Source organism: Vibrio sp. 14N.309.X.WAT.E.F5 (assembly GCF_030397615.1).
Classification (GTDB): domain Bacteria; phylum Pseudomonadota; class Gammaproteobacteria; order Enterobacterales; family Vibrionaceae; genus Vibrio; species Vibrio lentus.
Window position 1 is genome coordinate 403699 of the sequence record NZ_JAPNXR010000002.1, and the last position, 42831, is coordinate 446529.

Annotated in this window: 36 protein-coding genes, 1 tRNA gene and 1 rRNA gene (1 of these 38 only partly in view); 22 read left to right on the forward strand and 16 right to left on the reverse strand. The window is 43.1% G+C overall.

Annotated features, from left to right (window positions below):
• From OW495_RS04165 to OW495_RS04180, 4 genes are all read right to left on the reverse strand, one after another.
• Positions 1-553, reverse strand: the 5' portion of a protein-coding gene (locus OW495_RS04165; RefSeq protein WP_017111608.1) for a Na+/H+ antiporter NhaC family protein. Its footprint begins 806 nt before the window's first position; 553 of the gene's 1359 nt are visible here — the first part of the coding sequence; its start codon is at positions 551-553; its stop codon lies off the left edge, out of view.
• 207 nt (positions 554-760) lie between these two features.
• Positions 761-1525 (reverse strand): hydratase, encoded by a 765-nt coding sequence (locus OW495_RS04170; RefSeq protein ID WP_102514379.1) that lies wholly within the window; start codon positions 1523-1525, stop codon positions 761-763.
• 195 nt (positions 1526-1720) lie between these two features.
• A complete protein-coding gene (locus OW495_RS04175) occupies positions 1721-2026 on the reverse strand; it encodes a DUF3861 domain-containing protein (RefSeq protein ID WP_017091521.1) in 306 nt (101 codons plus the stop codon).
• A 34-nt stretch (positions 2027-2060) separates the two neighbouring features.
• The gene (locus OW495_RS04180) at positions 2061-2552 is read right to left on the reverse strand and encodes a DUF2798 domain-containing protein (protein ID WP_289885165.1); all 492 of its coding nucleotides are present in this window, start codon (positions 2550-2552) and stop codon (positions 2061-2063) included.
• A gap of 97 nt (positions 2553-2649) precedes the next feature.
• Between OW495_RS04180 and OW495_RS04185 the strand changes: the two genes are divergently transcribed.
• A complete protein-coding gene (locus tag OW495_RS04185) occupies positions 2650-3096 on the forward strand; it encodes a MarR family winged helix-turn-helix transcriptional regulator (RefSeq protein ID WP_102512819.1) in 447 nt (148 codons plus the stop codon).
• A gap of 122 nt (positions 3097-3218) precedes the next feature.
• Here the strand turns inward: OW495_RS04185 and OW495_RS04190 are convergent, their stop codons facing one another.
• On the reverse strand, positions 3219-4280 hold the full coding sequence (locus OW495_RS04190) for an MBL fold metallo-hydrolase (protein ID WP_102512818.1): 1062 nt from the start codon (positions 4278-4280) through the stop codon (positions 3219-3221).
• Positions 4281-4558: 278 nt separating this feature from the next.
• On the opposite strand from OW495_RS04190, the gene OW495_RS04195 reads away from it, so the two are divergent.
• The gene (locus OW495_RS04195) at positions 4559-6457 is read left to right on the forward strand and encodes a methyl-accepting chemotaxis protein (RefSeq protein WP_289885166.1); all 1899 of its coding nucleotides are present in this window, start codon (positions 4559-4561) and stop codon (positions 6455-6457) included.
• Positions 6458-6518: 61 nt separating this feature from the next.
• On the opposite strand, the gene OW495_RS04200 is transcribed toward OW495_RS04195, so the two are convergent.
• Complete coding sequence (locus OW495_RS04200) at positions 6519-8303, reverse strand: SgrR family transcriptional regulator (protein ID WP_102512816.1); 1785 nt, start codon at positions 8301-8303, stop codon at positions 6519-6521.
• A gap of 603 nt (positions 8304-8906) precedes the next feature.
• On the opposite strand from OW495_RS04200, the gene rimK reads away from it, so the two are divergent.
• On the forward strand, positions 8907-9812 hold the full coding sequence (rimK, locus tag OW495_RS04205; protein ID WP_012601042.1) for a 30S ribosomal protein S6--L-glutamate ligase: 906 nt from the start codon (positions 8907-8909) through the stop codon (positions 9810-9812).
• A 32-nt stretch (positions 9813-9844) separates the two neighbouring features.
• Complete coding sequence (locus tag OW495_RS04210) at positions 9845-10273, forward strand: RimK/LysX family protein (protein WP_004733090.1); 429 nt, start codon at positions 9845-9847, stop codon at positions 10271-10273.
• A gap of 75 nt (positions 10274-10348) precedes the next feature.
• On the opposite strand, the gene OW495_RS04215 is transcribed toward OW495_RS04210, so the two are convergent.
• On the reverse strand, positions 10349-11137 hold the full coding sequence (locus OW495_RS04215; protein ID WP_289885167.1) for an MBL fold metallo-hydrolase: 789 nt from the start codon (positions 11135-11137) through the stop codon (positions 10349-10351).
• A gap of 311 nt (positions 11138-11448) precedes the next feature.
• Between OW495_RS04215 and OW495_RS04220 the strand changes: the two genes are divergently transcribed.
• The 5 genes from OW495_RS04220 to OW495_RS04240 all read left to right on the forward strand — a co-directional run bounded on the left by OW495_RS04220 (position 11449) and on the right by OW495_RS04240 (position 16154).
• On the forward strand, positions 11449-12345 hold the full coding sequence (locus OW495_RS04220; RefSeq protein WP_196770104.1) for a permease: 897 nt from the start codon (positions 11449-11451) through the stop codon (positions 12343-12345).
• 115 nt (positions 12346-12460) lie between these two features.
• A complete protein-coding gene (locus OW495_RS04225; RefSeq protein WP_102512814.1) occupies positions 12461-13510 on the forward strand; it encodes an ArsO family NAD(P)H-dependent flavin-containing monooxygenase in 1050 nt (349 codons plus the stop codon).
• A gap of 204 nt (positions 13511-13714) precedes the next feature.
• Positions 13715-14317, forward strand: a complete 603-nt coding sequence (locus OW495_RS04230) for a 2OG-Fe(II) oxygenase (protein ID WP_102512813.1) — start codon at positions 13715-13717, stop codon at positions 14315-14317.
• Between the two features lie 219 nt (positions 14318-14536).
• Positions 14537-15256 (forward strand): glycerophosphodiester phosphodiesterase family protein, encoded by a 720-nt coding sequence (locus OW495_RS04235; protein WP_102307140.1) that lies wholly within the window; start codon positions 14537-14539, stop codon positions 15254-15256.
• A gap of 160 nt (positions 15257-15416) precedes the next feature.
• Complete coding sequence (locus OW495_RS04240) at positions 15417-16154, forward strand: sulfite exporter TauE/SafE family protein (protein WP_017111598.1); 738 nt, start codon at positions 15417-15419, stop codon at positions 16152-16154.
• 89 nt (positions 16155-16243) lie between these two features.
• On the opposite strand, the gene OW495_RS04245 is transcribed toward OW495_RS04240, so the two are convergent.
• Both OW495_RS04245 and OW495_RS04250 read right to left on the reverse strand, forming a co-directional pair.
• Positions 16244-17089: a L,D-transpeptidase family protein gene (locus OW495_RS04245; protein WP_102512812.1), complete on the reverse strand. Its 846-nt coding sequence runs from the start codon at positions 17087-17089 to the stop codon at positions 16244-16246.
• Positions 17090-17091: 2 nt separating this feature from the next.
• Entirely contained in the window at positions 17092-17574 is a 483-nt protein-coding gene (locus tag OW495_RS04250; protein ID WP_029223624.1) for a GNAT family N-acetyltransferase, read from the reverse strand.
• A 209-nt stretch (positions 17575-17783) separates the two neighbouring features.
• Between OW495_RS04250 and OW495_RS04255 the strand changes: the two genes are divergently transcribed.
• The 4 genes from OW495_RS04255 to OW495_RS04270 all read left to right on the forward strand — a co-directional run bounded on the left by OW495_RS04255 (position 17784) and on the right by OW495_RS04270 (position 21470).
• Positions 17784-18764, forward strand: coding sequence for a Gfo/Idh/MocA family oxidoreductase (locus OW495_RS04255; protein WP_102512811.1), 981 nt, complete (start codon positions 17784-17786; stop codon positions 18762-18764).
• Positions 18765-18928: 164 nt separating this feature from the next.
• Positions 18929-19087, forward strand: coding sequence for a hypothetical protein (locus tag OW495_RS04260; RefSeq protein ID WP_017111595.1), 159 nt, complete (start codon positions 18929-18931; stop codon positions 19085-19087).
• Between the two features lie 344 nt (positions 19088-19431).
• Positions 19432-20064, forward strand: a complete 633-nt coding sequence (grxB, locus tag OW495_RS04265) for a glutaredoxin 2 (protein ID WP_102512810.1) — start codon at positions 19432-19434, stop codon at positions 20062-20064.
• Between the two features lie 176 nt (positions 20065-20240).
• Positions 20241-21470, forward strand: a complete 1230-nt coding sequence (locus tag OW495_RS04270) for a ferric reductase-like transmembrane domain-containing protein (protein ID WP_102512809.1) — start codon at positions 20241-20243, stop codon at positions 21468-21470.
• A gap of 76 nt (positions 21471-21546) precedes the next feature.
• Here OW495_RS04270 and OW495_RS04275 read toward each other — a convergent pair whose 3' ends face one another.
• A complete protein-coding gene (locus tag OW495_RS04275) occupies positions 21547-22380 on the reverse strand; it encodes a pyruvate, water dikinase regulatory protein (RefSeq protein WP_009846294.1) in 834 nt (277 codons plus the stop codon).
• A gap of 178 nt (positions 22381-22558) precedes the next feature.
• Between OW495_RS04275 and ppsA the strand changes: the two genes are divergently transcribed.
• On the forward strand, positions 22559-24931 hold the full coding sequence (gene ppsA / locus OW495_RS04280) for a phosphoenolpyruvate synthase (RefSeq protein ID WP_017101760.1): 2373 nt from the start codon (positions 22559-22561) through the stop codon (positions 24929-24931).
• Positions 24932-25180: 249 nt separating this feature from the next.
• On the opposite strand, the gene OW495_RS04285 is transcribed toward ppsA, so the two are convergent.
• The gene (locus tag OW495_RS04285; protein ID WP_102512808.1) at positions 25181-26296 is read right to left on the reverse strand and encodes a hypothetical protein; all 1116 of its coding nucleotides are present in this window, start codon (positions 26294-26296) and stop codon (positions 25181-25183) included.
• 321 nt (positions 26297-26617) lie between these two features.
• Between OW495_RS04285 and OW495_RS04290 the strand changes: the two genes are divergently transcribed.
• Complete coding sequence (locus tag OW495_RS04290; RefSeq protein WP_102512807.1) at positions 26618-27952, forward strand: MATE family efflux transporter; 1335 nt, start codon at positions 26618-26620, stop codon at positions 27950-27952.
• Between the two features lie 421 nt (positions 27953-28373).
• Here the strand turns inward: OW495_RS04290 and aspT are convergent, their stop codons facing one another.
• Both aspT and OW495_RS04300 read right to left on the reverse strand, forming a co-directional pair.
• A complete protein-coding gene (gene aspT / locus OW495_RS04295; protein WP_102512806.1) occupies positions 28374-30266 on the reverse strand; it encodes an aspartate-alanine antiporter in 1893 nt (630 codons plus the stop codon).
• An 89-nt stretch (positions 30267-30355) separates the two neighbouring features.
• Positions 30356-31741 carry a glutamate decarboxylase gene (locus OW495_RS04300; RefSeq protein WP_017110925.1) on the reverse strand — a complete coding sequence of 462 codons (1386 nt, stop codon included), beginning with the start codon at positions 31739-31741 and terminating at the stop codon, positions 30356-30358.
• Positions 31742-32490: 749 nt separating this feature from the next.
• On the opposite strand from OW495_RS04300, the gene OW495_RS04305 reads away from it, so the two are divergent.
• The 5 genes from OW495_RS04305 (at position 32491) to OW495_RS04325 (ending at position 39421) form a co-directional block, all read left to right on the forward strand.
• Positions 32491-33342, forward strand: a complete 852-nt coding sequence (locus OW495_RS04305) for an HlyD family secretion protein (protein ID WP_102512805.1) — start codon at positions 32491-32493, stop codon at positions 33340-33342.
• Positions 33339-35168 carry an FUSC family protein gene (locus OW495_RS04310; protein ID WP_198599530.1) on the forward strand — a complete coding sequence of 610 codons (1830 nt, stop codon included), beginning with the start codon at positions 33339-33341 and terminating at the stop codon, positions 35166-35168. Before OW495_RS04305 ends, OW495_RS04310 begins: the two co-directional genes overlap by 4 nt.
• 400 nt (positions 35169-35568) lie before the next feature.
• Positions 35569-36579: a phospholipase A gene (locus OW495_RS04315; protein WP_102512803.1), complete on the forward strand. Its 1011-nt coding sequence runs from the start codon at positions 35569-35571 to the stop codon at positions 36577-36579.
• A gap of 28 nt (positions 36580-36607) precedes the next feature.
• Positions 36608-37465: a pyridoxal kinase PdxY gene (pdxY, locus tag OW495_RS04320; RefSeq protein WP_102512802.1), complete on the forward strand. Its 858-nt coding sequence runs from the start codon at positions 36608-36610 to the stop codon at positions 37463-37465.
• 294 nt (positions 37466-37759) lie between these two features.
• Positions 37760-39421, forward strand: a complete 1662-nt coding sequence (locus OW495_RS04325) for a winged helix-turn-helix domain-containing protein (protein WP_102512801.1) — start codon at positions 37760-37762, stop codon at positions 39419-39421.
• An 89-nt stretch (positions 39422-39510) separates the two neighbouring features.
• On the opposite strand, the gene OW495_RS04330 is transcribed toward OW495_RS04325, so the two are convergent.
• The gene (locus OW495_RS04330) at positions 39511-39915 is read right to left on the reverse strand and encodes an RNA polymerase subunit sigma (RefSeq protein ID WP_065113079.1); all 405 of its coding nucleotides are present in this window, start codon (positions 39913-39915) and stop codon (positions 39511-39513) included.
• A gap of 417 nt (positions 39916-40332) precedes the next feature.
• Between OW495_RS04330 and tolC the strand changes: the two genes are divergently transcribed.
• Both tolC and OW495_RS04340 read left to right on the forward strand, forming a co-directional pair.
• A complete protein-coding gene (tolC, locus tag OW495_RS04335) occupies positions 40333-41655 on the forward strand; it encodes an outer membrane channel protein TolC (protein ID WP_102512873.1) in 1323 nt (440 codons plus the stop codon).
• Between the two features lie 90 nt (positions 41656-41745).
• The gene (locus OW495_RS04340) at positions 41746-42111 is read left to right on the forward strand and encodes a hypothetical protein (protein WP_102486477.1); all 366 of its coding nucleotides are present in this window, start codon (positions 41746-41748) and stop codon (positions 42109-42111) included.
• 436 nt (positions 42112-42547) lie between these two features.
• On the opposite strand, the gene OW495_RS04345 is transcribed toward OW495_RS04340, so the two are convergent.
• Together OW495_RS04345 and rrf are read right to left on the reverse strand one after the other, a co-directional pair.
• Positions 42548-42638, reverse strand: a tRNA-Ser gene (locus OW495_RS04345).
• A gap of 69 nt (positions 42639-42707) precedes the next feature.
• Positions 42708-42823, reverse strand: a 5S ribosomal RNA gene (gene rrf / locus OW495_RS04350).
• Positions 42824-42831: the final 8 nt, after the last annotated feature.

Genomic DNA, 42831 nt, shown 5'->3' on the forward strand with positions numbered 1-42831 from the left:
CAGAGATAATAGAAAGGTTGTCACCAAACATCGCGCCACTTAAAACAACACCAGCCGTCAGTGGGATGCTCATGCCTGCTGAATCTGCAATGCCTAACGCAACAGGTGCAACCGCAGCGATGGTACCCATCGACGTACCCATTGCGGTCGCAATGAAAGCTGAAATTAGGAAGATACCCGGCAGGATCATGCTTGTCGGAATCGCAGATAGACCAAGATTTACCGTCGCGTCAACGCCGCCAGACGCTTTAGCCACAGCCGCAAAAGCACCCGCCAATAGGTAGATCATACACATTGCGATAATGTCTTTGTGACCTACTCCACCTAAGAACTGTTCGATAGCACGGTTCAATTTATCTTTGCTTAGCAACAACGCTAGCATCACAGCAGGCAAAGCTGCAATTGGAGCTGGAAGCTGATAGAAAGCAAAATCGACGCCTTGCAGTGACAAGTACGTACCTACACCAATAAACAGCGCTAGGAACACGATCAGAGGGATAAGCGCAACTGCAGAAGGTGCAATTACAGCATTAGAATTTTTTGAATTGGACATGGAACATCAACGCAATAGAACAGGAAGATGAGCAGACTAATGTCACACTTAGAGCTTGTCAACGTCTAGACGTCTAAACGCCCAATTAAATGCAAAGTAATAAGCACGCCATTGAACATCACATAATAGAAAAGGCTACTTACTAACCAAGTAAGCAGCCTTTAGATAACAGATCATGTGGGTAACAGATCAAGTAGATAACAAGCTTTATAACTTTTGCTTGAACGTCACTTGGTATTCACCAATGCCTTCGTAGTGGAAGGTTGTTGGTTTATCGAATCCCATCTCTACGACACCGCAGTAAGAACCCGTGATGATTGCTTCACCTGCTTGGAAGTCTACGCCACGACGAGTCATGTAGTTAATCAGCCAGTAGATTGGGCTTGGCGGTAATGTATTTGGGTGCTTACCTGCGAATGCTTGAACTTGTTCGCCTTGCGTCACTTCAATGTTGATCTCAGCAGAAGTGAACGCTTTTTCACGGTCAATCTCTGGGCCAATGAACAGGCCTTGGTTTACTAGGCCATCAGCAAGCTTTTCGTAGAACTCAGCACCGCTGTCATCAGCAAAGCGAGATTGCATTAACTCAAGAGCCATATGACAAGAACCAATAGCGTCATTGATTTGCTCTTCGCTGTAACCTTCTTGGTTTGCTGGTAGGCTCTTAGCAAGCGTAAATGCAATTTCAGGCTCAACGCGTACTACGTCGTTGTCAGCAAACAGTTCGCAAACCTCGCCTTGTTGAACACTACCCGAGAAAATAGGCGCAACAATGAACTTGTCTTCAGCTAAAGGAAGCAAACACTTCCAACCACCGACCTTGTCGCTCTTGAGATCGATCATTGATGATTGGATCTTTAGCGCATCTTCCAAGTTATTCGGACGGTACTGCTCGTCCAATCTTGGTGCTTTGGTTCCCGCAACGCGGCGACTTAGCAGTTCTTCAGCTGCTTGCCTAAATACATTTGTCATATAATATCACCTTTATTTTTATGACCAGTATAATATCGGATTTATCGAAGCTTGAATAGACAATTAGACTACGAAGCAACACCGCAAATTCAGCCATTAACTTCCGCATATTCTAGACGCAAACAACTGAAACTATGTTGATTTAAACCAGTAAATTCATTACTGGTTTTTCGGTGTGTTACTGATGATTAGGCTTTACTGCCCTTTTAACGTCTTCTTGAGGTTTTGCATGAAGTTTCTGAAGTGAGGCATGAAATCAACAAAAAGAGGATGCTTTCTATCTTGCATCATCATTGGGCCAAGTAAACGAATACTCACCCCTAGTCGCGCTGCTGATTGTTCGTCTAAGCCGCTGTCTTGTTTGATCTTCTCAACAATCGCGAACATGTTTTCTCTGTCTTCAATTTCAAACTGCATGGTTTGCAGTTCACGATCTTCTTTGATGTTCACTTCTTCGATAGTGATGCGGTAGTTGTTATGTTTGCCTGTGAATACTGTCATGTGGATCTCCTACAATACTTAAAAAGTGTGTTGGCTAGCTCTTCATGAATCGTTCGAGCTTAGGTTTAACCGTCATCGACATTACGACCATGATCGTAAGGCCAATAGGAAGCGCAGCAATAAATCCATTAAACCATCCACTGGTAAGCGCCGATGTATCCGAAAATCCAATGTTATTTGCCGCTGTTACAAATGCCATGATGGACTCCATGATAAAAGCCATAATCAATCCCACGATTAGGTTGCGAGCTTTCTCACCATAATTGGGTAATACCTTGGCGACCAACTTAGTCACCAAAGTCATCATCACCATGCCAATTGGCATCATAATCACGACAACTAGGGCTAACGAAGAGAGCCATTTGCCGATGAATGCCTCACCGAATCCGACATTCATGTAAGTCATCACAGCCGTTAAGCTGCCGCCAACGGTTAGTATTAAGCTCATCATGACCAAAACTTTGTATAAAACGGGTGTGCCTTTTTGCTCAGGAAGAGTTGGCGTTAGTGTTGCTTGAATCGTCATATCTATTTCCTGCCTTGAATTTACGAACAATTAAGTTGATAATGTCAACTATAAATATAGTGGTTGATATTGTCAACTACTTTTCTGAGGATCGTTTATGTCTGATAACACATCGCTAGAGTCTATCTTTCGCTTAGTGCACTCTTTGAAACGTCAAATGAGCGAGCAGATTGAGAGCTTGGACTCTGAGATCGCACCCATGAACATTCGCGTCATGAAGATCATTACCAAGAAGTCTCCATGTACGGCTATCGATATCGCACACTTCTTAAATCGCGATAAAGCACAGGTCACTCGATTGATTAACGCTTTGATCAGTCAGGAACTTGTGAAGAAATCTCCGAACCCAGAAGACAAGCGCAGCCAGTTATTGGTTCTGACCGATAAGGGTCAAGAGATCATGGGTAATGTATCGAATATTGATCGAGAGATGCTGCAGAGAATGACCAAAGGCATGGCCGACGATGAGTTAGAACAGTTCAGAAAAATCGCGAACAAAATGGCTAAGAATCTCGAAAGTTGCTCTAAAAGTTGCTCTAAATAGAAGAAGCCCTTTCGAATAAGCCACTCGTGTCAAAAAGCAAAAACGCCACCGAATCGTAAGACGGTGGCGTTTTGTGTATAAGCTGGGTTTGTCCAGCTTAACGGTTTATCTGGATACAAGCTCTAATTCGATGCCAGTTTCCACCAGGCTTCAACAGGTACTGGTTCTGAAATCACCAAACGCTCCCCCATCACAGGGCTCACCATTTGCACATCTCGCTCTTTGCTTATCGTGAGAGCTTGTTCCATTGGGTCTTGCCAATCGTGCATAGAGAGATCAAACGTACTGTTGTGAATTGGCATCATCACCTTACCTTGAAGGTCGATGTGCGCTTGAACGCTTTGTTCTGGGAACATATGAATATCCGCCCAAAGTGAATTGTATGCGCCCGTTTCGACCATGGTTAAATCAAACGGCCCATAGCGCTCACCAATCTCTTTAAAGCCATTGAAGTAACCAGAGTCACCACTAAAGAATACTTTCTTATCTGAAGCCTTGATAACCCAACTCCCCCATAGTGTTTGGTCACGATCAAGTAAGCCGCGTCCAGAGAAATGCTGTGTTGGAGTCAAAGTAAATTCGATGTCGGCAGCTGTCGCTGATTCCCACCAGTTCAGCTCAATGATCTTCGCTTTATCCACGCCCCACTTTTCCAGTAGCGCACCGACTCTGAGTGGCACCAAAAACGTACCTACTTTATCGGCTAATACCTTAACCGCGCCTTTGTCTAAATGGTCGTAGTGATCATGGCTGATCACCACCACATCAATATCAGGCAGTTCTTGCAGTGAGATTGGTGTTGGATGGAAGCGCTTTGGCCCCATCCATTGCACTGGCGATGCGCGATCACTGAACACAGGATCGGTCATCACTAGCTTGCCATCCAGCTTCATCATCACACTTGAGTGACCCAAGCGGTAAGCAACGTCGTCTTGTTCTTCGATCAGTTGCTCGGCTGTCATCGGTATCAGAGGCAATGCAGCACGCGGCACCGGCTCATTCCTTTCCACTGTCACATAAGCTTTCAGGATTGAAAAAATATCAGACATACCCGATTTGTATTCCAGCTCACTGTTAACAAATTTCTTCGGAAGCTTATCTAGATTGTCGTTTGATTGTGAACCTGTGCTTACGATAGCGACCACGGCAAGTACTCCTAAAATCGGTAATAGATATTTTTTCATTGGTATCTCTTTAATCATTGGGTCTATCCCAACGCAAAAACTACACTGGTTAGTTTACATACCAAAATTAAAAAGTAAACCAATGAGTGTAAGTTTAATTTGCGAGACGAGAATGTATAGAACTCGGCTTCGAAAGTACAAATAAGAATGATCTTCCATATTTGTACAAATATCGTTCAACTCTCACTTCTACAATTCGTTTATTGACCAAAGAGTCAGGTTTTATTTAACATTATATTTACAAATAAACATTGGACGTTTTTAGAAGGGACTCTAAATTGCAATTTACTATACGAACTAAGGCAATATTGGCGACGATCATCGCAGCTCTCGCCATTATCAGCGTGATGGGGATTTATTCATTTCAATCGAGCCGAGCCATTTTAATTGATAGAACCTTTGAAAGAGAACTACCTGCTTCGCTTGGCGAGGTGAGTAATGAAATCAACCTTAAGTTAGAAACCCCTATTCTTGCATCAAAAATGATGACGCTGTCTCCTCTGATGAAACAAGCCTCACTCTCAGAGAAAAACCTCCGCGCCTATCTTGAGTCGGTCAAAAACGAATTCAATGCCATCAGTGCCTATTACGTATCAAACGAAGCAAGTACTTACTACACACATAATGGCGTTCTAAAAACTATCTCAGCCAACGAACAAAGTGACCAATGGTTCTACCGTTTCATCCAGTCAGATAAAGCGTTTGAGCTCTCTTTAGATATTGATGCCGGCACTGGAATCCCAGCGCTATTTGTCAACTATGTGGTTACTCGAAACGGCGAACGTATCGGTGTGACTGGCATTGGCTTGACCTTGGAAAGTATTACCCAATTGATCAGCAACTACAGCGTGGGTAAAAGCGGTATTGTTTTTCTGGTCGATAAACAAGGGATCATCAAGGTTCACCCAGACAAAAACCTAATTGGTCAGTCACTGGACTCTGTCGGGATTGAAAGTAGCCTGCTACTCGGTAGTCAGCAAACCATTGTTCATGAGGGTATTGTTGACGGGCAGCCTCAAATTCTAGGCTCCAAAGCGATGCCAGGGATTGGTTGGACTCTGATTACTCAGATCCCCAAGCAAGATGTATTAAGTGAATTAAACGGCTTCAGTCAAACCATTATCTTTATGGCTTTACTCATCGCGGCAATCTACACGCCAATCGCAGCGTGGGCGACCAACAAACTGTTGCTGCCTTTCGTTGAAGTTGCTGAACTATTGCAGCAGATAGGAAAAGGCGGTGGCGATCTAACACTTCGCTTGGATGACTCCCGTCATGATGAAATAGGCCAGATTGCGAAAGGATATAACCAATTTGTTCAATACCTTAGCGACCTGCTTAAAGACGTGTCGAATACGGGTCAGCAAATATCAGAATCCATTCAGAGCGTGGATCGAATGGCTCAATCGATGGAACAAGACATCAAACAACAAACTAGCCAAATAGAACAAGTCGCCACAGCCATTCACGAGATGGGAGCTAGCTCTGACGAAATCGCCCAAAACGCTAACGGTGCAGCCGATAGTGCGAGCAGAGCTTCAGGTGCAATAAACATCGGCCAAAAATCGGTTACTGTCACCTCAGAAAGTATCGAGCACATGAACCAACAACTCGACGACACCACGGCCATCGTTAATCAACTCGCTCAAGATGCTAACTCTATCGACACTGTGCTGGATGTAATCAGCGGTGTTTCTGAACAAACGAACTTGCTAGCATTGAATGCGGCAATCGAAGCCGCTCGGGCAGGAGAACAGGGGCGAGGGTTTGCGGTGGTTGCAGATGAAGTAAGAACACTCGCCTCACGAAGCCAAGCATCAACTGAAGAGATACGCGGCATCATCGAGCAACTTCAACAACGCACGCAACAAGCCGTGGCAGCGATAGAAACGAGCACCACATTAGGAACTAACTGCCGAGTAGAGTCTTCCAATTCAGAGCAACAGCTATCGAGCATTTCTGATAGCGTCGATGAGATGAATGCTATGAACATGCAGATCGCCTCTGCGACAGGGCAACAATCTAATGTGATCAACGAGATATCACCGCACATCTCCGGTATTTCTGAAATAGCCAGAGAGAGCGATAACATGATTGAGAAAACGGCTCAGGAGTGTCAGCACTTACGCGCCAAAGCGATACATTTAACGAATCTGGTTTCTCAGTTCAAATGCTGATCTCAAAATTTAAGTCTTCCTAGAAAAACTAGTGACCTGAATTTTTCAGCAAGACTTAAAGCTAATCAGCAGACCATACATTCTTGAAATCTGGCCACCCCCAGTTTGTGATGGCCACGTTTTTCAAAATACCTTGGAAACGCACGGTTTGTAGGTGATGGAACATGGGAACTAACCAATAATCAGAAATCAACGTCGATGCAACGGGCTCCAACTCAGCCAAGTAATTCGGCAGTTCAACCGATGCTTTGTGATGATCTAAGCGCTGTTTGAGCCAATCACTGTTCATCTCACCTAGTGCCGAGTGCAAAACAGGGTCATTCATCAACCACGAGAACAGTGAAGATGGCGCATTGTCGTCTAGGTTCAAGTTACACAGCACCAAGTCTTCTTTTAAATCGCCACTTTGAGAGAGCTGCGCCAGTTCGCGAAAGCTATAAGTATTCACCTCCACTTCCACGCCATATCGCTTGAGTATGTCTGACACACAGATAGCGCATCGATAGAGCGCATAGTAATTGTAAACGGCGATGCTCATCTTTTTCGGCAGTTGCGTCTCTTTCGCAGGCGTTCGATACAAATCCTGCCAACTTGGCAGTATGTTTTGAGCTAAAGAGACACTAAACAAACCCTTGTTACGTTCCAACTGAGACAAAATCGCTTGTGGGTTGGTCAGTTCTGAAAGGTATTTTCGCTGCTCATTATTTAGTGGGCTAGCCGCTGAGTTCTGATTGAATAGGATAAAAAGACACCCATCCTCGACTCGGCTACGAAGGCCATCAGTTTCAGCCGACACCAGCTTAGCGTCGCTTTTTCCAAGTTGATGGAAACAAGACGAATCTTCATAAGGTGACACCTGCATTTGGCTGTCATCGAAACGAGCACTGCCCGTCATCGACTCTTCAAACTGCCAAATAGTCACTTCATCCGTTAGAGAGCGACAACCATAATAGTGTTCGAATGCGGCAAGTTTGATACGTTCGTTATTAACCTCAACCACTTTAAATGGGCCGGTTCCAATCACGGCATGAGACACCGAATTTAAGGGCGATGGCTCACGAGTCACTTGCGCAGCGGGTTGAATCGAATACTTAACGCCAGCCAATAAGCCCGCGAAGCCGGTGTCTGCTTTGGTCAATTGAAAGCTGATCCTTAACGGCTGTTCACTGTAAACCGAAGCTACATGGGCTAACTCTGTCTGATAGAAAGGTAGCGGTTGTAAGGCGGTAAACAACGACACGAGCTGCTTGGCGTCAACGGGTTGCCCATCGTGAAAGGTTAGGCCTGGGCGCAAATAGAAAGTCCAAACTAATTTTTCAGCATCATATTCCCAATGGTGCGCCAGTTCAGGCTTCAACTTGCCCTTGCCATTACAAGTGACTAAGCAACTGAACACTTGCCTGATCAAAAAGCGTTCGCTACTGCGGTGAATATGATGCGGGAATAGGTCTTCAAACTTACGTTTATAGGTTAATTGAACGTGCAGCAGCCCTTCACGCATCGTCGCGCCAGAGGTTTCTTGGAGGAGAGAACCAAATACAGCGCGGTCATTGTCTAGAATTGAGAGTGCTTTTTCGTATTTGCCCTGCTCTATCAGTTTACTAGCAACATGTTGCGTCAATTCTTGATTGCTAAAACGTAAAGTCAGATTAGAACGTTGATTCCTGCCGACTTTTGGTTCCCACACCAACCATTCAGCCTGATGCATCTTGCCTAACAAAGTTCGTGCATGGCGCAAGCTGGTGAACAGCTTGTCTGCGACCTCAGTTAAGGTAACCGAATGTGAGAGGTTAGGCTCAAACGAATCTAGCCTTGTGTAGTAACGCATCATGTTGAGATCAGACAAATAATGAACCTTTTTAGAAACAACCCTTCCTGATTAAGCTCATTATAAAACACATCAGCCCAAAAGTAGCGTTAAAAGACAAAAACAGGAACAACTTAGTAAAAACCTATCTGTTTATTACTTCCCATTAAATGACCATAATTAATGGGTCAACAAGGAACTTTGAGTTCCCACCAAAGCCTAATACAAGAGAAGTAATCATCATGAGAAAATACTATCTTAATAAGCTTAAAAGCACCTGTAGCAAGCTCGAAAGAGAAGCACTACGAACACTTATAGAGCTATGTAACTGGCGTTATTAGTACACTTTTAAGCACCGAGTTAACGCGAGTTGAGTACAACCTAATATGCTCCTACCCCCAATATGAGTTAGGTCTCAACTCGCTTTTCCATTCAAAACGCCCTCTAAACCCTGCTGTACCAATCACTCTCACATACGATAAATTTCTGTTGTCGACTCGACAAATTTAATTCGTTTTCTTAGTTAAACGAAAAGCCTTAAGGTTCGCCCCGAAGCAAGCAAGGAGCCTCAGAAAAACTGAAAGCTCAGCTAACAACTAATTTATTTGCAGTTACCAATCAGGTATTAACTAAGGAAACGCCATGCGTATCGCAATTCTTTCTCGCAACGAAAATCTATACTCTACTTCTCGCTTAAAAGCGGCAGGAGAAGCTCGTGGTCACCAGGTCGATGTTATCGACACGCTGCACTGTGATATAGATATCGCGAGTAACAATCCGAAGATTCGCTACATGGGTGAAGAGCTACCTCAATACGATGCTGTTATTCCACGTATTGGCGCTTCCATTACCTTTTACGGCACTGCGGTTGTTCGCCAATTCGAAATGATGGGCACTTTTTGTATCAATGAGTCAGTAGCAATCAGTCGTTCTCGCGATAAACTGCGCTCACTACAATTGTTGTCTCGTAAAGGTATTGGCTTACCAAAAACAGGTTTCGCTAGCCGCCCAGACAAAATTCAAGACTTGATCAAAAACGTAGGTGGTGCGCCACTGGTTATCAAGCTTCTTGAAGGTACTCAAGGTATCGGCGTGGTTCTAGCAGAAACAAACAAAGCAGCAGAAAGCGTTATCGAAGCATTCATGGGCCTAAAAGCGAACATCTTGGTTCAAGAGTTCATTGAAGAAGCTAACGGCGCAGACATTCGTTGTTTTGTTGTAGGTAACAAGGTTATTGCAGCAATGAAACGCCAAGCTGGTGAGGGTGAATTCCGCTCTAACCTGCACCGTGGCGGTACAGCTCAACTGGTTAAACTAACCAAAGAAGAGCGCGCTACAGCGATCAATGCGGCTAAAATCATGGGTTTAAACCTATGTGGCGTCGATATTCTACAATCTAAGAATGGCCCTGTTGTAATGGAAGTGAACTCTTCTCCAGGCCTAGAAGGTATCGAGAAATCAACAGGCAAAGATGTGGCAGACATGATTTTCGAGTTCATTGAAAAAAATGCAAAACCAAACGCTAACCGTACTCGTGGCAAAGGCTGATTAAACGCCGTTTACTCATGATTGGAAAAAACATGAACAATAAAATGATCATAGGGAATACAGAAGCACTTTGCTTACCAGAGTTAGGGATAACTGGACTACATACGCGTGTTGATACAGGGGCTCAAACCTCTTCTCTGCACGTAGACAATCTACTATGTGTAAAAACAGACGGTGAAAACTTCGTTGAGTTCGATCTTCACCCAGACGTTTACCACCTAGAAGAGACTGTGCGCTGCAAGGCGAAGCTGAAAACGAGTAAAAGAATCAAATCATCGAACGGCGAAGTTGAACACCGTTGTGTGATTGAAACCATGCTAAAAATTGGAGGTCAGGAATGGCCTATCGATATCACACTAAGCAACCGTCAAGATATGACTTATATGATGCTGCTTGGTCGTCAAGGCATGAGTGACAAAGTGATTGTTGACCCAGCGGGCGAATTTCTAATTTCTCACTAATTGAACTGCTCCACAGCTCAAATAGTGAGTCAACAACGCGTATTAATAAAGGCCAGTCTTTGAGACTGGCCTTTATTATTTATGGCGATTTTTTTTATCTTTAAACCCAAATCGCCAAACAGATTTAACCAAACCTTTGAGTTTGATTTTAGTCACTCGCCAATGTGTCACGGGCCTTCTTGGCGCACTCATCAACAGATGTTCAAACGCTTGCTCACTCAAATTCACTTGTCCCCCATGCGCCACCAGCAAGGTGTCGAGCTGCATGTCATAGATACGCGATACCGACTCTCGATACTTATTGGGATGAAAAATTGGGAAAGGCGGAATCAGCTTCTTTTTCACTTCCACCATTAAATCTGCCACATAAGCAACGCTGTGAGATGGGCAATAGACAGAAAGATCTCTGTCGGTATGACCCGGCGTTTCCAGAACCAACCAGTCATCAAAGCCAGGAATGCTATCACCATCCGACAGCTTATAATCCGGCTTCAACTTTCTTGAATACCACAGATTTGCTTTAGGCTTACCCAATCGGTTCGCCATCCATCGTGCCAATGCCAGATCGGTCAAATGCATCAATATGCCATCGATGCCGTGATACCAATCCTTATCTCTGTTTGCTGCAACCAAATTACAATTCGTCAGCTTTCTGAGCCTGTGCGCTGCCCCTGCGTGATCGGGATGCATGTGCGTAACCACAACCGTATGTAAATCAGCAAAATCACGCATAAGCTCAGTTTCGATGAAATCCTTCAAATGCTGGATGTCAGCTCGACATGCACCATCAAGTAACAGTAATTTGTCAGGGTACTCTACGAGATACATGTCTTGGATATAGCCTTTGATGGTATGCAGCTGCAAACTCACTCCTTGTGATGAACTAACTGGTCAGACCTATACAATAGCAAACTCGCCATCAGTTGTGATCATTTTGTTAATTGAAATACCTATAGCCACTTTATTTACATGGAATAGAAATTCACCCTCTCTTAGATATCACTTAAAACCCGATAAAATTCAGCCACTAAAAAACAAATTGTCACCATGAATAAATTCACGTCAATATATATTTCGACATTTATCGAAATATATATTGACGAGAAAATCTCACAGGCGTATATTTCGACTATTCCAGAAATATAGAGATGCGAATTATGAATATTACACAAGATATGGTTATGGATACCTTAGGTATGTTCGGCTTCTTAGCTGTCGAATTGACCCTGCTTTTCCTATTAATCAGCTACATCGTAGGTGTACTACAGGAGTACATCCCACCAGCAAAGATACAAAGTATTTTAAGTGGTAAAAATGGTAAAGGTTACATCGTTGCAGGCTTACTAGGTGCTATTACCCCATTCTGCTCATGCTCAACGATTCCATTTTTGAAAGGTCTATTACGTGCAAAAGCGGGCTTTGGAACCATGATGGTGTTCTTATTTGCTAGCCCACTATTGAACCCAATCATCATCGGTTTGTTTGCTGTGACCTTTGGTCTTAAAGTCACCGTGTTCTATTTTGTTGTCGCGATGGGCGTATCGGTTATCGCAGGCTACACCTTAGAGAAACTTGGCTTTGAAAAATACGTAAAACCAGAAGCGTACATTGCTCCTGAAGCGAAAGGTTGTGCTTCTTCATGCGGTTCAAAAGCAAAGCCTATCAACAAATGGGTAAGAATTTGGAACAGCACATGGTCTGACTTCAAAAAAGTGGTTCCTTATCTAGTCGGTGGTATTGCTCTTGGTTCATTGATTTACGGCTTCATGCCAACAGAGTTTGTGGCAAGCGTAGCAAGTGAAAACAACCCATTTGCGATTCCAATTGCAGCGGTTATTGGTATCCCACTTTACATCCGAGCTGAAGCAGTGATTCCTTTAAGCGCAGCATTAGCAGCGAAAGGCATGGGACTTGGAGCAGTAATGGCGTTGATTATTGGTAGTGCTGGTGCGAGTTTGACTGAAGTGATTTTGCTTAAATCTATCTTCAAAAACAAAATGATTGCAGCGTTCTTGTTCGTAATCTTAAGTATGGCAATTGGCGCTGGTTTCTTGTACCAATTCATCTTCTAACCCTGAAAGCACACTCTCTTGAGTGTGCTTTCTCAATACCCCAGAATAGAAAAATGAATAGATAAACAAGCACATAAACGAATCACTCCAGAAATCAAAGAATCAGAGGTGCAACATGGTTGAGCAAATCATTATTATTGGCGCAGGCCAAGCGGGTCTATCTACGGCCTACTACCTAAAAAGAAATGGGCTCAACCCACTCATTCTGGATGCAAACCCAACACCTGGCGGCGCTTGGACAAAAAGTTGGGATAGCTTGATGTTGTTCTCACCAAAAGAGTACAGCTCGTTATCTGGGCTGATGATGCCGAAAACGGAACTCGAATACCCTAGCCGCAATGAAATCATCAACTACCTAAGCCGCTATGAAAAGCATTATGATTTTAGAGTCGAACGCCCCGTTCAAGTGCAAAACGTTGAAAAGAAAGACGGCCTGTTTTACATCACAACCGACACTGGTGTTTATCAATCTCACGCCTTAGTATCTGCAACGGGTAACTTCTCAGGAGCCTCAACGCCCTACTTTGAAGGCATTGAACTATTCAAAGGCGAACAGATTCACTCTAGCGAATACCAAAACAACAAACCGTTTGAGCAACAGAATGTAGCCGTGATCGGAAGCGGTAACTCAGGCTCTCAGATCCTTGCTGAGGTTTCAGAAGTGGCCAACACGCACTGGTTTACTAACCGCCCGCTACAATATCTTGATGACGATTTGGATGGCCGATACCTGTTCGATCTTTCAACCAAACGTTACTACGCCTCTTTGAAAGGCGAGACTCTTGAAAATACCGATGACTTTTCCAAGATCGTGATGACGCAAAGCGTGAAAGAAGCCCGAGATAGAGGTGTGCTAGTCAAAGAAGAAGACATTATTCGCTTTACCGAAGACAGCATCGTCACCAAAAACAAAACGATCCCGATCGATGCGATCGTATGGTGTACGGGCTTTAAAACCCAACTAGAACACTTACAAGGTTTAGAGCTAGACAGCGATCTTAGCAAGATCTCAGACGGTACTCGCTCTAATCAACACAAAGGCCTGTGGTTTATAGGCTATGGCGAGTGGTCTGGTTACGCTTCAGCAACCATTGTTGGTGTTCAAAAGCACGCGCGAGAAGCCGCTAAACAAATCAGTGAAGCACTCTCATCAACGGTAAGTTAACTCGGCCTTCATTCGAATTGTCCCTCACAATTAACGCCTCAGCGCTGGCCTAACATCGGTTAACTCTGAGGCGCCATGCAAGCTTTCTCCTCTCCCAATTTAGACCCCTTCTGCGGTTTTATCGTGACGACAAAACATGTGATTTGGTGACCTGAGTTATTCGGACTATATATGCGCCTCTAATTTATTGTCTGAGTGCTATACATGAACCAACTTATCGATGCTCTTTCTACCCAAGGTTACTTTATTTGGGATGACTTCTTAACTCACGAAGAAGTAGTGGCATTGAGGGATTGCATTCCAGAGAACTGGAAAAAGGCTAGGATCGGCCGTAACGATGACGTAGCACGAGAAGCAACGATTCGTAGTGACAAAATTCAGTGGGTGCGCCGTGATATGGGCGAACCAGCATCTCTGTTCCTAGACAAAATGGAACAAATTCGTTTAGAAGCAAACCAAGCGTTCTTTTTAGGTCTGTTCGAATACGAAGCGCACTTTGCGAAATACGAAGAAGGCGACTTCTACCAGAAGCACTTAGACTGCTTCAAAGGCAACGAGAATCGACGCCTAACCACCGTGTTCTACATGAATGACGAATGGTCTGAAGAAGACGCAGGAGAGCTCGTGGTTTACGATCTAAAAGACAATCACATCGCGACCATTCCGCCAAAGGGTGGTCGACTGTTGGTATTCTTGTCTGAACAGTTCCCACACGAGGTTCTGCCAACCAACACGGAGCGATTCAGTATCGCTGGTTGGTTCCGTATTAACGGCGTGAAAGATAACCAATTGGACATCGCGCACTAAGCTAAACCAATCTTTATCTTATCTAGAGCCTATTTCATCGAAAGCCTCTCCATCGAGAGGCTTTTTCATAGATGAGAATCACGAGAAGTGACAAGTCTAATCGACTGCTTTCATTAGCAGAGTCACAACACGGCTATTCGGCTTCACGATTGCTCTGGCGTAATAGAGAAAACTGATATTTAATAAATATTTACGATGCGTCTTAAAGAAGGATTAATTATGTCGTCTATCATCGTAGGTCATCGTGGTGTAGCGGGTACTCACCCAGAAAACACCAAAGTAAGCATTGAACAAGCCGCTAATCTTGGCTTGAAGTGGGTCGAAGTCGATATTCAAGTGACTCTCGACGACCAACTTGTCGTTTGTCACGATCACACACTAGAACGCTGTAGTGATGGTAAAGGTCGTGTTGATGAACATACCTTAGCAGAGCTGCGCCTGTTAGATTTTGGTAGCTGGAAATCAGAACAGTTCACCGGTGAAAAAATACTGACTCTCACTGAGTTGTTGAGCTTGGTTGAAGCCCATGATCTGAGTGTTAATCTGGAAATCAAAGTCGACAGCAAACACCAAGCGCCTCATGTGGTCGATCTTCTGCACACTGAACTGATCCGCTCAACGCTGGATACCGATAGGATCTTACTTTCAAGCTTCAGTCACCAAGTCGTTGCTGAAATGGCTCACCATTTACCGAGATACCGAGTTGGCGTGATCACAGAGCAACTGACCCAAGCCGATCTAATGCTTATCAATGAGGTAAAAGCGTTCAGTTGTCACATGAACTATGAACATGTCGATCAGAACGATCTCGACACGTTAAAAGAAGCGAATATTCAAACATGGTGCTACACCGTCAATGATCCGTCTCACTTCGAATTCCTCTCAAAAGTAGACGCTGTATTCACTGATTTTCCGAATCAATTTAGCTCTATAAATTGACCGAGCGAATACCGAAAAAGCACGCCTCAAGAGACATTAAAATTAACCCCAATAAACCTGAAAATTAGGTAGCAAACACAAGTGAGTAGGAGTACATTCCGCTACTCACTTGGTTTCATTAGCTCGCTCTATACAGACAGCTTCATTGGTTACTTAATTTATGGATCTCATTTTTAGTCCAACTTACCCAATTTTGGGTGCAATCTTCATTTTCGCCGCTATTGTTCGTGGTTTTTCAGGTTTCGGTTTCACCTTAGTGGCATTGCCGTTAAGCGCGCTATTCGTGCCTGTTATCGAACTGGTCCCTGTTTTCATGTTAATCGACCTACTTGGCAATATTCAATTACTGCCTAAGGTTCGAAAGCACGTTAACTGGCGCTGGGTTTCAAAGGTGTTTATTCCTTGTTTGGCCTTCACTCCAGTCGGCTTACTCTTGCTCAAATCGGTTAGCCAAGACACGATCATTTTGATCATCAGCGCTTTTATCTTTGCGTCTGCACTTATGATCTACAAAGGCTTTCAATACCGAAGTGAACCTAGGTTTGCGCCCTATATTCTCGGCAGCCTTGCTGGAGTAATGAATGGTGCGGCTTCAATGTCTGGGCCTCCAGTTGGCACGCATGCACTAGCAAGCCCAGTCGAGCCTCATATTGCCAGAGCCGGTCTGATCGCGTTCTTTGTATTGGCTGATTCCAGTGCGTTTGTCTCGGCATCGATAGCGGGATTAGTCGACCGTGATGTGGTCTGGCTTACGATTGTACTTTTGCCAAGCAGCATGTTTGGTGGCTATGTCGGGTCTAAATTGTTCGAGAGATTTGGCGGAGAGAAATTCAAGCCAGTCACTATTGCCCTGCTGGTGGTGATAGCCATATTCAGTGCAGGGCGAGTACTCGTCTAAATTGGGTAAGTGAACACCTAAACTCGGTAAGTGAAACTTTATCTGGGTAAGTAAAAATCTAAACTAAACGAGTAAAAACAATCTGGGTACTACCATTCGATATGGATAGGAGTGCCCATTTTAACTAGTTCAATAAACGCATCCATATCTTGATTGGTTAAAGCAATGCAACCATCCGTCCAATCAAAACTTTGAATAAAACTTGGTGAACGACGCTCACCATTTTTGATGCCGTGGATTTTGATATTTCCTCCAGGACTCAGATCATGTTTTTCCGCCCACTCTTTGTCGGCGGATTGCGGATAGTTGATGTGCACTGAACGATAAAAATCAGACTCTTCCATAATATAATCGAGCTTGTATTGCCCTTCTGGGGTTCGATTATCCCCTTCAAATCGCTTATGCCCTTTGGGCTGCTTACCCAAGGCGATACGAAACTCCTGTACGACCTCATCGTCTTTAAATAAGTACATTCGACGTTTCGATTTATCGACCTTAACCAAAGTGACTACTTGAAGTAGCGGGTCTATCTCTGAAGCAATATTAGGTACGTTGTAAAACTGTTGAGATGAGCTTTGAGGTGTGCGCTTCGATGAACCTTGAGAAAGCTGAGCAACCTTATTCTTATTGTCGTTAGAATTGTCGTCAGAGCCACTTTCAAGAACGTCACCCACAACAGAGTTCGCGCTCGTAGGAGACGTTGAGAGAGCTTGAGCGTGAGAAGGAGCTGACTCAAACACAATGGTTTCTATCGCCGTTGCATCAGAAACTATTTTCTCTACTACAAGCTTCTGTGCTTGTGATTTCTGAGTTACTGACTTCTGTGTTGATGGCGGCTTTACATATTGCGGCGTATCAGTAGCAAAGGACGTCGCTGAATAGACTAGAGAATTAGCAAAGAGTAAGTACAGTGATAAAGGCAAAAACAACCGCACCTCTATATCCCCTCTAAGCTCATAGACATGGTTCGAGATTGAGTTTCCATTCCTAACGATTCATAGAAACTCTGAGCTTGCTGGTTAAACTCCATCACCTCCAAACGAAGCTCTATCGCTCCTCTGGCCTGCGACCATTGGTTGAATGATTTCATCAACGCCTTACCGACACCTTGGCTTTGAATTTGATCGTTGACCACAATCGTATTCACCCGCGCGACTTTATGCGGTTGAATAAAGCTCACCCCTTTATTCTGTGTCACTTTTCCGGCAAGAAAACCAACGACCTGTTCGTCTTGAACCGCAACAAAGAAGGAACCGAGCGGGTCTATCATCAACCCTAACCAATACTCTTCGCTGTCGCCAAGGCTTCGTGACGGTGGTGCAAACACCATAGGTGCACCAAGATGATGTTGACGGTTTATCTGCTCAGAAAGCGCTAAAATAGAGCGGATGTCAGTTACCTTTGCGGTACGGATTTGCATATCATCACCTTGTTTGAATTCCATAATACCTTAGCAAAAATGACTTACTTGTGCACCGTTGTCCTAGCTAACTCAGGTATGTTTTTGAAGGCGAAAATGGATATTAGGCTGTATTTAAACGGGAATTGTTCCGCAAATCTAAGGCACATTGGCGACCTTTGAATGCTACTATCTCTGCAGAATCAATACACTAACGACTGGATACCTATATGATTAAGTTTGCTGTAATTGGAACCAATTGGATTACACAAAAGTTTGTTCAAGCTGCCCATGAAACTCAATCGATGCAACTTGCTGCGGTTTATTCACGAAACTTAGACAGCGCGGCACAGTTCGCCCAAGAGTTTGACGTTGAAACGACTTATGACTCTCTCGAAGCATTAGCCAGTGACAGTACAATAACAGCGGTTTACATCGCGTCTCCAAACTCAATGCACTGTGAGCAATCGATCTTGATGATGAAGCACGGCAAGCATGTGATTTGTGAAAAGCCTGTCGCGTCAAATATTGATGAAGCCACTCGAATGTTTGAAGTCGCAGAACAAAACGGCGTGGTGTTATTTGAAGCGTACAAATCCCAGTTTCTACCGAACTTTAAGCAAATCCAACTTGGGTTAGAAAAAATAGGCAAAGTACATAAAGCACACATCAACTACTGCCAGTATTCATCGCGCTACCAAAAATACCTCAACGGTGAAAATCCAAATACGTTCAACCCTGCCTTCTCTAACGGCTCAATGGTCGACATTGGTTTTTATTGTGTCGCCGCTTCCGTGGCACTGTTTGGCAAGCCTCAAGCAGCTCACGCTTCTGCTAAATTGCTTGATTCTGGCGTGGATGCTCATGGCTGTGCGATCTTCCAGTACCCTGAGTTCGATGCCACTCTCGCGCACTCTAAAGTCAGTGATTCCTATGCGCCTAGTGAAATCCAAGGTGAGCAAGGGGCGATCATTATCGATCACATCGCTGAATGTACAGATGTTAAGATCCGCTATCGTGATGGCTCGGTAGAAAACCTCACGCAACATCAAAGTGAGAACTCAATGAGTTATGAAGCGCAAGCCTTTGCCGATTGTATCCATGGCGATCAAGCAACCAAAGCTCAAACAACACAGCGCGCTTTAACCGTTTGCAAGCTAATTACAGAGATGCGTCAGCAAGTTGGTGTCGTTTACCCTGCAGACAAATAGGCACCACAAATACGCTAATGGTCTGATAACTAAGAAATAGTCATTTATACATAACCAAATTTAATCTTTACGACAAACAACTGGATTAGTTGATTAGAGAGTCATCTGTTTAAATCCGCGTTCGATATCTATCGTACTTATTTAATTTATTGAAGGTGTGTAAAGTGTTTTCAGTTGATGATCGCGTTGTAGCAACAAAAGGTGTTGAACTTGGTGAAATGGTAGTGACTGGCCTAAGCGCTGGTGGCGGCTACGTTCACGTTACAACTGTAGAAGGCGCAATGACGCTTACTTACCCAGTGCAAGATCTTAAAAAAGCATAGTTTAACCACTTTGCTCTTTTAGTAGACCATCTGCTAAAGGTAACAAAATACAGGCTTTGGCTGATCTCACTCTTCTGCATTAGAGGGGATTGCCAGAGCCTTTTTTGTACCTGCCATTTCCCAGCAACCTTCCCATTAGTTTACTCATTGCAGTAAAGCCGAATCCAACAGACAATAGAATTAATAAAATAGTATTAATACCAAGTGCTTATTGTCGGTTGATGCTCACTATTTTAAATCTTAGGGTTTATTGATACTTAACGTTATCGACGCTTAATGTTCGCAATACTTTCTGATACATTAGCATTAACTTATATTTATAATGACCTGAACTAAGGGAAGCTATGAAGCTTTACATTTACGACCACTGCCCTTTCTGTGCAAGAGTGGCCTACATCGCTCAATCTCTAGACTTGAACATCGAACTTGTTTCTGTGGATTATGATGATGCCCAAACCCTTATCGATTTGATCGGTAAAAAGATGGTACCAGTCTTACAGAAAGACGACGGTTCTATCATGGCGGAAAGCTTGGATATCATTGCTTACTTCATGGACTTGAAATCAAGTGATGAACAACGTGTGCCATCAGAACAAGTTACTCTGTTCCAAAGCCGCGCATTCCCGCTAAGCCAACGCATTGGTCTGCCGCGTTGGTGGAAACTGGACCTTGCTGAATACCAATCAGAAGCCAGTAAAGCAGCATGGCGCGCAGCCAAAGAAACCGAAGAGCTCAACTTCGACAAACTGATTGAGCAAACGCCGCAGTTCGTTGAACAGATTAATCCGCTATTGAAAGACGCCGAGCTTCTACTGAACCTAGAAAATAGTGAGTCGACACTGCCGCTTATCGATCAAGCGGTGTACTTCTCTATGCTGCGCGGTTTCTGTGTTGAACCAAGCATCACATGGCCACCAGCGCTTGAACGTTGGTTAGAGAAGCAAAGTGAAACGCTAAAGCTGTCTTTGCTTCGTTAGAAAGCCGCCTCAATTTCGCTAAAACGCTTTTCCTAAAAGAAGCTAGGGGCTGTGATCAGCTTTTAGCTTCTATTTCGTTCTATTTTCTATCTTAATCAATTCCAACAATACCATTCACAATTCATTCATACTGACACCCGTACGATATATACATTCCTGTATTGCTAGAGCCCTGTATGAGTACTTTAAAAACCACATTGCTAACCCTATTCGTATCACTATCTATCTGGTTCATATTGCCTGTTGAGCTCGAACTGGCTCGAAAAGTCCCCGCATTTTTTGCCGCAATCTCAATGTTAAGTATGGCGATGGCAATGCTCATTAGCTGTCGAACTAAATGGCTAGACCGCCTGATTGGTGGGATAGATAAGGCTTATGTTTGGCACAAGTGGCTAGGCATTTCTGGTGTACTTGGCGCTAGCTTTCACTGGTTATTGGTTCCAGGCCCCGCAGGTAATGGTATTGATCCAACCTTTGCTGATTTTGGAGAAGAAGTGGGACAGTGGGCGATGTATGGCCTCATTTTATTAGGAGCTATTAGCATGGTCCGTCAGATCCCATACCGAATTTGGTATTACACCCATATGCTAATGGGGCCGATTTTTATCATCTCGGTTTATCATACTTTCTTCTCAGACGTGCCGTTTAGCCTAACCAGCGTAACTGGTATCACTCTGCTAATGGTTTCCGCTATCGGTATTGTAAGTTGGGTCTACAAGATCATCTTTAAGAAGCGACATTTCTGCGCCTACACGGTTAGCGATATTAAACAGATAGACAACGCTGTTGAGGTTACCCTTGAAGCTGATTCCAAAACAATTGATTACCAAGTAGGACAATTTGCTTACCTCGACTTTAATTTGGATAAAGTATCCCACTTCCATCCTTTTACTATTACGTCTCATCCCCGTGAGCAACAATTGAGCTTTATTATTAGAAACTTAGGCAAGCATACTGAGGCGCTACAAACACAATTAGCTGTAGGCCAAAAGGTAACCGTTGATGGTGGTTATGGACAACTCATGCGTAAAAAGAAGGCAAGTCAACCACAAGTATGGTTAGCCGGAGGTATAGGCATCACACCTTTTATTTCTTGGATAAAGGCAACGGCTACTCCGGAGCAAGAGGTTCATCTATTTTTTGTTGGCCGAGGAAAGTTTTATCGCTTAATGGTTCAAAAGGTGACGGAGATAATTGGAACTAAGAACATTCAATTACACATACAAGATAGTGAACAGGAGCGCCTGTCTGCTGATGGTATTAGTGAGAAACTATCTTTGCCACTGTCGATGTATCAAGTGTTCGGTTGTGGGCCGACTCCAATGCTCAGCTCATTAAAAAAGCAACTGGTAAGTAAAGGATTAAAGCCTAGTCATTGGCACAATGAAAACTTTGTTATGAGATGATAAGACGCCAAGCAACAAGGCTCGTTGTTGGTCACAAGTTGTAAAACCAACAACGAGTAGTTCTCGGCAGTTAGAATCAAAGCAAGCGGCGTCGCAAACCTGTACGTTCCAAGATTCGTGTCGAAATCTCTTCAACAGACAGTGACGAGGTGTTGATGTATGGAATGGCTTCACGTCTGAACAAACCTTCTACCGTTTGCAGCTCATACAAACATTGAGAGTCACTTGCGTACTCGCTACCTGCCAATCGATTTTCACGAATCTCGGTTAGCCTTTCCGCATCGATCGTCAAACCAAACAGCTTATGACGATATATCTCAAATTCCGGTAGCAACCTTAAGCGAGCAATATCATCATGGATAAACGGATAGTTTGCGACGCGTAAACCAAACTGCATTGCCATGTACAAGCTCGTTGGCGTTTTACCGCTGCGAGAGACTCCCAACAAGATAATGTCTGCCTCTTCCAAGCCTTTTAAAGTAATGCCGTCGTCGTGCGCTAACGTGTATTCGATAGCAGCAATACGGTCGAAGTATTTGTCCGAGTCTTTATTGACGCTACGAGAACGCTGCAGCTTCGGTTTAGGCGCCATTTTCGTATCATCTTGCACTTTCTGCACGATACTCTCTAATACGTCATAACAATGCGCAGGCGCATCTAACAGCTTCAGTTTTATCTCCGGAATCACAATCGAGAAAAAGACCAGAGGTTCATGGCCTGTTGCTCGATATGAAATCTCGATCTCTTTCAATAAATCAGAAAGTTTGTCTTCACTTTCGACAAACGGGAAGGTTTTTTCATTAGCTTCGAATGGGAATTGACCTAGAACAACATGCCCTAAAGTCTCACATGTTATGGCCGTTCCATCAGAAACATAGAATACATCACGACTTTGGATATCAATTTGCATTTTTTATTTAATGTTTAAAATTATTTTGAGTAGGATGGGAACCATAATATATATAACGAAACCCTGCTGACTATTACGTCCCCCACAGCTTTAGAAAATAATTTACATTTTTTTAAACTGATACGTAATCGTTTGCCTTTAAATCCCTACAATGCTTGCTATGTTTCTGGAGAAATAAATGCAAAATAACACCCTATGGTTCAATGGCCTTTCCATGGAAGATGTCGACAAAGTCGGCGGTAAGAATGCTTCACTTGGCGAGATGGTTTCTAACCTAGCCAACGCTGGCGTATCAGTACCTAATGGTTTTGCTACCACATCTTATGCGTTTAACAACTTTCTTGACTACAAAGGTCTTGATGAGCGCATTCACCAACTCCTTGATGAACTTGATGTTGAAGACGTTGACGCACTGCGTAAGACAGGTGCAACAATTCGACAATGGGTTCTAGACGCACCCTTCCCAGAATCACTAGAGCAAGATATCCGAGATAACTACCGCGAACTGATTGAAGGCAACGAAGAATTGTCTGTTGCGGTTCGCTCATCGGCAACAGCTGAAGACCTTCCAGATGCTTCTTTTGCAGGCCAACAAGAAACCTTCCTTAACGTGAAAGGTATCGATGCGGTTATCGAAGCAACGAAACACGTGTTCGCTTCACTGTTTAACGATCGCGCTATCTCTTACCGAGTACACCAAGGCTTTGATCACCGCGGCATTTCACTGTCTGCGGGCATCCAGCGTATGGTTCGCTCAGACAAAGCTTCTTCAGGTGTGATGTTCACGCTTGATACTGAATCAGGCTTCGACCAAGTGGTATTCATCACCTCTTCTTGGGGCCTAGGCGAAATGGTCGTGCAAGGCGCGGTGAACCCAGATGAGTTCTACGTTCATAAGCCAATGCTAGAAGCAGGCCACTACCCAGTGGTTAAAAAGACGTTTGGTTCTAAGTTGATCAAGATGATCTACTCAACCAACCAAGAGATCGGCAAGCAAGTTGATATCATCGACACGGATACTCAAGAGCGTAACGAGTTCTCATTGAACGATGAAGAGATCAAAGAATTAGCAAAACAAGCAATGATCATCGAGAAGCACTACCAACGTCCGATGGACATTGAGTGGGCAAAAGATGGCATCGACGGCAAGCTTTACATCGTTCAAGCGCGTCCTGAAACCGTATGTTCTCAGAGCGACCAAAACGTTATCGAGCGTTACGAGCTAAACAACAAGGCAGATGTCTTAGTTGAAGGCCGTGCTATCGGTCAGCGTATCGGTTCAGGCCCGGTTCGTTTGGTTGACTCTCTAGACCAAATGTCACTGGTTCAAGAAGGTGACGTACTGGTAACAGACATGACAGACCCAGACTGGGAACCTGTGATGAAGAAAGCGTCTGCGATTGTGACTAACCGTGGTGGCCGTACTTGTCACGCAGCAATCATTGCTCGCGAGCTAGGTATCCCTGCCATTGTTGGTTGTGGTACCGCGACAAGCAGTCTGAATGACGGCGACACCGTAACAGTGTCATGTTCAGAAGGCGAAACTGGCTACGTTTACAACGGCGAACTCGACTTTGAGATCAAACGTTCTGAGGTTGATGAGCTACCAATGCTGCCAACTAAAGTAATGATGAACGTGGGTAATCCAGATCGTGCCTTCGACTTCGCTCAAATCCCGAACGAAGGTGTTGGCCTTGCTCGTCTTGAATTCATCATCAACAAGATGATTGGTATTCACCCTAAAGCTCTGTTGAACTTCGATGAGCAAACGGATGAGATCAAAGCAGAAATCAACCAGCGTATTCGTGGCTACAAAGATCCTATCGATTTCTACGTAAGCAAGCTAACAGAAGGCATTGCGACAATCGCTTCTGCATTCTGGCCTAAGCGTGTGATCGTACGTATGTCTGACTTCAAGTCGAACGAGTACAGCAACCTTGTTGGCGGTAAAACGTTTGAACCGCATGAAGAGAACCCAATGCTAGGCTTCCGTGGTGCATCTCGTTACATCTCTCCAGTATTTGAAGACTGTTTCGAGCTTGAAACTCAAGCGCTGAAGCGTGTTCGTAACGAGATGGGACTGAAGAACGTTGAAATCATGATCCCATTCGTTCGTACTCCGAGCGAAGCGGCATCGGTTATCGATATTCTGGCTAAGTTTAACCTACGTCGTGGCGACCAAGGTCTGAAAGTCATCATGATGTGTGAGCTTCCATCCAATGCGATTTTGGCTGAGGAATTCTTGAAGTACTTCGATGGCTTCTCTATCGGTTCAAACGACATGACCCAGCTGACACTTGGCCTAGATCGAGATTCAGGTGACGTTGCTCACTTATTCGACGAGCGTAACCCAGCGGTTAAAGCGATGCTGAAAATGGCTATCGATGCAGCAGCTAAAGCGGGTAAATACGTGGGTATTTGTGGCCAAGGCCCATCTGACCATGACGACCTAGCTGAATGGTTAATGGAGCAAGGTATCAGCTCTGTTTCACTAAACCCAGATACGGTTATCGACACGTGGTTGAAGCTTGGTAACGTTGCGAACAAATAACGCTTAGCGTCAACAAGTAGATATAGAGTCAACAAAGCCAGTCACTGCGACTGGCTTTTTTTGTTTTTCAATAACTCTACGACCAGTGGGGCGCTACTTGCTTATCATTCAACAACTTAATTATAGCCGCACTAAGCACAACAACAGGAATGCTATCAATCAATCTGAAGATTAGAGATGTTCTCTTTTAAAAGACTAAAAAGTCCGCTCAAATAACCGGACTTAATAGAAGATTTTGATATCAGTTCACTACTCTAATAAAGCTCTCGCGTTATCGCCCTGCTCGTAGATATAGAGGCTGACACGAGACAGTATGGTTATCTCTTCTAAGCTGACTTGAAGCGAGTTTTGCCCTCTTCCTAGATTCGCTCTTAGGCGGTCAACGAGCTGTTGAACTGCCTGCAAATCATCTCTCGCTTTAGGAACACGAGTAATCATAAAGGTGAACCACTTTTCACTCATGTTACGGCTTATCTTGGCAAGTACTTCGGTATTGGTAATGGTAAATGCCTTATCAAGATTACCTCCGTCTCGGAGGATGTCATAGATGATGTGACCGTTCTTTTTCGCCACCATCATGTTCTTGGTATTGAGCTGCAGTTCACCAATATGTCCATTGGCCATTTTTAAGAAGAACTTAATGTCTTTGTAGCCAGCGTCTGTTGCGCCACAGTTGAATTTAGCATTGTCGCCTTGGCTGGTGCCGTAGCGATCTTTCATCGCAGATTGGTGATGTTTCAACTCGACGAACTCTTTGGTCAAAATGATCATCGCTTTAGCCACGATCATATCGTCCATACTCTCAAACACGATGGTCATGCGGGCTGCATCTTTAAGGTCGCCAATATCATAATGACGTTTTCGATTGGTGATTTTATCCAACGCACCATGAAAATCTTTTACGCCCAAATAAGCACCAGGAGGCTGTTTGAGCGTTCCGTTACACACCGAAGCGACTTGCACAGCAAACTCTCTAAGCGCCTCTTGAGCCTCGACCGTCTCCATAAACATCATGAACAGCTGCTTTTTCTTGAGTGTGGCATTCGCGACCTGATTTCGAGAACCAAAATCTAGATTGCTATTCGCCAACTTCTGACTTGATGATTCATCCAGATAGTTATGAATCTTTTCTTTCTGAGTCATGATGTCGAGAATGACCTGATCTTGCTGCTTGTTAGCAGCATTCATGTAATCGAAATTTTCGACCTTTTGTTTCAATGCTTGCAACTTCTGTTGGTAATCTTTGACGTTAACCAAACGAAAGCCCTGAGACATGATGCCTTGTTGGTTTATCTTGGCGAGTACCTTCGCCTTGTTCTTTCTAACTTGTTCTTGGCTAATCTGAATTTCTTCTGTCGTCGGCATATTTAGGTTCCCTCTCCAATATGCAGTTAAAACGGTGCTTGCTGACTCGCAATTCCTTTCCCTTTGACGATATTAGTTTATGGATTTGATAATTACATTAGCCAACAACGATAACCCTATAAAATAAATAAGGTTTGAGAGGTACTTCCATAAAGCCACAGGACAGAGTGCAACAACTACTCTGAACTCAAAGTTAGGGAATATGCCGAGATCTGTTAACAGTTATTGGTATCGGGCTGACCTTACGTTATCCTTTACGCAATTCTTCATTGAGAGGTTTGTCACCAATACAAACCTAACTTCAAGACCGATAAGAGCGTTATGAATTCTACTACCGCAACTCCCTCGCCTTCTCTTGGCCGACAACTCTATACAATGACATGGCCAATGCTGTTTGGGGTGCTTTCCCTAATGAGCTTCCAGCTTGTAGACAGTGCTTTTATTGGCCAACTGGGCGTGCTACCGCTCGCTGTTCAAGGCTTCACGCTTCCAATACAGATGATCATCATTGGAATTCAGGTCGGGTTAGGTATCGCGACAACCGCGGTAATCGCGAGAGCCATTGGCGCGAATGAAACGCGCTACGCTAAGCAGCTTGGTGGATTAGTGATTGCGATGGGCAGCGTGAGTGTCGCGCTTTTCTCCGTCATCATCTACCTGTTGCGTGGGCCAATTTTACAGTTGTTGGATGCGCCACCAACGGTATTGCCGATCATTGACTCTTATTGGATCTATTGGCTAGTCAGCTCTTGGACTGGAGCGCTGCTCTACTTCTTCTACAGTGTGTGTCGTGCCAATGGTAATACTATGCTGCCCGGTTCAATGATGATCGCGACCAGTATCATCAACTTAATATTGGACCCGATTTTCATTTTTACGCTCGACATGGGCATCAATGGAGCCGCCATTGCGACCATCTTGGCGTTCGGTGCGGGTATCTTTATCGTTGCTCCTAAAGTGACCAAGAAGCATTGGATGACGTTCGACTGGCACGATCTGGATATTGGTAAGAGTGTTCGCTCCATCGGTAACATCATGGGCCCTGCGATGATCAGTCAGCTGTTGCCCCCTGTTTCATCCATGTTCGCCACTAAACTGCTTGCTGGCTATGGCACCGCTGCAGTTGCAGCTTGGGCGCTGGGTTCACGTTTTGAATTCTTTTCGATTGTCGCCGTGCTAGCACTAACGATGTCGATGCCTCCGATGATTGGGCGTATGTTGGGAGAGAACAACCTCGAAAATATACGCAAGCTCGTTAAGATTGCGGTGATGTTTGTATTGGGTTTCCAGTTGGTGATTGCACTGGTGACTTGGTTATTCTCTGGCGGACTGGCAAACCTAATGACCAGTGAAAGCGAAGTCTCAACGATTTTAAACTACCACCTACTGATCGTGCCTATTAGCTTAGGGCCATTGGGAATCTGTATGCTGATGGTTTCTGTCTCTAACGCATTAGGCAAGTCTTACACCGCATTGACGATTTCAGCGCTGCGCCTGTTCGCCTTCTTCTTGCCTTGCTTGTGGGTTGGCTCTCAGCTTGCGGGTATTGAAGGGCTATTCTGGGGCGCAATGGTAGGTAATGTGCTTGCCGGAACGTGCGCATGGCTTATGTACCAACGCGCACTGGGGCAAGTTGAGGCGAAGCTGGCTGATTAACTAGCTAGCGAACTAAACCACTAGCCGGTTAATCCGCTAGCAAATTATTCAATACAGAAAGCAGTCACTTAGGCTGCTTTTTTGTACCTCTAGCAACCACAGCGAACAAGTAAGGCGTGAATGATGGCTGACAAGTTGGCTACATGGACTTCGATTATGCCCCACTATTTGCAAGAACTTGGGACGCATTGAACGTGGCAGGTAATGTAGCGAAATAGGCAATTACAAGTCGCAAAGACATCTAGTCACAACACCAAAGCAGAGCATAAACACTCTGCTTTTTATTACCTCAGTTCGACTTACCCTCTCACTAAAATACAAAATGATGTATCCAAGATATTTCAGTTTTATTTTTGCAAATTCAAAACGAAAAAAGCCCCATGCGAGTAGCAAGAGGCTTTAATTATTAGTGAATTCTAGGTTAGTAGAACAGCACCATGAACATACCGATGAGTGTCAGTAGAGTGTTCGATACAGCATAAGGTACGGTGTAACCAAGCATTGGGATATTACTTTTCGCTTTTTCTCCAACCATTGCAACCGAAGCTGTACTGGTACGAGCGCCACCACAAATACCTAGGTTCAGTGCTGGATGGAACTTAAAGATGTATTTACCAATCAATGGTGCCAGTAGCATTGGGATTGCTGTCGCTGCAGCACCAATTACAAACAGACCTGCGCCAGCGTTTTTAAGGCCTGCAACAAAGCCAGGACCGGCAGAAATACCGACAATAGCAATGAAGATGTTTAGGCCGACAGAGTTCATAAACCATTGTGTCGGTTGTGGCAGACGAGCAAACGTTGGGTGTACTGAGCGCAACCAACCTAATATCAGACCACCGATTAACACACCACCTGATACTGACAAGGTCACAGGTGCGCCGTCAACATTAACCACCAATGCGCCAAGCAGACCAAAGATAACGATGAATAAACCAACCCATACCATATCTGTTTCTGTCGTTGTTCTATCAACGTGACCTACCGCTTTTTCCATACGCTCGGTATGAAGAGTGGTACCAGTCACTGACAATATATCGCCACGATGAATATCCGTTTGAGCAAGCATCGGGATTTCTTGACTCGCCGCGCCACGAGTAATTTTGTTTAGGTAAACACCACGAGTGTAATCTTCTTTTGCTAGTTCAACCAAAGTGCGGTTAGCAAATTTTTTGTTGGTGACAACAATATCGACCGTTTCAAGAGGCAGATTATCTAGCTCATCATCAACGACTTCTGTCAAATACTGCTGAGCATGAACCAATGCGTCTGTGTGACCAGTTAATGCAATCACATCTTTTGCCATCAGTGGGCTGGCTGCATCAAACTCAATCATCTGACCATTGCGTTTAATTTTCTCTATGAACAAACGTTCTTCTTGGTGCTGAGCTTCAAAGTCAGCTACCGTTTTGTTGTTGATGTTGTCTTGAACTTCATAAGTACGAGACTCTGTGCGATGCCAAACTCGTGCAATACCTTCTTCAGGTGTGCCTTCTGACATTTTTTGTTCGTAATCTTTGCAGGCTTCTTCTAGATCAACGCCTAACAGTTTTGGCCCCACGTACGCTAGAATCATACCAGTACCAATAGTACCGAACAGGTAACAAATTGCGTAAGCCACCGGAATTTGATCGAGTAACTCTTGAGTATTGGCAGCGCCAGATGAGTTAATCGCATCGGTTGCAAGACCAATTGAAGCTGAAATCGTTTGTGCGCCAGCCCAAAGACCAGCGGCCAGACCTACATCGTAACCGGCCATTTTTGCGCCAGCATAAGTTACAGCAAAGCACAGAAGTGAAATAACCACGGCAAAGATAGCTTGTGGAGCACCATTTTTTGCAACACCTCGAACAAACTGTGGACCAACGCCATAGCCGACAGCAAACAAAAAGAGCGTGAAGAAAATTGATTTAACTTGCGATGATATCGAAATATCAAGCTGACCAATTAATACGCCAGCAATCAAAGTGCCTGTTACTGCGCCAAGGCTAAAGTGACCAAATTTGATAGCTCCTATCCAGTAACCCACTGCGAGAGTCAGGAAAATAGCCAGTGCTTGGTGCTCTCGGAATATTTTCACAATCCACATTGGTTCTGCTTTTACAGATGCTTTCACAGCGGATTTTACAGCAGTGGTATCTGTTTGTTGCGTAGATGCTTGTTCTTGTGCTTGCGCCGAATTAATGAGATTGAAAGAAGGCGTCGCTTGCGTCGCATCAATATTAATGGTGCCAGCGAGCATGAATATGGCAAGCAAGCTTAGAAATACATGTCTGACAAATTTTGTCGGGCACAGTTTGGATAAGAATGTCATGAAAACCTCAAAGATGTTGATGGTAATTTAGTTTGTTATTAATTAAGTGATGACTGGGGCTAAATGAATAGCCCCAAATTGCGTTCGGATTAACCGTGGTTGAACGAGCTTGCGCTGTCTTCATCAACAGAGTTCACAACAGGAAACTTGTTGAACTTTTCAATCGTACGCTTAAGGTCTTGAACCAATAGATCAACCATGTCACGACTCACACCGTGGCGAATAAGCACACGCATGATGACCAAGTCTTCACGGTTAGAAGGCATTGAGTATGCTGCGATCTGCCAGCCGCGAGCACGAATTGCATCACTTAAGTCAAACAGGTTAAAGCCTGCATCAACGTCGTTTTTCAAGCTAAAGCTCATTGCAGGGATGCCGCCACGACCATCATAAATAATGTCGAATAACCCTAATTTCGCGACTTCGTCCGATAGATATTGTGCTGAGTGGTAACAAGCATCGTGGATGCGTTTGTAGCCTTCTTTACCTAGGCGTAGGAAGTTGTAGTACTGAGCTACGATCTGGCCGCCAGGACGAGAGAAGTTGAGAGCAAACGTTGGCATGTCGCCGCCAAGATAGTTCACACGGAAAATCAAATCTTCCGGAAGATCACTTGCTTCACGGAAAACAACCCAGCCCACACCAAGAGGAGCTAGACCGTATTTATGGCCTGATGCATTGATAGATTTCACTCGAGGAATACGGAAATCCCACTCCAGCTCTGGGTCACAGAATGGTGCGATGAATGCGCCACTTGCGCCATCGACATGCATCGGAATATCAAGACCTGTTTCTGCTTCTAGTTTGTCTAGGGCATCTGCGATCGCTTTTACAGGTTCGTACTGACAAGTGAATGTCACGCCCAGTGTCGGTACCACACCAATGGTATTTTCATCAGCAAGAGCTAGAACTTCTTCAGGTGTCATCAGAAGGCGGTCACCTTCCATAGGGATTTCACGAAGCTCAACATCCCAGTATTTTGCAAATTTATGCCAGCACACTTGAACAGGACCACAAATCAGGTTTGGTTTATCTGTTGATTTACCTTCTTTGCGACGCTTTTCACGCCAGCGCCATTTCATAGCCATGCCACCTAACATTGCAGCTTCACTTGAACCTGTTGTTGAACAGCCCATCGTGTTTTCTGCATCGGGTGAGTTCCAAAGGTCAGCTAGCATACGAACACAACGGTCTTCAATTTCTGCAGTTTGTGGGTACTCGTCTTTATCAATCATGTTTTTGTCGATGCACTCATCCATGATCTTATGGATATTGCCATCCACCCAGGTTTGACAAAAAGTCGCTAGGTTCTGACGAGAGTTTCCATCTAGGATTAATTCATCAGAAACCAATTGATAAGCAGCGTCTGGATTTGATTCATCACTTGGAAAAACGTGATTGTTAATAGTGCTATCAAGTAATTGATCCGCAAATACGTCATCAGCAGCTTGGTTGTTTTGTTTGTTGTTTAGCATGTTTTTCTCCGTTACATAATTAATAATCAAGGACAGGTTTGTTTACTGTTTAAAACCAGTCTTGGTTGGGACGAGATGAATTATTACCGAATCAGAATATAAAACCATCAATTAAAAATAAAAGAGTCATAATTAAAGAATCAGGAAAAACATAATTGAAGAAAAATGATAAAGAAATAATTACTTGAGTTATTTCTTTGAAATGACAATTTTTCAATTTTTAGGAAAATAGTCATGGAGATACTATTTCAAAATTTACGCCAGAACCCAAAATACAGATTCCTCATTTGCCTACTAGAGTTAAAGAAGCTCTTAAAAATCAATATCAAGAAAATATAACACATAAAAATCAACAGTTTAATATTTTTGTGCATGTTGAAATTATGAATTAATGATGTAAGTGTAATTATTTAATCTTTCCGAATAGATATACTTCTTGGCAACTTATCGAGAGTGGTCAGCAGAGTTATCTAATATTAAACATCAGTAACACGTATTAATTACGTTTGTCCGCTCAATATCAAAACCATTATTAATGGGTGTTAAAATGAAAGACCAACTATTATTTGGCAACGTTTATATACCGAGTTTTATGATACTTGTTATTGTTAGCTTGTTTGCTCTAATGTTAGTTAAGTACTTTCTTGGCAATGTACTAAGAAAGAATAAAATCATGAACCCTTCTTTATGTGAACTATGCCTAGTAATCATTGTTGCTGGGCAGTTTTTATTATTACAGGTAAAATAAAATGAATGTATTTAAAGTATTATTGCCCACAGCTCTTGTTATTGGTGCCGGCTTGACTTGTTATACCTCTTGGGTGGCATACACAGATTCTTTGTGGACTCGTGATGCAAAAATACACGTGGAGATTGCGCAAATCTCGCCGAAGGTATCTGGGGAAATTACTCGCATCGCGGTGACAGACAATCAGTTTGTCCATTCAGGTGATTTGTTATTTACCATTGACGATACGGATTATAATAATAACGTCTCTGATGCCACGTTCTCAATGCTAAAAGCAGAATCTGAACTCAATCAAGCGAAGAATGTGTATCGTCGTGACTCGAAATTATTGTCTGCACGATTGATTTCACCTGAGCAGGTAATGTCAGAAAAATTGCAAGTTGATGCCAATAGAGCTGAGTATAAGAAGGCAAAACTAGACCTAGCTAAAGCGCAGTTAGACTTGAGTCGTACCCAAGTGGTTGCACCGCAAGATGGTTATGTCACTAACCTTCAACAACGCCAAGGTAACTTTATTAATACTGGCGAAACCTTTGTAGCATTGGTGGAAAGCAACACTTATTACATTCAAGCTTATTTTACCGAAAACAAAATCAAAGAAATTAAAGAAGGGGCGATTGCAACTATCACACCTTACTCCTCTGGGGACACCTTTGAAGGTACAGTGGACGGAATTGGACGTGCGATCACCGACCAAAGTGCCGACAGCTCTGGCTTGGTATCAAATGTAGATCCCACCGTCCCCTGGGTGCGTTTAGCGCAACGTGTGCCTGTTCGTATTAGCATTCCACATGAAGTCATCGTAAATGAGAGACTGATTGCGGGTACCACTGTCTCGGTTACGATTCAATGATGTTACTTAATTGGGCACGGCAGTGGCTCGATCCTGACTCTGCCATTTTTGGTTTTCGTTTTGCTGTTGCCGTAGTGTTGACTTGGGTTTTGTCACAGCTGTTTGATTCAGATTCCACTGGAACGGCAATGATGACGACAGCCATTATTCAAATCACAGGTACTCGGGGAGCTAGCATCCGAAAAGCCATGGCGCGTCTTGCAGGCACTTTTATGGGGGGCGCTTATGTGTTGCTCATCGCAAGTGTGACTTTGATTGATGCATGGCTTTTTAACAGCTTCATTATTTTGGGCATTGTAGTTAGTCTTGGCATCGCTTCTTATTTTCATCACCGAGTTTCTTACATGTTTGCCATTGTGGGCGTAACGTTATCATTGGTTGGATTTCCAGTGGCAGCGGATCCGAATATGGCAAACCTCTTCGACCACGTCCAACTACGATGTGTCGGTATCTCGTTTGGGATCGTGATGTCTATGGTAGCGAGTCTCATGATCCCGTATCCGGATGATAAGCGTGAGCTAACGTTTGTCAAAAAACAGACAATTCATTTTATCAAGACACTTTTTCAATCGGATGCGTCCTCTGTCACTAAATCAATCCGAATTTTTTTGACTATGATTGGCCGAAAATGGCTGGCCGTGGATGATGAAATCTTTGGTAGTCAAAGTGATATGGCTGCCAAAATATCAAGCCGTACAAGTTTTTACGATTGTATCAACATTGCCATAATGGGTATTGAACTGCGTAACATGGGTGATTCTGCTGGTATGACCCAAGATGCATGGCAAGCATTACAAGAGAATGACTTCATACTTGAAGCAAGTTTTGCACAAGAGTGGTCACTGACAGAAAGTGACTTTTTCTCACTTTTTCACTTTCAAGTTAAGCAATTTGCCGCCCAACTTGACAACTTTTCGCAGCAAAACGGCCTAGCAAAAACTAGCGAGACACAATTTGTAGATAAAATTAGCGACTTTACCGATGGTTATTTGGTGCTAATCAATATGTTCAGGGCAGCACTAGCCCTTTTTCTATTGTCATTTATGTGGATTGAACTGCAGTGGCAAGATGGAATGGGTGCAATGATCATGGCTGGTATGGTGGTATCGGTCTTTGCGGCAAACCCTGGTGCAGAAAAAGCATTTAGTCCAAACATTTATGCCCAGTTTTTGGCCGGAGGATTTGCCTTCTTAGTCAACTTTATAGTCATGCCCATAGGCTCACCAATCATTGTTTATACGGTGGGGTTTGTGGGGATTTACATCATGGCGTATTGGTTTAACCAAAGTAAATCGCTATTAAAAATCATCATGATGGTCTCGTTGTTCTCTTGGAGTAATCTTGTACCGACAACCAGTATACCTACTTTCGATTTTGCTCATTTCTTAAACACTTTGGTGGCGAATATGGTGGGATTAATTGTGCTTTGGCTTTCTTACCAATTAATACCTTCTAGAACGGCAGTAGATATTGTTAAACGTCGTGTGGAACAACTGGTGCGTAAGGTCAAATACAAGCATAAGAGTGCCATTAACCAATTGAATTTGAACAATCTGTTTTTATCATTTTATCCTCACGTATTAGGTGAGAATGAAGATGATACGGTATTTCGGTTGCTCTACACCAAGTCCATTGTTCGTGTGCTAACAAACGAAATGCTTGATAGCGTGGAGCGCGATGTGCTCCTTTCTTCTTTAGACAGTGATAAAGAGCAACTCGTGGAAAACCAAGCGTTGCAGAAGCTGTTGAGTAGCAGGGTTAGCGATCAAGCGCAGCTCAATTACAATTGGTTTGCGCTAATGAAGTTATGCAATAGCAAACCTTAACCGTGGCGACCTATATAGAGATTGGTTCGCCAATCTCTATATAAGATAGGAGTCGCTCACAAAGTAACGATACTTGTCATCGACGTTAGTTCGACAACGCTGTTTGTTTTTATAAAGAGTCTCATGCAGGGATAAACTAACCTGTCATGACTGTTTTATCTCCATTTTATTTTTTCGGCCAAACGGTTTGACCCAACATAACGAGCAATGTAAGTTGCTGATTTTATTTGCTTAAAATGTATATCTTATATTTTTGATAGGTTTTATTTTTGTATAGCGAAGAGAAAATCATCAATGATTTAAAGGTTACGAGAAAATGAAATTTACTTTATTTATTCGCTGACGGTATCGCGCATTATTCATATCGAAACTTACTTAACGATATGAAAGGTAGCGAACGATGAACACTTACATAAACCGTATTAATCAGCCTTCTCCGCAGTCTAAAGCTTTACTGCTACTTCTTTCCTTAGCTGCGTCACCGGTTATGGCTGATGATACCCGAACCGACTCTGAACAAACGTTTGATAATTGTGTATTACGTCAAATCCATATGGATGTTGAGCAAGACAGCCTAGAAAAAATTAAAGCTCAGTGTGAGCAAGAAAAAACAGCTGGACGTGCTAAAACCACAACACGACATGAACTAGAAAAAGAAACGGCAGAGAACCCTTTTGTTATTACGCCTTATCGTCAGAACTACCTACTACCGATCACTCATATGAAATCGGTCAATAAAAATCCATATAATTCTGAGGTATTCGGCGATGCAGCCGATGGTTTGAGCGATGAAGAAATCAAATTCCAGATAAGCTTTAAAGTGCCTTTGATTACGGACGATATCTTCAATGAAAGTGATGAGTTGTACTTTGGTTTTACATTAAAATCATTTTGGCAGGCGTACTCGTCTGATATCTCAGCACCGTTTCGTGATACAAACTATCGCCCAGAAGTGTTTTACGAAACAAGATTGCCTATCGAAGCTGGGGATGGTTTATGGTTCTCTCGAGTTGGTTATGAGCACGAATCAAACGGTCGTACTGATGAGTTAAGCCGAAGCTGGAACCGAATTTATGCGGGTGTGGGTTATGAGGAAGATAATTTTATGATGTACGTTGAACCTTGGTATAACCTGGGTGGAATGGACAGTGATAACACCGATATCGAGGACTACCTTGGTCACTATGAAGTGACGACAGCGTATAAATATGACGTATTAGAGTTCACTGGCGTAGGTCACTACAACTTCAGAACAGGCTACGGCGGTCTTGAAGCGGGCGTCAGCTTCCCACTCTTAGAACACGTGCGTGGGTACGTGCAGTATTTTAATGGTTACGGTGAAAGCTTGATTGATTTTGACTATCACAACCAACGTATTGGTGTCGGCATCTTGTTGACTGATATTATCTAATAAACTGAATTTAAAAGAGAAGCTTTCGATGACAAATATTATATCAATTCAATCACACGTTGTTTTTGGTCATGCCGGTAACAGCTCCGCCGTTTTTCCAATGCAAAGAATGGGCGTTGAGGTTTTGCCAATTCATACCGTTCAGTATTCTAACCATACTCAATATCAGCAAGGTTGGACGGGGCGAGCGTTTGACGCCTCAGACATTGACCAGTTGATTTCGGGATTAAACAATATCGGGCAGCTTGATCAGTGTTTTGCCTTAGTCTCAGGCTATCAAGGAAGTGCAGCTCAATGTGATTCTGTTGTAACGGCGGTGAACACCCTTAAAACCCGTAACTCAAAAGCTTTGTATGTATGCGACCCTGTAATGGGTGACCCTGAAAAAGGGTGTATAGTACCTGATGAAGTCACCGATAAACTGGTCAACAACCTGATGCCGATCGCTGATGTGATTGTGCCTAATCAATTTGAACTGACTCAATTTACTGGGATGAAAATTGAATCACTTGATGATGCAGTGAAGGCGTGCGCATTGGCCTTGAGTAAAGGTCCGAAAGTGGTGTTAGTGAAACACTTACATAGCTTGTCAGATGAAAATTTCTCGATGATGTTAGCGACTGCGGAAGGCACTTACTTAGCTCAGCGCCCCAAACTAGAGTTTGCCAAACAACCGGTAGGCGTTGGTGATTTGATCACGGGCTTGTTTTCTGCAGGCCTGTCAAAAGGTTTATCGGCAGTCGATGCTTTTGGGCATGCACACAATGCAGCGTTTGGGGTATTAAAAATGACTCAAGACTGCGGGGAATGGGAGTTGCAAACCATTAAAGCGCAAAATGAATTTGTCCAGCCTACTTACGATTATCCTGTACAAAAAGTAGGTTAACACTCTAAAAACCCAGTGGCGGTGAGTACGTAAATCAATGGCGGATATTACCAATGAAACGCGAGACAAATTGGGTGCTCTCACTACCGCACTTCGATGAAAAGAGGCTAATACAACCAATTGTCAGTGAAGACATTAGAGGGCTACGACTAAGCGTATTTAAGCGCAAAATAAGCTATTGATTCTAAAGAGCCTCAATAATGAAAATTATCGAGGTTTTTTTGTTTTTTGTACAATTCTATCCTATAGTTTTTAACTAAATACAATAAGTTATAAAGAGTCTCGACAGAATTTATGAAGAATCAAAAAGTGCAGTATAAGTTCGACGAATGGTTGTTTGTTCCCTACGAGGATAAGTTTATCCTAGATGGAGAGACCATTGTTATTGATAATAGACTTTCCAAACTATTTCATTTCCTTTGTGAGTACCCAGATACTGTCTTTTCAAGAGACGAGCTGATTGACGAAGTGTGGAATGGTTCGATTCTTTCTGATCAAGTTATCACACAGGCTATTTTTGAGCTTCGTAAAATTCTCAAACAGCATGGGAATCACCCTCATGGATATATTGTTACGGTACCCAAACGAGGTTATAAATTAGACGCTACTGTTGATCGGACAATCGAAGCTCCGAAAGTATTGATTGATAGTGTTTTTAGAAGTGAATCGCTAGAAACTGAAACGTCGGACTATTCAAATGAAGGCGAAGTGCAACCTGAAACCGAATCTGCAGAGTCTGTTATCGCAGAGACCAAAGAGGTGGAACAACCTGAAGCTTTCAATGAAGACCCGGTTGTTGAAGAGCAAGCGCAGACGTCAAAACCGTTAGTCCAGCCCACTAAACCCAGTCATCCACCAGTACAGCCACCAAAGACTGAGACCAAAGAGCCCAAATCAACTAACGTAAAAAAAGCACCTTTGCTGATTACCGTTGCTGTGCTCTTTGCCGTGATAGTCTCTTGGTTTTTTATTAATCAAAACCAAGCCCCAAGCACAAATGTAGCGACAAAAGATATCGTTGAAACACCAAGTTATTTATCTCTTGAGCCTAGATACATTCATGTGATTATTGATGATGAGATAAGAAAAGATGATTTGAAAGTCGGTGTCATCAAAACGTTATTAGACTTTTTAAAAACATATCAAGATTTTCGAATTATCTATGATGGCCCAGCTGCCAAGTTAGCGGCAAATGAGATTCACTTTAAAAGCAGTACAAATCAAAGTAAAGAACGGTTAGAGATAGAGTATTTCAATCGTATATCGAAACATAAGCATTTAGATCGCAATTATGACGTATCTAATCAAGCATTGAAAAGATCTATAAAATCGTCGTTAGATGATTTACTGGATTCATTCAATCTTGATATCGATAAACAACAGATAGCGAAATTAGTTAATGAATTACCTGATGATAGCGTCGCATTAAATTCAATCTTGACCGCCCACTCAACTACCTACCATGGTACTTCAGAGCTAGAAGCTCTTGAACTGATCAAACAAGCCGAGATTTACGCACCAGAAAATCCTTACATTGTGGCTTCGGGTTATATCTATAACCTTTCTTATCTGTATTTGAATCCCAAGCAAGATAATACAACGTTAATTGCAGAGCAAAATGAAAGAGCACTACGAAAATTTTCGTCATTCTCCGAAGAAGGACGTAATACTCCAAGAGTAATAGAGGCTATGGTAATGATGGCTTTATCACAGGATGATACTGTAGCAGCCAATTCGTTACTTAATGCGATACCTCCAAATCGTCGTTCGGTTCTTTTTTATATTCTAAGTGCTAAAAAAGCAGAGTTAACGGGTAATCGAGATGCAGCAGAAGAGCTTTATTACTATGCGGTATTAGAGGCTTCGACCACTTTAGTACTCGATCTATCTGAAGTCTTATTTTTCAACAGTGATTTATCGGATATAAAGACCAAAATAGAACTGAGCTCTCGTTAGAAACTAGCAACCAGATTCACAAAAGGCACGGTAACTGAGGTTACCGTGCCTTTTATGTTTGAGTTCATTCACCTTGTGTTCGCTTTACCTTAGTTAAGGATGGTATAACCACGTTCAGTCATACAGTTTCTCATCACTTTGTCTTTTTCTCCTGAATATTGCATAGAAGCTTGTTCTTTTTGCGCTGAACCGCCTAAAAACCCCGTCACCAATCCAATGCCCGCGCCTATCTCTGCACCTGTTGAACCTGAGCCTCCACCAATTGCTGCTGCACCAGCACCTAGAGCCGCTCCCCTGCCGACATGTCTAATCGTTGTTCTGCCTGTGCTCTGTGTTTGTTGCAACTGCACTTGGCTACTCAATTGTTCACATTGATACATATCAGCACTGTATTTTTCCTGATCTAAACCTTTGGTGTCGATGATTAAGTTTTGAGAGAAAGCTTGCGGAGCAACCGCAATTGCCATTAATGATAGTAGAAGTGTTTTTTTCATTTTCTTATCCGTTAGTTGATTAATTAAGATGATCATAACGGATGACAAATCTGAATAAATAAAGGCCGTATAAACCATATCTAATAATCTTCTAATACAAAGCCACCATCAGATCTTTATTAATTTCAGGATAAAAACCAAATAAAAATCAGATAAAAAACCAATAAGACTTAACTCTATCTTATTGTTTTAAATAGATTATATAGAAAGTAGCATAGTGTAATTAATTGATGATAACAAAGCTTGCTTAGTACCTTAATATTCTCACCACGTTAACCACACCCTATCTAGGAGAGAATATGCCAACTCCAACAAAACTATACCATTCAGAGACATTGAATAAGCTTCGTGATCTGATCACTCCAGCCGCTTTAGTTACTTTTTAATGAAAAACTTCATATTTAATACGGTATCAAAATGAAAAATAAGACAAAAATTACTCCTCTGATCTTGTTGGCGATGAGTGGAGCGGTAAAAGCTGATTCACTGAGTGAAATCTATGGTTTAGCCAAACAACATGATCCTGAACTGCTTGAAGCGGCTGCTCAACGTGACAGCGCATTTGAGGCGATCAACTCAACAAGAAGTAACTTGTTACCACAAATTGACCTCACTGCAGGGTACGTCTATCAAGATACAGATCGTCATGAGGCTGACGGTAGTTCTGGGAACGTTAATCTTGGATTAGTCCAGTCGATATACGATCGCGGCAGCTGGATATCTCTCAGTATTTCTGAAAAAACGGCACGTGAAGCTGATGCTCGTTATGCGGTTACTCAGCAATCTGTGATTTACAATATAACAGAAGCTTATTTTGATGTTTTATCTGCAAAAGATAATCTTCGTTTTGTGCAGTCAGAGAGAGAGGCTCTAGCTAAACAGCTAAATCAAACTGAACAACGTTTTGCCGTGGGCAGTGCTCCCATCACTGATGTTCAGGATGCACAAGCGCAATATGACAATGTTGTAGCGCAAGAAATACAGGCTCAAAACTCGGTAGAAAATGCCTTGGAAGAATTACGCGCGATTACCGGACAGCCCGCTTCAAACCTTTCTGTTCTTGATATCAATCGATTCTCGACTTCGATGCCTGAACTCTCTGCAAATGATCTTGTTCAAAAGGCAAGTAATGAGAACCTACAAATTTTAGCCGGACGTATTCAAAAGGATATTGCTAAAGAGCAAATCTCACTCGCTGATTCTGGTCATTTACCGACAATTTCATTGACCACAGGTTATGAATACACAAAGAATTTTGATGAACCGAACAACCCAGTAACAGGTTATCCGCAAGATGATGATGAGAACTTATTCAACATTGGAGTATCTATCGATCTGCCAGTGTATTCCGGCGGACGTGTCACTTCAGAGGGTAAACAAGCTCAATATCAATATGTTGCTGCAAGCCAGGATCTAGAAAGTACTTATCGCGACGTAGAGAAGAATATTAGAGCAATCAATAACAACATTCGCTCAGCGATTGGGTCGATAAAGGCTTATGAACAATCATTGGTGTCCGCAAAGTCAGCATTAGAGGCGACAGAGCAAGGCTTTATGGTGGGAACACGAACCATGGTAGATGTTTTGGATAGTACGCAAAACGTTTATCAAGCACAAAAGAACCTATCGGATGCTCGTTATCAATATATTTTATCAAGAGTTCAGCTGAAACAGACTACTGGTTCACTAAGTGAACAAGACATTTTTGATGTGGACGCTGGATTAACTCGAATCCATTAATTGCGCTCTCAGAATACCATCCATGTGCTCCCAAAGCTTGGGAGTAATACAAATTACTATGGTGCAAGTGCCATTGAATAGGCAAACAAAATGAAAAATTTAACTCGAAATGTAGTTATCACGCCACAAACGCAATCAATGATTAATGAGCAGTTATCAACTTTAATGCAGTTAACCGAAGGCGCTTTACACGTTGAGTATGAAGCTAAGTTCAATATTGTATTCCAAGATTATGAAATTAAAGTATCTGCGTTCCTGCCAAGCCAAACATTTTATCTAAACAGCACTGATTGTGATTTGGACAAGGGACTAGAAGATGCATTTCTTGGACTTCAACATAAACTACAAAAATATGATGATAAAAAGGCAGTTAAACAAGCCATAGCAACCAAGATAAGTCAGGTGGTTAATGCTCTGAATGGTAATAGACAAGCTTTATTAGCTAAGATTCGTTAATCCAAATCAAAAGCACCATTGCGCCAGAATTAATTTTACTTACGTCCAATCCACATTACGAATAAGAGCTGTTTGAAACTTTCTTTCGAGAGTTTTATGCGGCTCTTTTTACGTCTGTATTTATGTTATGGCATGAGTTCGTTGTCGTGCTCTCAGCCTCTTAGATACCACTAAAATTCTGAACAGCACAGTGGCTCTATGGTACGTAGGAGACCACTTTATGACAACGCAGAGCATTCTTAAGTCTATTACTTCGGCTAGCCTAAGGGGACTTTATGATGGCTGATTATTAGAGCTAATAAGAACACAACTCTCTACTGAAGCGGAATATACTTCCGTGCGAAATAGACGCTGGCTTACCTCTTTGTTTCTAAGCAAGTTTCAAGTGCTACATATGCAAAAAAGCCCGCTGATTTCTCAGCGGGCTTTCTAATGGTGGTGGAGGGATAGGGATTTGAACCCTAGAACCGCTATTAACGGTTGCCGGTTTTCAAGACCGGTGCTTTCGACCACTCAGCCATCCCTCCAACAAATTGTCATCAATAGGTTAGCACACTGTTGAGGTTGCTACTTGTTATACAAACAACGAAATTAAAGCCTGGCGATGTCCTACTCTCACATGGGGAAACCCCACACTACCATCGGCGCTATTGTGTTTCACTTCTGAGTTCGGCATGGAATCAGGTGGGTCCACAATGCTATGGTCGCCAAGCAAATTTT

Coding starts and splice junctions, on each gene's coding strand:
- OW495_RS04170 (WP_102514379.1), bottom strand. CDS start 1,525: ATGACAAATGTATTTAGGCAAGCAGCTGAAGAACTGCTAAGTCGCCGC.
- OW495_RS04175 (WP_017091521.1), bottom strand. CDS start 2,026: ATGACAGTATTCACAGGCAAACATAACAACTACCGCATCACTATCGAA.
- OW495_RS04180 (WP_289885165.1), bottom strand. CDS start 2,552: ATGACGATTCAAGCAACACTAACGCCAACTCTTCCTGAGCAAAAAGGC.
- OW495_RS04185 (WP_102512819.1), top strand. CDS start 2,650: ATGTCTGATAACACATCGCTAGAGTCTATCTTTCGCTTAGTGCACTCT.
- OW495_RS04190 (WP_102512818.1), bottom strand. CDS start 4,280: ATGAAAAAATATCTATTACCGATTTTAGGAGTACTTGCCGTGGTCGCT.
- rimK (WP_012601042.1), top strand. CDS start 8,907: ATGCGTATCGCAATTCTTTCTCGCAACGAAAATCTATACTCTACTTCT.
- OW495_RS04210 (WP_004733090.1), top strand. CDS start 9,845: ATGAACAATAAAATGATCATAGGGAATACAGAAGCACTTTGCTTACCA.
- OW495_RS04220 (WP_196770104.1), top strand. CDS start 11,449: ATGGTTATGGATACCTTAGGTATGTTCGGCTTCTTAGCTGTCGAATTG.
- OW495_RS04225 (WP_102512814.1), top strand. CDS start 12,461: ATGGTTGAGCAAATCATTATTATTGGCGCAGGCCAAGCGGGTCTATCT.
- OW495_RS04230 (WP_102512813.1), top strand. CDS start 13,715: ATGAACCAACTTATCGATGCTCTTTCTACCCAAGGTTACTTTATTTGG.
- OW495_RS04235 (WP_102307140.1), top strand. CDS start 14,537: ATGTCGTCTATCATCGTAGGTCATCGTGGTGTAGCGGGTACTCACCCA.
- OW495_RS04240 (WP_017111598.1), top strand. CDS start 15,417: ATGGATCTCATTTTTAGTCCAACTTACCCAATTTTGGGTGCAATCTTC.
- OW495_RS04250 (WP_029223624.1), bottom strand. CDS start 17,574: ATGCAAATCCGTACCGCAAAGGTAACTGACATCCGCTCTATTTTAGCG.
- OW495_RS04255 (WP_102512811.1), top strand. CDS start 17,784: ATGATTAAGTTTGCTGTAATTGGAACCAATTGGATTACACAAAAGTTT.
- grxB (WP_102512810.1), top strand. CDS start 19,432: ATGAAGCTTTACATTTACGACCACTGCCCTTTCTGTGCAAGAGTGGCC.
- OW495_RS04270 (WP_102512809.1), top strand. CDS start 20,241: ATGAGTACTTTAAAAACCACATTGCTAACCCTATTCGTATCACTATCT.
- OW495_RS04275 (WP_009846294.1), bottom strand. CDS start 22,380: ATGCAAATTGATATCCAAAGTCGTGATGTATTCTATGTTTCTGATGGA.
- ppsA (WP_017101760.1), top strand. CDS start 22,559: ATGCAAAATAACACCCTATGGTTCAATGGCCTTTCCATGGAAGATGTC.
- OW495_RS04285 (WP_102512808.1), bottom strand. CDS start 26,296: ATGCCGACGACAGAAGAAATTCAGATTAGCCAAGAACAAGTTAGAAAG.
- OW495_RS04290 (WP_102512807.1), top strand. CDS start 26,618: ATGAATTCTACTACCGCAACTCCCTCGCCTTCTCTTGGCCGACAACTC.
- aspT (WP_102512806.1), bottom strand. CDS start 30,266: ATGACATTCTTATCCAAACTGTGCCCGACAAAATTTGTCAGACATGTA.
- OW495_RS04300 (WP_017110925.1), bottom strand. CDS start 31,741: ATGCTAAACAACAAACAAAACAACCAAGCTGCTGATGACGTATTTGCG.
- OW495_RS04305 (WP_102512805.1), top strand. CDS start 32,491: ATGAATGTATTTAAAGTATTATTGCCCACAGCTCTTGTTATTGGTGCC.
- OW495_RS04310 (WP_198599530.1), top strand. CDS start 33,339: ATGATGTTACTTAATTGGGCACGGCAGTGGCTCGATCCTGACTCTGCC.
- OW495_RS04315 (WP_102512803.1), top strand. CDS start 35,569: ATGAACACTTACATAAACCGTATTAATCAGCCTTCTCCGCAGTCTAAA.
- pdxY (WP_102512802.1), top strand. CDS start 36,608: ATGACAAATATTATATCAATTCAATCACACGTTGTTTTTGGTCATGCC.
- OW495_RS04325 (WP_102512801.1), top strand. CDS start 37,760: ATGAAGAATCAAAAAGTGCAGTATAAGTTCGACGAATGGTTGTTTGTT.
- OW495_RS04330 (WP_065113079.1), bottom strand. CDS start 39,915: ATGAAAAAAACACTTCTACTATCATTAATGGCAATTGCGGTTGCTCCG.
- tolC (WP_102512873.1), top strand. CDS start 40,333: ATGAAAAATAAGACAAAAATTACTCCTCTGATCTTGTTGGCGATGAGT.
- OW495_RS04340 (WP_102486477.1), top strand. CDS start 41,746: ATGAAAAATTTAACTCGAAATGTAGTTATCACGCCACAAACGCAATCA.